Source organism: Legionella qingyii, from assembly GCF_003990155.1.
Lineage (GTDB): Bacteria > Pseudomonadota > Gammaproteobacteria > Legionellales > Legionellaceae > Legionella > Legionella qingyii.
Map to the genome: position 1 here is coordinate 1 of NZ_RZGX01000015.1, position 57,671 is coordinate 57,671.

The following is a 57,671-nucleotide window of genomic DNA, read 5'->3' on the forward strand; positions in this document are numbered from 1 at the left end:
ATTGCTGGAAGAGGACAAATCCTCTCAGGATGGTATTGCTTTAAAAAGAATGAAAGCTGCTCTTTCTACTCAATACTTAAGAAAAGTGATTGGTTTTTAAACTTTGATGAAATCGCCCTGGATAAATCAGTTCAAAAATAATTTCTTAATTCTTCCTTAAGGTTTGATCTTTATACTTAACTATGAACTAATAGGGAGCCCGGATGCTATGCGTGTATTAATTATAGAAGACAGCGTTTTTAATGCATTTTGCTTATCTCGACTCTTGGAGTCAGCTATTACTCCAGTATCAATAGATGTAGTAAGTAATAGCCAAGATGCTTTGTCTTTTATAGATACTCATGCACCGGATTTGGTTATCATTGATGGTGAGTTGAATTTGATTGATGAGTTATCTACTCATGGTCCGCAACTTGCAGCGGTGATACTACAAAAATATCCTCATCTTCCTCTCATAGCATGGTCAGACTCTGAATTTATGCGCGGAGCTTTTGCTAAGGTTTTTATTCAATATAATCGCTTGGTTAATGAGTATAACACCTGGACTAAAACTGTAAGTCCAGAATGTATCCAAAAAACTTGGGCTTATTATTTTGATGAGTCAGTCGGAAAAAAACAGCAAGCATTTTCACATGTATCTCATGCTAAAAGACAGGCTGCTATTATCTAGATTTACATATCGTAGATCTGAATTATTTCTGGGCAGCGATCAGCAAAGGCCTGAAATAAACGCTATAATTATAGTTATATAATACTGTTTCTGTGACAAATAGATAAATCTATTTTTTAAGGATATCGCAAATGATGGATTATGAGCGAATACAGGACCCTTCAGATCACAAACCACATAAAACACATAAAGCAACAAGAATTAGCGAAAAAGAAATGGACGATGATCTTGGTTCCTTAAGCCGAATGTTAAAAAAGACTAAAAATCATCAAAAACATAAGAATGCTCCTATAAAAGAGAGCATGCTTGATTTGGAGGTACAACCTATTAAGACAGAAGAAGCATTTTATGCAAAAAGTATTCTGCAAAATATTCTGGAAAGTACGATTGAGTATTCAATTGTAGCAACAGATTTGGATGGAAAAATAATTGTATGGAATCAAGGAGCTTACCGCAATTACGGGTACCATGCTACGGAGATGGAAAATAAGAAGAATATTTTAGACCTCCATAAGCCTGAGGACATTCAATCTGGAGCGGCTCAGAACTTCATGCAAAAAACATTGCGGGAGGGAAAAGCAGAAGAGGAATTTGAACGCCTTCGCAAAGATGGGTCGAATTTTATTGCCTCGGTCACTTTAGCATTACGCAGGGATAATGAGGGTAATCCTATCGGCTATGTTATGATTTCTAAAGACATTACTAAAGCAAAGCAAATTGAAAATCAACTGATTAAGACGAACGAAGAGTTAGAACAGTTTGCTTATATTGCATCACATGATTTAAAAGCTCCTTTGCGTGCAATTGAACGATTAGCTACCTGGATTGAAGAAGATAATATCGATAAGTTAGATGAAAAATCAAAGGAACATTTGGCATTATTACGTCAACGTACTTTGCGTCTGGCAAATTTAATTGATGGAATATTACAATATTCACGAGCTGGTCGTTTGGATTTAAATCTTGAGCTGGTAAATACCAAAGAAATTTTAAAAGAAATTATTGAAAATCTTAATCCAGATGGTCGATTTGAAGTACATTATCCGCAAAATATGCCGATTTTTAAAACAGCCAAGATTCCATTGATGCAGGTATTATCCAACTTGTTGGGTAATAGCATAAAGCATCACCATCGAAAAAAAGGCACGATTAAAATTGAGATTGAATCATTAGGTGCCTTTTATTTATTTACGATTAAGGATGATGGTCCAGGAATTCCCTCCGAGTTTTTTGATAAAATTTTTGTCGTTTTTCAAACTCTTAAATCTAGAGATGAGTTTGAATCTACAGGTGTTGGCCTGAGCATAGTGAAAAAAATTGTTGAATCTCAGGGAGGGCGAGTTATGGTTCAATCACAGGTGGAGCGAGGAACTACAATGTCATTTACTTGGCCTAAGCAGATCCGAAAATAAGATTTGCGCTCTTCATTAAACATCGATTAGAAATAGCAACAGGCGCTATTTCGCTTTTTTGTTAGGAAATTCAAGCAGATTCCAATAACGATGTAATGATGAAATTACTTCCATAAAGTCTGAGATTTGAAATGGTTTTACAATATAGCCAGCAGCGTTCAAGTTATATGCATCTATTTTATCCTGTTCACTATTTGAGGTAGTAAGAATAAAAACCAGCAGTGATTTTAATTTTTTATGGGTTCGAAGATTTTTCATAAATTCTATGCCATTCATTTTAGGCATATTGATATCAAGAATAATTATTTTGGGCGTGGGTTTTAATTTTTTTTCTCCATTTACGCCTAATAATTTGTTTAAGGCGTCTATCCCGTTGGTCGCCACATGCAATGGATTATCGATGTTATTTTTTTTAAAAGTTCGTTGCATGTCTTTGATATCAATTTCATCGTCATCCACAAGCATAAAATTAATGGATTTATCTAATTGATACATAATTTTTATTCCCTATCTCTGCGTAATATAGATTATAGGCAATAAAGTTTGTATTTACACATAATGATCTTTTATTGGTACTATAATTAATGTATGAATCGATACAAATAGGATAAGTCTTCTTAGAAACTATTTCCTGGTAACCGTGATTTATGGGCTATTTAAAGCACAGGAACGCGGTAGGAGAATGATTATGGAATCCCAAGGAAACACCGTTGATATTTTATATATCGAGGATGATATTGTTGATGTTGAGGGTGTAAAACGAGTATTTAAAAAACTAAAAGAGTCGTGTGCTATTGAAGTTGCTTTAAATGGTGAAGAAGCATTAAACAAATTATATGGACGTCAGGGTCAAGAGAAAATTCATCCTAAAGTAATTCTTCTTGACATCAATGTACCTATAGTGAATGGGATTGATTTGCTGAAAATTATCCGTAAGGATCCTTCATTAGCGTTCACAGAAGTATTTATTTTGACAAATGCTTATACAAAAGAGGATAAGCTTGCGATCAAAGACTTAAATGTAAGAGGACAAATTATTAAACCTCTTGAATACGGCGATGCATTGAATATTTATTGGGCAACCCATCATGTATAAAATGAAGTGCCAATGCTTCATACCTCGCAACACCGCTACTTGTTCAGCACCTTACAAAAAAAATTTGATTGCTAGTATATGTTTAATGAGCCGCATCCCAATTAGCACCTGTACCAATAGAGACTACAAGTGGGACGGAAAGTTCCACCGTATGCTCCATTAATTCACGAATTATCTTTTTGCTTGATTCGATTTCTTTGGCATTTACTTCAAAAACCAACTCGTCATGAACTTGCATAATCATTTTTGTTGATGGATTTTTTTGCGCATTTTGCCATTTAGCTATGGATATCATCGCCTTTTTAATGATGTCTGCTGCAGTACCCTGCATCGGCGCATTGATTGCTGTTCGTTCTGCTGCCTTTTGGCGTATCATATTGCGTGCATTGATTTCAGGTAAATACAAACGTCTACCGAATAAGGTTTCTACATAACCGAGATGATGAGCTTGTTGTCGGGTGCGATTCATATATTCCAAAACTTTAGGATAACGTTGGAAATAGGTATCGATGTAATATTGTGCATCCTGACGTTCCACACCAATTTGTTTTGCCAGACCAAAAGCAGACATTCCATAAATCAAACCAAAATTGACTGCTTTAGCACGACGGCGTTGCTCGCTGCTGACTTCATCCAAGGGTGTTTCAAAAATTTCGCTGGCTGTTGCCGCATGAATATCCCAACCGTGCGCAAAGGCTTTTAACAGATTCTCATCTTGTGATAAATGCGCCATGATTCGTAATTCGATTTGCGAGTAATCTGCTGCAAGAATGAGGTTGTTTTCTGGAGCTATAAATGCAGTACGTATTAGCCGGCCTTCTTCACTTCGAATGGGTATATTTTGCAAATTGGGTTCACTAGAAGAGAGTCGACCTGTGGCAGTGACTGCCTGGTTGTACGATGTATGTACTCGGTGCGTCTGCGGATTAATTTTTCTAGGTAGGGCGTCAATATACGTAGAGACCAGTTTCGTTAGACTACGGTACTCAAGAATTACTGCAGCCAGACGGTAATCATAAGCGAGCTCTTGCAATACTGACTCTGCTGTAGAAGGTTGTCCTGTTGGTGTTTTTGCGATCACTGGCAGTTTGTGTGAATCGAAGAGGATTTCTTGTAATTGTTTTGGCGAGTTCAGGTTGAAGGGTCTGCCTGCTAATTGTAATGCTTCTTGCTCTAAGGCATTAATGCGCTCTTTTAAGCGGTTTCCATGCTTCTCTAATGTTACGGAGTCAATAAGCACTCCAAGTCGTTCCATATCAGCAAGCACCGTAACCAATGGCATTTCTATCTCATTGAATACATTTTGCACCGATTCAGGGATTAAAGGGAACAGTTTATTGTGAAGTTGCAGCGTAATCTCTGCATCTTCTGCGGCATAAGCGGCTGCTTTACCCACTGGAATTTGATCAAAACGCAGTTGTTTTGCTCCTTTTCCAGCAACATCTTCATAACTAATTGTTTTATGACCTAGATATTTTAAGGCCATTGAATCCATATCATGACGCCCAGAACTACTATTGAGCACATAGGATTCCAACATGGTATCATAGCAGATCCCTTTAAGATTGATGCCATGATTTTTCAATACTGAATAATCGTATTTGAGATTTTGACCGATTTTTTTTATTTTGGGGTTTTCTAAGATAGGTTTTAACGCGGTTAATACTTCTTCACGAATTAATTGTGTCGTTCCATCTGTATGTGTAAATGGAATATATACGGCTTTTCCTTCTTCGATCGCTAAAGAAATTCCGACGATTTCTGCAAGCATAATCTCAATGCTGGTTGTTTCTGTATCAATGCAAAATGCTTGGCATTGTTCCAGTTGATTGAGTAAATGATTTAATTGGTGGTTGGTTGTAATTAATTCAAAGGGAATGCTGGAAATACCAGGTTTGTTTGAGGATGTACTTCCTTTTTCTCCTAAAAGATCTTTAAGCCAGTTTTTGAATTCAAAGTGACGGGTTAACTCGATGAGTTGTTCTTTATTCATTGGTTTCGGCTTTAACTCACCCCAGCTTAGGGGTAAATCAACATCCGTTTTGATCGTCACCAATTTTTTGGATAATGGCAGTTGTGGAATGCCTGCACGCAAGTACTCGCCAATCTTACCATTAATTTCAGCTGCATGTTGGATGAGATTATCAAGCGTTTGATATTCTGTAAGCCATTTGGCAGCTGTTTTAGGTCCGCATTTCGTTATCCCGGGGATGTTATCTACACTGTCACCAACAAGTGTAAGGTAATCAATTATTTGCTCAGGTTTTATTCCAAATTTTTCTTTGACTCCGTCAATACCCATGATGGTATTACTCATGGTATTGATTAATGTGATGTGCTCGTTGACAAGCTGAGCCATATCTTTATCGCCGGTCGAAATGACTACCGAAACTCCTTGTTCGGTCGCCTGCCTTGCCAACGTCCCTATTACATCATCTGCTTCAACCCCATCGATAATCAATATGGGAAGTCCCATCGCTTCGAGTAGCTGGATCAAAGGCTCAAATTGAGAGCTTAACTCTTGGGGCATAGGTGGTCTATGCGCTTTATATTCTGGATACCATTCATCCCGAAATGTTTTCCCCTTGGCATCAAAGACTACTGCCAATTCTTCAGGTTGGTAGTCTTTAATGAGCTTTTTAATCATATTGGCTACCCCATAGATGGCACCTGTGGGTTGGCCTTTTGAATTAGTCAAAGGCGGTAGCGCGTGGAAGGCACGAAAGAAATAGGATGAGCCATCGATGAGAATCAAGGGGGATGTCATGGTTACTCTGCCTCTGCTTTGGCAAGTTGTTTCTTCAATGATTCAACTTGCTCCGAAAGTGCTTTAATGTTTTTGCGAATTAAAGGGATTCGATTGACACCTAGCTCATGTTGAATGGCAAGATCTTTAGGACGAGCGGGATTTCCTAAATAAACATTCCCTTCTTTTAAATGCTTGTTCGGAGGCACTCCTGTGCGAGCACCTAATACTACGCCGTCATCAATGCGTACATGGTCACTGACCCCAACATTGGCGGCAAAAATGACATGATTACCGGAAGTTGTACTTCCTGCTATGCCGGTAAAGCCGCATAAAATATTATGTTTACCTAATTTAACAGAATGGGCTACCTGGACCAGGTTATCAATTTTAGTCCCCTCACCAATAACAGTCGCTCCCATTGTGGCGCGATCTATAGCGGTATTTGCACCTATTTCTACATCATCTTCAATAATGACTCGCCCAATATGAGGGACTTTGAGGTGTTTTCCATCAACAAAGGTATAACCAAACCCATCAGAACCAATAACAGTAGAGGCATGAATTGTTACTCGGGAGCCAATTTGACAGGTATCATACACAGTGACATGAGAATGAATGGTGGTATGAGCGCCTAAAGTTACTTCACGACCAATATGAATATGGCTTTTTAAAATACAGTGATCACCAATAACACTACCTGCTTCAATCACTACATAAGGCCCTATAAATACATCGTTTCCTAATTGCACTCCTTCGCCAATGACTGCAGTAGGATGAATGCCAGGAATGATTTTTTGTGGGGGATTGAAATGATGCATCAGAGTTATAAAGGCTTTGAATGGATGCTTTACCTGTATTAATGGTTTTTGAGAAACAGTGATTTGTTCATTGACTAATATAGCAGCTGCTTGAGATGCTTCCGCCAATTTTACATTTTCATTACTGTCAGCAAACACTATGCTTCCGGGTATAATCTCATCAATAGGAGATAGCAAAGAAATTTTTATTGTGTCATCACCTATGACTACCCCTTGTACCTTATTTGCTATATCACGCAGTGAATAACTCATTTGTTGGCCTTTTTTTGTAAAATAGCTGATTATATACCCAAGAAACCTCCATTGCTATGTTTTAAACGACTTGATTGATTTGTTCGGAGTCTTCGAAAACGCGCATCATTATTAAGTGCTATTCAACTTGGAACAGTATGGCGAAACTTAACCCCGGCTATAATTTTGGACCTAATAGCTGAGTGATTCTTAAATGTTTTCTTACTCTGAATAAAATTTGGCAGAACCGATTAAACGGTAACGACATGAAGTATAGAAAAGTAGGTTTAAATCCTGTATAAAATTAGCCTGAATGCTCTGGAATTCATGATTAAAAATCAAAAGGATATGTATGTTGAAAAAAATAATAGCCTCAGGGTTTTGCGCGCTGTTTAGCGTAAATGTGTTTGCTGTAGTAGATCCTTATGCCCCAGTTTTACCCCAGGTTTGGTCATCAATTATTATTGTAAGTGGAGGACCCGCATGGTCTGATCCAGGGAAGGATCAATATCTTTACCCGTTTCCACCTCCACAAAATAACTTATATCATGCTGATTCAAAGTCCGATTGGTTAGGCTCGGGTGAATTATTTTTTGGGCTACAGCATTTTATTGGTGCAAGCAATGTGATTGCCCAATTCGGACTCGGTGTGGCTGCTGCGAGTGATGCGAGTCTTTCAGGAACCGTTTCTGTTGATGGTGTTCCCGATGTTTATACCTATAGCTATAAGGTGAGTCATGTGCGTGCAGAGTTTAAAGGAAAACTCATTGCCTGCGGTTTTCAAGCCATTCAGCCTTATTTAAGTGGAAGTTTTGGTGTAGGTTGGAACCATGCTCATGATTGGCTTCCTACTACAGTTGATCCAGTTCTGTATCCAACCTACTGGTTTACTACCGCCAGTACGGTAGCTTTTTCATATACAGTTGGGCTAGGGGTGCAAAAAATGTTAACTCCCAACTGGCAAGTAGGCGTGGGGGCTGAATTTGCAGATTGGGGTAAAAATTATTTGGGCGGTGATAGCGCTACGCTGGATAAAGGCCCCGGTATGCCCCATTTGTATACCACGGAATTATTGTTTAGTGTGGGTTATATGTTTTAGGTAGCTGGGAGGCACAAATGCAAAAGCCTGGAACTGCCCGGCTGCTTGCCAGCAACTTACTCTTGTGCGTCTCTCACTGAAAAGCCATATTTGACTTCCCCCCAAAGATTTGCAGCTTGCGATTAAGAAGTAATCGCAAGCAACCAGGCTCGTTCTTTATTTGACATATCTACGTAGTATCAAGGCGACGTTGGCGCCTCCAAAGGCAAAATGATTGGATAATACGATATCAATAGTTTTTTTACGTGCTTCATTAGGCACATAATCTAAGTCACAGTCAGGATCTGGAGTTTCTAAGTTAATCGTGGGTAATAACAAATCATGTTGTAGACTTAGTGATGTGGAAATGACCTCCATGACCCCAGATGCTCCTATTGCATGGCCAATCATTGATTTTTGTGCAGTAACCGGGATCTCATAGGCCCTTTCACCAAATATTGATTTAATCGTTTGTGTCTCAATTTTGTCATTTAAGGGTGTTCCGGTACCATGGGCTTTGAGGTATTGAACATCGCGCGGTGATAATTTTGCATCATCTAATGCCCCCTGAATCGCACGTTGCTGTCCTTCTGAAGAAGGCGCGGTAATATGAAATGCATCACAGCTGGAACCAAAACCAATAATTTCTGCGAAAATAGTCGCTCCTCGCGCTCTGGCGTGATTTAATTCTTCAAGAATTAAAATTCCAGCCCCTTCTGCCATTACCATCCCCTCACGATTCAGATCAAATGGACGGCAGGCTTTTGTAGGCGTTTCATTATTGGTAGACATCACCTTTAATTTACACCAAGCGGACATCATCGATTCCCAAAGAGGCGATTCTGTCCCGCCACAGACAGCAGTGGAGAGTCTGCCATTAGCGATTTGTTGGTAAGCAGAGCCTATGGCCTCAGCTGAGGAAACACAAGCATTAGATATAGTTGAATTAGGTCCACCCAGGCCAAATGCGATGGCAATAAAATTGGCAATGGAGTTTGACATTCCTCGGATTACCGTCAGCGGTTGCATTTTTTTCCAATTGTCATTGAAGAAAAATTTATAACTGGCCTCTGATTCAGGATATCCGCCCATACCAGTCCCTATAAAAGTTCCTGCTTTACTGAGTTCATGAGGAGTCAGCCCGGATTGTTCTATAGCGTTATGTGTACAATAGAGTGCGAATTGAGCGGCCCGTGGATAACGTTTATTTTTGTTAAGCTCTGGAAGATGTTCCAGTGAGAAATCCGTAATTTCACCTGCTATTTGTGTTGGATACAAAGAAGGATCATAACTCTGAATCCGTTTTATTCCGCATTGCCCTTGTTTTGCCGCTTCCCAGAATTTGTTTAAGCCTGTTCCTATGGAAGAGGTTATTTCCATGCCGGTTATAACAACCCTTTTTTTCATCAATGATCCCTTTTATTTTTAATATGAGAAACGCTCTTTATGCAAGCTGAACGAACGATTTTGAGATAAATAGTTGTTCCGTCTTTTTTAGCTCAATACTAAAGGCGGGGTTTAAATTCTGTCAAGCTCTATATGAAGAGGTCCACTTTAAGGAATGGTTATCCACACGGTCATTAATTTAATGATTTTTGTTATTCTCGCGCAGGCGGTAATTCATTTTTATAGTGGTAGTGTGCTTCTCTAGAAATGGGTTCCCGCCTTCGCGGGAACGATTGTTCTTTTTCTAGGATGTCAGCATTTCGGTTCAGCTCACTACTTAGATACCAACGGTGTTCAAGGGTTTTGTTTTGGTTTAATTAGTTTTTGCAAATCGTAGAGGCTAATCTCCCAATAATCACATGAATTTTGAGTTAGAAAACCGAGGCGTGTATATAGATTAAGGGCTTTTTGATTGTGCGTTTCTACATCAAGATTGAGATCAGGTTTGCCTTCGCTTAAAGCATAATTAATGCAATGAGAAATTAAGGCCGTCCCCAAACCTTTACCTTGGCGAATTGGTAACACGGCGATATCAGAGAGTGTTGCGCCATGGTTTTCCCAACGTATGTGTGCTTTTCCTACGAGATGATTGTCTTCAAATGCGAGTATTATTTGATAGGCTCTATCACTAAGAATGTGTTCAAAACGAGGAACTAATTCTGCTTGCGTTTTGAAGAAACATGCTTCATCTAAAACGCAAAGCAATGGAATATCCTTTTCTGTAGCAGTACGGTACACTAGATTTTTTTTGTAATCTAGTAATGGCTTTAAATCATGTCGTTCCATATAGTATTCACTATGCAGATACGAAAAACCAAGTTCAGGTAACCATGGGCTATTGATATGAGCAGGACTAGAAAAAATTAATTTTAGAAAGCCTTGTTCTTGTACGAGAGGCAATATATTGCGTAGCAATTTTTTGGCAATGCCTTTCCTGCGATAATTCGGGTGAACAAGCAGTGAAACTTCAACTGCATCCTCGTAAAAGAAAAAAACACTTAGGAAGCCGATTAATTTTTTTTTGTCATAATTCAGCACGAGCGTAGGTAAATTTCTTTTTTGTATGAGTAAGTGGGTATATAAATTAGGCACGCTGCCGTCTTTTTTTTTGCAGACGGTTTTTAATTGTTCCAGATCTTTGAGCTGATCTTTATTAAGTTGATTTGTTTTACTAAGCATAATTGATAATAAATTATTATTCGTTTTTTTAAAGGATAGCCTGTTTTAGATTAATTTGCTCTTATTTATGTCTAATTTATTAAAAATGTAAATTTAAGACTGCAACTATAATTTCCAAAATGATTAAGACGATAATGATAATCTCCAAATTATGGCCATGTCGATTGTCTAAATACCCATTAAACATGTCAAAGATTTCATTTAGAGTATCCAGACGATGATTGATCGCGTTGACGCGTCTTTGAATGTGTAAGTAACGTTCCAACATAGTAAAGTGCTCTTCTAAGGTTGGATGCTGCCAAAAATATTTGGGATGATAAAGGAAATTACTAATTAAATTCATTTCACTTTTAGCGCCGAGGATTTCTCCAATAATTTGTTGTATTTGAGTACGGCTAATTTCCATTTCACCTGTATGCGAAAGCATTTGGATCATAGGATTGTATTTATCAATTAGCGCATCAATAATTGTTTCAAAATATTGTAATTTGACTGATTGGGAAAAACCATAAGATAGACTGAGTTTGAGCTCATCACTCTCATCTTCTATAGTCAGGCAATCCACATCGAAAAAATCATGTGGTTCTATAGTTGTTTTGTCACTGAGTTGATAATGGAATTCATCATGCACCAAAAGGGTTACTGGTTTATCAACCAGCTGCTTGATGGTACTTAGATAATCATTAATTTGATAACGTTTGATTCCCCAGGAAACCACAGTGCCATTTTTAAAAACGAAAATTGTATGGTCTTTGTTGTGGTTCGCACTTAACTTGAGAACATCTCGAGTCTTTAATGAGGTAAAGTCAGTTGAAGCATTTTTAAAATGACTGTCGACACGTGTTAAATCAATTGATTTGGCAATACAAAAACTTAAGCATTCCATGATGGTAATAATCCGCGAATAAAAGCTATTTTCTATGATGGTAATAGATACATATGCTGTATCTTATTAATCAATATTTAAGATCAGATACAGCATTTTACAAATTTATAATAATTATCTCAACTTTAACTATTATACATCATTCTATAGTTTCACGCGCTTGATAAGTTTTTTTTCGGTCGGTTGCCCCACATAACCATTTCGGACAAACTTCTAAAATCTCGGCGATCCGGTTAAGTTGTTCGGCTGCAGGAAGTATGTGCCCAAAGATTAACGAGTTTGCTAAGTGACGTGAAATACCAAATACTTTAGCTACGGCTTTGACTTTTTCAGTTAAATCCTCTGGAAAGTCCAACGAAGCCAACTCGCGATTGAAGCGTTGCGAAAATACTTTACTGTTCATTTTCTCACTCCATGAAAAAATAATATTCAGCATCATGCTGACCCATCCTAGATACCCGTCAATCCTTGAATCAGGTAAAAGAGAGTTATAACTCATTTTTTTTTAATAGCAAAGACTTTTTTAGCGTGGAATCAATTAGTTATTATTTACTCGCCATAATGATAACTAGTTGACCAATTGCTGCTTAGAATCAGCAACAATTCCTAAGGAAAATGGGAGCGTATTTGAAATGAGGGCGCGATCAGATCATGAGATGTCAATAGAAAAAGGTGATACATCTTCTTCTTCTTCCTCAAACGTATCTTTAACTTCAATAAAAGGTACTCTAAAATTTGATAATGTATTTTTTGGAATCAAAGAAATTTCTTGGAAAAACTTGTTCTTTCTTTGGTATTCATTAGCAAGAGAAAACCCAAACACATTGAAAATACTTAAAAATGCTGCGAGAAAACTGTAAAAAGCAGATTTAATTTGCACATCACTTGCGATGGCGGTTTGATGTTCAGAGCAAATAAATTGTAGTTTTTTTTCAAATTTTGAATGTTCTTGCAGTTGTTTTATAGGCGATAACTTAAAATACTGGTTAACTAATAAGGATAGTTTGGCTAGCGCATTTTCTAATTCTGTAGCATAAGGATTATTATTAACTTTTAATTGTTCTACTGTGGTCTCGATCATTTCTAATTTTTTCCGAACGACTTCCTTGGTATCAATAACATTTTCTTTCAAATACCAATTATAGGTGACTGTGAGTACATGAAATGCGAGCGCTTTATGTCTCAGATCCGACCAGGATAATTCACGGGAAAACGAATCCAGTACTTCTGCAAGGTAAGGATGTACTTTAATTCCACGAACTGCAACGCGTACTGTGTCATCGATAGATGTCATGAATTTATCGGGTTCAAGGCTATTTTTTCTTTTAGTGGCATGATCATATATTGCAAAAGCCGATGCAGTTAGATTTCTTTTATTCTTCACATCAAAAGGGCTTTGTAAATAATGTATTAATGCAGTTCTGAAATTTTGGATTAAAGTTTGAGACATTAATAAATGAACACTTAGGTTTTATTTGGGCAAGTGTAGCAAATAATTTTTACTTGGTTAACAAAAAATACAAAAAGAGTAAAAAAATATCTGCTCAAATCTAAGAGAGAAAAGATTACGTTTAATTCATTGATAGTTCATGCATTCTGACCCCATTTATAGAGGCTATTTCCGATCAAAATGAGAATTAATTTATAAATTTTTACACTATTCGTATGAAATAGGGTATAATGGCGGACTGAAATTAATCAGAACAGTTGTTTTATTTTTAGACAATCTCTTGTTTTTTGTTCTTTGCAGTGATTTAAGGATAATAAAATCATTACAGAGAATATTTATTTCAAATTAGGAGTTAAAACAGAATGATGAAAGTAGCCTCGGTAATATTGGGTTTGGTTTTAACTGGTTATGCTTTTGCAGACAATCCTAAAGAAATAGCAACTCATAAAGTGACTCTAGCTGGTTTGCAACCGGGAGAAGGACGCTTTATTCGTAGTGATGTATTTGAGAATGACAAGTTTCAATCCGGTTCTTATTTTTGTGCTGGCGCTGATAGTGTCTTGTACGATATGCAGTATGTATTTTCAAAAAGCCATGAGCCATTTCATGCTGAACATTTAATTAAATTTTCAATATGCCAAGACGAAACGATGGCTCAATGCCAAGAGTTTGCTACAGATAAATATTTTACCTTTAGAAACCTCGATGGATATTTGCAAAATGATAGCACCAAATCAACTGTGGATGTTTCTCCATTAAAAGTTGTTTATCAATCTTGCGAACCTAGTGCTGATATGGATGAATTGGTTAAAAAATCAATTTATGAAAATGATCGCCGTTTTTCACATGTAGGGTAATAATCCTTCTTTAGTTTCAAGTGTACTCCGGGAATTTTCAATGGATTACGATTCTCGGGTTGCGCTTCATTCAGGCTTTTTGTTTTTTTGCATCAATTGAATTCCAAATCTAATTGGTTAATTTTTTGCAAAACTCATCCCTTTTTTGCCTGCAATTCATGTATTAGTGGTTAAATAACGCCCAATTTAAAAGTATCCATGTAATAATTTGGAGGAACAGTGAATGAAAAAAATGAAAGTATTAGGATGTTGTTTATTATTAATGCTTGCATTGGATGCATACTCCTACCAAACTCGGGAAAGTAAAATATACAATGATAAAGGTCAGCTTGTTCATATAGACGGTCTATCATGGTCTGGATTTCAGGACACCAATGTGTTTCAAGGCTTACAAAGTAATCCCTTTTATGCAATTCCCTCATTGAGTTCTAGCCCACGCGCTTATGGAATGATGAATTTGATCAGCAAGCCATGGGAGTTCCCAAGTTCAGGCGTAGATAAAAATTCAGCAGTGAGTTTTAAAACATTACGATTACCCATCCAGCCTGAAGTCCTTTATGATGATCAGCGTGAAGTTGATTTGAATAAGTGGCTTTCAGATAAAGCCGCTCCGAGTGCAGGAAATGGTTTATTTTGTAAAACATGGCAAAGTAATGGAAGTGCTTGTGAAAAAGCTGTGAGTCCGAAACAAGCATTCTGGACTGTTTTACAGGAGTTAAAAAAGAACAATATTAGAGTGATGATTGACATCCACCATCGCCATGGCTACGGTGATGCGATGCGAGATGGTACTGTGTACGATATGAATCGATATGAACAGGATATTTCTCTTTTAGCTACAGAAATAAAAAAACGCAACTTAGACAATGTACTGGGCATTGATATTTTTAACGAACCTTATCGTTTAAATTGGTTTAAAATGCATGACGCTCAAGTACCTTGGACAAAAGTCATAGCAACAGCCGCTAATGCAGTACAAAAAAATAACCCTAATTTGTTGCTCTTTGTGGAAGGCCCTGATTCAGGAAATGATGACGCAAACAATCCTGTAATTTGTGTCCCTAAATCACAGATCGTGAATGATAATGGATACAGTCACGCTCCGGATCCGGCTTTATGTGGCACTTTAGATCGGGTGTTCTTTAAAGGGAATTGGGGAGAGGATTTCAAGCCCTTACTCAATGAACAACAGGCTAAAAATGGAATTGCTGTATTTGATAAGGATAAATTTAAAAAAGAATTAGTCAACCAGGGAATAAATCAGACTGCATTGCAATGGTTGTTGGGTGATGCACAAGCGCAAAACGGTCATATCGTTTTTTCACCGCATGTATATCCTGCTGAGGTCGCCGGTTGGGAGACAGCGCCCGGAAATCCAAGCCAATTACGTTTCGATTGGTCATGGGGATTTTTATACAAAGCAGGTTATCCGATCGTGCTTGGTGAGGCATCATGGAACACTGCAAAAGGTAAGGCATTCTTTACCAATGCGCTTATGCCTTATTTGCAAGCGAACATGGAAACTAACAACATCTTCTTCTGGGCGATTGGCTATCTTGGAGATACGGTAAGCGCGATTGATCCTAATTCTGGTGAGCTCAATTTAGATGTGCAGCAAACATTAAAAAATTATTTTGATGATATTTAAAAAATGGAGCCTGGGTTAAGCTGCGCTTTACCCAGGTTACTTTAATTCAGAGGCTTACTCGCTACCCACACAATGATGACAGGTAAAAATGTTTTGAGGGTCGTATTTGTGTTTTATTTGCAGCAATTTAGGATAATTGCTACCCCATAAAGCCGATTGCCAATTTTTAATAAAATAATCTGCTTCATTTGGATAAGTACCGGAGTGGGGACTTAAGGTTTGCAGGAGAGCCATTGCCTTATTGGCTTGCTTAATTTCTTCTTTAGCTTTAATTAAATCCGGTTTATGTCCAGCAACATTGGCGTAAGTATTTTCTTGGCCTCCAGAAATAATGGCTAGGGCTGCCGCATTAAGCACCTCTGGGTGCATCGCAGTATTTTTTTGCCGTGCAAGAGCGTCTTGTGTTGCACCCGATAATCCTTTATTGAAATGAAGTGTAATTTCCGCAAAACGTGATGCATCAAAAAGTGTTTTGGCAAATGATGTTGAATGTTCATTAGTGAATAATGTAAACGGAAGATACATGGATAAATAATAGTTAATGTACATGGATACTTCAGATTGATTTGCGGCCCACCAAAACTCATCAGGAGACGCCTTTTTTCCTTTGTTAATCACAATCGCATCAGGGGTATTGGCAAGCAAATAATCAAAATCCCAATAGTGCCTTGCAGGGCGTGTTGCGCTATTGAGACTAAATTGATATTGCTCAGGTTTTCTTGCTAACCAATTAAGAAATGGTTGCCAAAGTTTGTCTACTTCGGATTTGCTTAAACCAGAAAAAGCCAGGGAGAAATTCATTTTATTATCAGGAGTTAAAGTAACTTGCTCTCCCCAATGCTCATTATTGAGATTGAGTTGATAAAAATGGATGAAATAATGAATAAGTTGTTGGTAAGCTGCATTGGATTTCGCAGTAATTGTTCCTTTAACTTTGCCAAATAATGTGGGAAGGTCATGGGTTTGCAATGTAATTTTACTGACAATGCCATACGTACCCCCGCCTCCGCCTTTTAATGCCCAAAATAGGTCTTGATTCTGGCAGGCATTAACCGTCCGAATTTCTCCATCTGCAGTAATAATCTCTGCCTCCAATACTCCAGCAGCACCGGTGCCAAATTTTTTGGAAAAACTACCGAATCCGCCTCCCTGAATAAATCCGCCTGCCGCACCGACTGTTGCACAACCGCCTCCCTGTACGTAGCGGCCATTATTGGTAGTGACTTCCTTATAAACTTCTATCCATCGTGTGCCTGCCGCAACAGTGACTGCGGTTGTTGGTGCTTGGGTTTCAGGACATCCTTGAGGGATAAACTGATCTTGAAGCATCACCTTACGCAAGTGATGAGTCCAGATTAAGAGTGAATTCGGTGCGTTGGAACGGCCAAGATAATCATGCCCAGTTCCTTTTACTACCAGTTTAATTCGATGTTTACGTGCAAAATTAACTGCAGCAGCTATTTCTTGAGCATTTTCAACTGCAACCACATAAGAGCTCACCGCAGTTTGCCAGGCATCGACCCAACCATTGGATTGAGTCGCCCCAGCTTGTGATTCAATAAAATAAGGGTTTCTTAGCTCATGAAGAACCTTTTGGCAGGAAGTGCTCTTGGCGTTTTTAACACAAGGAGATAAAGGGGATTGTCCGCGCAGTAAATGCCCATTGACTTGTTTGTTTAACTCGTCCCATTGCGCTTGAGTTGGCCAACAGGGTTGATTTGGGAAACAATATTCAGAAGCCCCATTGCACATGGAACTCATGAATAGAAAACATACCATCATCCATAATTTCATGAATCATCTTCCAGACTATTATCAATTTTGAATTCTTAATCCCGGGTTACACTCCGTTTCACCCAGGCTACCAAGGTGAGGTAGTGTTACATTGGTTTCACATTCCATGCAAGACAATTCCATGTCTCAGAGGGCTCTTTATTTTCAAAGACACACAATGCACCGGTCGCGACTTTGATCCCAAATTGCGTACTGAATGTTGCAAAATCACCAGTTAAATAAGGTGCAAAGCGGGCAATTCCATTGCTTGTAACGACCAGACATGTTTTTCCAGGGTATTCTTTACGAATACGCGTGGAAAAATCCATCCAATTTTGAATCAGCAAAGCAGGATCTACGTTCCAACCTGCAGGCACTATGGCTTGTGATTCCCATGCATTCATAGCTTCTTTACCAAGGCGCGCCACAACATGTTCTTCGGGTTGATTTTCATCAGGCCCATAATCGATCTCATTAAAAATGGCCAGTGTTTCAATGGGTAAATTTGTTCCCATAGTACTTTGTGCTTGTTCTGCAGTTTGTATGGCTCGTTTTAGCTTCGAAGTGAAGATGACATCAGGAATAAGCTCATTATTTTTGAGATATGTGCCTAGTTTTTGTCCTTGGTTCAAGCCACTATCAACAAGCGGTAAATCAGTAGTACCGACTCTGCGAACAATATCACCTGGCGCAAAAGTATTTCCATGGCGGGCAACCAGTAATCGTGTCGTCATAGTTACATCCTTTTTAATAGTTCGCCGTGTTGGGCAATCAGCGCTTCCGCTCGTACTATATCTTCTGGGCTATCAATGCCTGACATACTGGCACGACCTTTATAGTCAACGGGAATGCAACGAAGAGTATAACCATTTTCCAAGATACGTAATTGTTCCAATCCTTCCATTTTTTCAAATTTACCCTCTGGCAAACTAATGTATTGTTTGAGCATATCTCGCGAATAACCATACAAACCAATATGACGAAATACAGGGCTTTTATCACTTTTTTGACGTAATTCCTTTTCGTTGCGTATGGCAGGAATAATGTTTTTGCTAAACCAAAAAGCGTTGCCAGTTTGTTCATCGAATACGGCTGTAGTACCGCTAAAGGGAGTAATCAACTTATTTTGGCGCAAATCATCCAGCTGGTTCCAGGATAATTGAGTTACGGGGGTGACGGCGTCACAAGGAGACGTAGCAAAAGCATCGATTAATGCACGTAAAAAATCTGGTGGTGTTAAGGGGGCATCGCCCTGCATGTTTAAAATGAAATCCGGTTCACTCGTCAAAGACTGGATTGCTTGGGCGACGCGATCAGTTCCACTCGGGGCCTCTGGTGAGGTCATTACTGATGCAACACCTAATTCATTACAATGTTGGACAATTCGCTCATCGTCGGTTGCAACGACTACAGACACATTTTCTAATCCTTCGGCAGCCGCACAGGATAAGCGGACCACACGTTGTAACATCGTTTGCCCTTGAATCATTGCCAGCGGTTTTCCTGGTAAACGAGTTGAAGCATAACGGGCAGGAATTACAATGGCAGTGTGCATGGCTAAAATTATTCCAACAAAAAGGCCAATAATAGCCTAAATATGAGAGGGTTACTATAGAAGAATAATGTCACAATAATGTGGGTAAAAAATACACTCAAGGTTCTAACCTGGGCGAAGTGGCACCTGGGGATTTCATTGCGCTTATCCTTGGATTTGCTTTAAGGGTTAGGCGTTCTCATCAATCATTTTTTCTTTGCATCGCTGCAAAAAATATTGTGCGGGTGAGTCATTTGGATTATTTAATACGATTTGCTCAAGAAGATTTGCTGCATCGGCAAATTGTTTGGCTTCATAATGCTTCAATGCAGTCGTAAAAAGAGAAGCAGAATCCTTTTTCAATTGTATTTCGGTTAATGGGTTATGGTTAAAAACTTCATAAATTCTTATAGGCAAGCTTTTGCCTTTCACTTGCGTTAAACCTAAGCACCGTAAATTGTATTTTTCTTTTTGTTTTAATTCTTCATAGGTTTGTTCACCAATGACAAGTTCAATATTAAAATTTCTAGTTAATGATTCAAGTCGAGAAGCAATATTGACTGCATCACTAATTACACTGCAATCCATCCGTTTTTCAAAACCAACGGTGCCTACAATCAAATTACCGGTGTTTATCCCAATTCCTACGTTAATGGGTTTCAGGTTATCGCCTACACGGGTGGCATTGAAATCATCCAGGGCATCTAACATGTCCAATGCCGCAGCGACAGCATCATCGGCATTATTGAATAATGCCATAACGGCATCACCAATATATTTATCAATAAGACCAGAATTTTTAAAAATGGCTGGATCTAAATAACTCATTAGTTCGTTAAAAACAGTGAAAATTTCAACAGGAGATAAACGTTCAGCTAGAGAAGTAAACGATTTTATATCTAAAAATAAAACGGTCATGACTTTTTCAACACAATCGCCGAGCTTGATATCCGAAATATTTTTACGATTCAGCACTTTAAGAAAATCTTGAGGGACAAAGCGTGCTACAGCAATCGCATTTTGCTGGATTTCGACTAACTTATTAATCAGCTCTTCATTCAGGACTTTGACCCTTTGTTCAGCAATCTGCAAGTCTTGAAAGTACGAGTTAGTACGCACCATATAACGGACACGATATCCCAGTAGCGTTGGATTAATTGGCTTAGTGGTAAAATCAGTAGCCCCGGCCTGAAAGGCTTTATTAATGGATTCATAGTCTTCTAAACCAGTAACCATCATGATTGGAAGGAAAAGACAATCAGGTAATTTTCGAATCGCTGCACATACTTCAAAACCATTCATACCTGGCATTTCTACATCCAGCAAAATTGCATCAGGTTTAGAGGTTTTAAGTAGCGATAATGCGGCATCACCATTTTCGGCTTGAATGACTTCAAAACCTACTTTGATTAATGCATTGCAGGTAATTAGACGCATTGTAGCGCTATCATCCACAACCAAAATCACTGGATTTTCTTTTTCCATAGAAGAGCTACTCATATTTTGTGGTACAAATTTTTGTTAAATAACTTGCAATTTGCTCTAAACCAATGACCTGATCTACAGCATCCAATGATTGAGCTACCGCGCCCATTCCAAAAACGATGGAACTTTCCTGGTTTTGAATCAAGGTATGTCCATGGGCTTTTTTTAATTCCAATAAGCCTTCTGCCCCATCATCACTCATTCCGGTTAATAGAATTCCAATCGCTTTGTTTCCAGAAACTTTAGCAATGGATTGCAGCAATCGTGTAATCGAAGGACAAAAACCAGACACTGGAACCCCATCAACTAATTTACATATTAATTGTTCATGAAGACGTTCAATTTCCATATGCTGGTGTTCCGGAGCTACATATACTGTTCCTTTTTGCAATGGTTCATGATTTACTGCATTTTTTACTTTAAGACCCGTATTTTCTTCAAGCCATTGTGCAAATCCTCGAATAAAGCCAGGACTCATATGTTGAACCACCATAATAGGTAATGGAAAATCAGGAGTTAATTGCGAGAGAATCGTCTTTAATGCCATAGGACCGCCAACAGAAGCGCCTATCCCTACAATTTCGTAATTTATAATTTTAGCGTGTTCTGTTTTATTTTTTTTGCCTTCTTCAAGAGGCGAATTTTTCTTCAATGGTTTTTTGACAACGCGAATATCAGAGAGACTTCGCAGGGTATCTACGATGTGTTTCCTGCTTTCTTCAAAAGAAGGAGAAAATACATTAACGGGTTTTGCCAAAGCAGTTAACGCGCCTGCTTCAAGAATATGGAAGGTGGCATGGAGCGACTCATCATTCACCATGGAGCTGATTACCACAATGGGGGTCGGATTTTCAGCCATAATTATGCGAGTGGCTTCGAGTCCATCCATGATTGGCATTTGAATATCCATGGTAATGAGATCAGGTTTTAATTTTGCTGTTAAGTCAATTGCTTCTTTGCCATTTTTTGCAACACCAATGACTTGCATATCATTTTCAGATTGGATGATGTGTTGAATTAATGCGACTTCAGTTGGTGAGTCATCAACAATTAAAATTTTTATCATGGGTAATAGTTCACTATAGCAGCATTTTTTTAATGATCTCCGAGGAGTTTAATACGAAATTAATTTGATTGCTGCCCGTCAGAGTAGCTCCGATGACACAAGGGATATTTGTTAATGGTTCTTGCAACGGTTTGAGTACAATTTCCCTTTCACCAATAATTTCGTCGACAAGTAAGGCAATACTGTCCCCATTTTTTTTGATTACAACAACAGAGATATGTTCTTTATTATTCTGTTTCTTTTCATCAAGATGCAGTACCTTAGACAACGAGCATAACAAAACTGGTTGTTCTTTGACAAGAACACTCGGGCTTCCTTCCACGGTTATAACTTCATGCCGTTTTAATAACATCACTGTTTCTACAGAGTTGGTAAGAATCACAAAAATTTGACCGTCACAGGCAACAGTCAACCCACGTTCTGTAGCCAAGGTGAGCGGCACTTTCAGAAAGAAAATGGTTCCTTTTCCGGGTTGACTTTCAATACTGACCTGGCCTTTTAAGCGAAGCAAATTGGAACGTACGACATCCAAGCCCACGCCACGCCCAGAAATATCAGTTGCAATTTCCCGAGTGGAGAAACCCGGTCGAAAAATGAGCTCGTAAATATCTTCTTTTTTCATATTTTCAAGCTCAGCTTGGGTAATTATTTTTTTTTGTAACGCGATGCGAATCACATCATCTGCTTTAATGCCGGTACCATCATCAATGATTTTGAACACAATCTGGTTATCTTCCTGATTAACATTGATACGAATATTGCCTTGAGGGGATTTGCCGGCTGCTTTACGGGCTTCAGCGTTTTCTATACCGTGATCGATTGCATTGCGTAAAAGATGCACGATGGGATCTTTTAAGCCATCGAGGATCATTTTATCAATTTTTACATCATTACTATTTATTTCGAGTTCCACTTGTTTATTTAGTTCATGGCCTAAATCACGTACGATTCGCGGTAAATTCCGTAATTGGGTGGTTACTGGAATAAGGCGCAAAGTGCGAATTTCATCCTGGAGCGCATTTAATAAGATGGATAGTTCGTTAACGGGGGTTCGTAACTCCCTTTGTATTAAGTGAGTTGCATTATTGATTTGAGATAATTCAACAAAACTTGTGGAGAACAAGGAGAGCAAAGGTTCTTCTTCCTCTTGAGCAAGGATTTTTAAATTGGCTTTATTTTTTTTCCATAATTGGACCAGATTCTCGATTTCATAATTCAACTTGGTTAATTTGTTGTAATATTCTTCGATGGCAATTTTAATGGTTTGAATTTCTTCTGTATAAACTGAAACACGATCCAAATTTTGTAACGAAACGCGGATTGATTCAAATTCACTTGTTTTTGTTTGTACTTCTTGAGTTACGGGTGCTTTTTTAACCGCAGATAGCTCAGCACTTGATCCTGGAGATGGAATTTCTTCAGAGGACAATTCATTATAATGTTCTAGTTGCATTAAGTGATTTTTTAAGTCAAACGATAGTGGTTTTTGCTCACTGAAACATTGCATGGCTTCATTCATGTAATCGATCGATTGCAGACAAAGATTAATCAAGCCCGGAGAAATTTTTATGCTTTTTTTCTGGATGGCGGTAAATAAAGTCTCTATATGATGAGCAATCTCACCTACATCAAGAGCTCCTATACCACGCGAAGAGCCTTTGATGTTATGCGCAATACGAAAGATTTCCTCGAGTAAACTCTGGAACTCATGTTCTGATTGAGTTCCTTTTTCAAGCTGCAGCAAACCATCGGTAATGGTGATTAAATTTTCCTGAAGTTCTGCTTTGAATGTTTCAACAAGTTTTTTTACAAATTCATTGTCTAATGCTTTAGTCGCCGGTTTTTCTTCAGGGACAATAGGCTTAGGTGAAGGCGATTCTTCTATATTTGCGATTTCTTCAGTCTTTTCGGCATGAAGAGCCTGTTGTAACTGGTACAATAATGCATGAAGCTCCGCGGATGGTGGCTTTTTTTCTATAAAATCATGAAGAATTTCACGCATTCCATCCACGGCGTGAAACCCTAAATTAATTCGTTCAAGTGATACGTTTTGAGATGGCTCAAAAAGTTTTTCAATGTACTCAGCTATTTTCCCCAGATCATCGATACCAACAGAAAATGCAGATACTTTAATATTTCGTCCTGCTCGGGAAATTTCTTCCATCATAGGACTTATATTACTCGTTGATTCACTACGCTCAATCATTTTTAAATGATCCGTGATAATTATCAGTAATGATTCAAGTTCTGCACTAAAGGTTGCAAGTAATTGATCGTCTGGAGTCATATGGAGCTCCTAAACTTTGTAGATATCTATATCATCCTTTAGATGTTTGGCAATATCATCCAAATTATGAATAAATGTCATCATCTCTTTTATTCCGCTGGAAAAAGTTGAAGTAGTGCGATTAATTTCATTCATGCTTTCAACGATTTGTTCAATGCCAACTGCTTCTTGGCGAATAGCCACCTCGATGTGTTGACTTGAAATCGACGCTTCATTAATCATTTTACTTAAAGCCTGGATAATTTGGCCTGCTTTTTCAATGAGTTTTAGTCCTGAATCAAGAGTCTTGGTTCCTTCTTCGGTTACGGTAACGGCTCGTTCTGTAGTGCGTCGAATGTCTTCAAGAATTTTTTGGACCTGCACGGTGGATTGTTCTGATTGCTCTGCAAGATTTCGCACTTCCGTTGCTACGGCGGCAAAACCTTTTCCAGCTTCTCCGGCTTTGGAGGCTTCAATTGATGCATTCAATGCTAGCATTTTTGATTGTTGGGCAAGAGTATTGACCACCGAAGTAATGTCGCCAATTTGTTGCGTGTGATTACTTAAATCAAGAATGGTTTGCGCTATAAGCTTCATCTTTTCTTCAGAAGCTTTAATGCCATGAATACTCTGCTCGACTGATTCGGTGCCTAGTTTTCCTTGCTCGTAGGTATTTTTAGCAACTTCCCGTAGCATTTGTGCCTTAGCCATGGTTTGCTTTGAGCTCTTATCTATTTCTTCAAGTGAAGCACTGATTTCATTAATAGCTGAGGCTTGAGAAGTAATACCTTCTGCTTGTTCATTGGCTGATGTGAGTACCGTGCCAACCATGGTGACTATATCGCTGCTGACTTTAGTAATTTTTTTGGTGATTGATGCCAATCCATCGGTCATCGAATTTAAATCTCTGCCTAGATCCTGCAATACATCTTCTTTATCTATTTCAAGACGCTCCCTAAGATCACCTGAGGCAACTTTACTGCTATGTAGTCTAAATTTTTTCGATGAATTGACTAATTTTTCAAATAACTCTCGAGATTCTTCTTCTTTATTGCGAAGGATTTCTTCATTTTTCTTAATCGCCTCTTGCATTGTTTTTAACGATAACAGCATTTTACCCAATTTATCTGCAGATCGGATTTGGATATCTATATCACGCTCACCGGCTGCGATGCGTTCTGCAATATTAATTGCATTATCCACTGGCCGCGCTATCGATCGTTGTGTTATGTAAGGAACTGTGATCGTTAAAAGAATGGCAAGAATCAATAATGCATAAGCAGATTTTTTTAGGGAACTTAAGCTTTCATTGATCTTATCCGTATTTTTTTCAATTTCCTTCGATAAAGATGAATACAAGCCACCACTTCTTTTGCCTGTTTCTGAAGAATAAGTACCCAGTATAATGTCAATCATTGCATTTTCGACATCTCTCGTCTTATTTCGGCTATTTTCTACATTACTTGAATTATTGGGATCTCTGGGGGCATTGATGAATGATGTTTGAATATCATAAAGAGGCGTATATAATTCTTGCAATTTATCCCATTTAGTCTGTAATGTTTTATCACCGATTGAATGCATTACTTGATCCCAACGGTTCCTGACTTGATTAATTTGACCCCACAAACGGGCGAAATGCACTTTGGCGCTCGGATCCCCCGTCATCGCCCAGTGTTCGAGAAGGTCTTGGGTTTGATAGATTTGGCTATCAAGAATTTCAGTTAAGTTTTCACTACGAATTTCCTGACTCAGATAGACTACGTTGTTTACTTTGGGGATCAAATACAGAATTGATAGTATTACAGGTAAACTAAGGGTCATAAAGCCAATCAACAAACGAGCACGTACTGTAAGAACAAACCGTTTATTCCCATTAGTTTCCATGAGTTTCTCCTATCTTATATAAACGCATTTTAAGTTCTTGGCTTAAACTTGATATGAACGTTTCTACATTAATGATTGCCGTAACGGCATGATGTAATCCCAGAATATATTCTGGATTAGTCACATTCGCAGAAGATAATGGCGCGGCTAGCTCGCTAGGTTGATAAAGCTCGCTACCTTCGACGTGATGCACAAGTAAGCCAAGAGTTATATTATTTGCCTGAACAACGATGATAAATTCACTATTCTGTTCCGTATCGGTAATTGCATAATTTAGATGAAAAAACTTAATGAGATCTACTACCGTAATCAGCGCACCTCGCCAGTTGATTACCCCGGCAATAAAATTAGGTACGAAAGGAGCTGGAGCGATGTTCACATTACGTAAAACTTCTTGGACATATTGATAAGAGATCCCATAATTTTCATTTTGGCCTAGGCTAAAGCGAACGAAAGTAATACCATGATTTTTACTGGTATCTATTTCCTGTTTGGCAAGTTGTTTTGCTCTTGCCTGCAGTATTTTAAGTGCTTCTTCATTTTTGGGTATCAATTCTGAAGCATGCTTTTGTTCTTTGATCATCATTCAAAATCCTTTTTTGTTTCATCATTACTATCCAGTGAGAAATAGATTGCACCATCATGATGAAAAACAAGATTTGTCCCAATTGTAACAATAGGATCTGATGCGCCCAGTAAAAGATAAGCATTTTCAGTCATGCATGCGCTTATCTTTTTCATAATTTTTGTAACAAGTTCATTATCAAAATAAATTAGCACATTGCGGCATAGGATTAAATCGACTTCAAATATTCCATTGATTATGGATGGATAGGTATTATCACATAAGTTTAGGTATTTAAATTGTACCAAATCACGAATCTCAGGCGATATAATATAAGTACGATTATTTTTTTGAAAATATCGTTGTAAGTAATTTTCTGGAATAGAGCGCATGGACCATTGTCCATATGTTCCTGAAATTGCTTTCTGTAGTGCGGTGGTATTGATATCGGTACCTAATAAATAGAGATCCCATGTATCAAGATTGGGTATGAGTTTATCCAACAACATGGCAATGGTATATATTTCTTCACCTGAAGAACAACCGGCACTCCAAATTTTTAAAGTAAAATCTTCTGATTTTCGTTTTATCAATTGAGGTAGAAGCTTATGCTCAAGTAAATTCATCTGATTTTTGTCACGAAAAAAGTAGCTTTCTCCCACTGTAATTGCTGCAACTAAATCAGCTAATAAAGAAGAATTACTGGCGCAGCATTTTAATTGCTCCAAGTATTCTCGGGGTTGGTAATTGAATTTATTACATGCAGCAGTAATGGTTTTTGCTAATTCTTGAGCTTGGTTTACATGGATAATAAGTCCATAACGCTCATGAATTAATTCTATAAATGCAGGCTCAAGTTTTTTTATGTCATTTAATATATTAGTGCTCATGTTGCTCATGATTCGTAGTCGAATGGTGGAGTTGGGTTAACTTTAAAGCAAAAACCCAATCGATGTTAATCAATAGTGAAACCCCTGTTTCCAGCGTCACAGCGCCAAAAAAAGGTGAGTTATTACTTGTAAATTCTTCATGTATTTCGATTTGTTGTTCATCGACAGGACTCAATCCAAGGACTTTATCAACAATCAAGCCAACCTGATGCGTTCCATCAGCGCAAAGTAGAATGGGCGTATTTAATGGATAGACTTCATTTCGTGTCAAGCCCGTACCAATAGCCAAGTCAAGCACAGGAATGCAATTGCTTTTAAAATTCATTAATCCCGCAAAATAGACTGGACTGGATGGAACGATTTCGAGCATAGGCAAAGGGAGGATTCTTTCTATATAACGTAAATCCATACAGACTTGTATGTCTTGTAAGAGAAAATGGAGAACTGTAAGGTTCTTGGGAAGCACTTTATACATTCCTTCTTTTATAATTCGGCGCCCTATCTAAAGCGTAGGTGATGCTCGTGTAAAAATAAATTATTAATTCCATTTTATATTTATAGACCTAATAGGATTGATGCACAAGACATGCCCTATGTGTTTTAAGTGTGGTCTTACAGGGAGGGATCATAACTCGGACGTATAGCGCCCAAGTTATGATTATAATCAGAGATGCTCTAGGGCCTTATTTGCATCACCTATCCTGGAATTGAAGATTAATGGTTCCTCTAGGCTTCTTCATCTTTATGGGATGCAAAATAATTTAAATCCAATTCTCGGGCTGCCTTAACATCATCTAACCGTTTGACCGGTAACGTATGAGGGGCATTTTTAACCAAGTCAGGGTTTGTGGCTGCTTCTTCTTTAATCATTTTCATGATTCCCACAAAATGATCTAATTCTTCCTTGCTCTCAGTTTCCGTTGGTTCAATCAGGAGGCATTCAGGAATGAGCAATGGGAAATAAGTAGTTGGGGCATGAACGCCATAATCCAACAGCCTTTTGGCAAAATCCATTGCGGTAACCCCAAATGTTTTCTTTTCTGGACTTAAAGTAAGAATAAATTCATGAGATGCACGTCGGTTCGGATAGGCTGCCGTAAAACCTGCTTTAGTCAGTTCTTTGAGTAGATAATTTGCATTAAGCGTTGCGTATTCTGAAACGCGAAGTAATCCTTCTTTACCGAGCACGCGCATATAAAAATAGGCACGCAGTAAAATACCTGCATTTCCCATAAAACAAGACAGACGGCCAATGCTTTGTGGATAGTCCTGGCGAGTTGCCCATTGATATCCTGAATCGGATTTTTTCACGACCGGTAGGGGTATAAAGGGGAGCAGGCGCTTACCTACAGCTACAGGACCAGCACCAGGTCCGCCACCACCGTGCGGGGTTGCGAATGTTTTATGCAGGTTTAAATGCATGACATCAAAACCCATATCCCCGGGTCTTACTTTTCCCAAAATAGCATTAAGATTGGCACCATCGTAATACAATAATCCCCCTGCTTGGTGAACAAGTGCCGCTATTTCTTTAATTTGGCGCATGAATAGGCCCAAAGTAGAGGGATTGGTTAGCATGATACCGGCGGTTCTTGGTCCCAGTTTGCTTTTTAACGCTTCAAGATCGATGTCGCCATCCGCAGCAGTAGATATTTCAATAATCTTAAAGCCACACATGACAGCAGAGGCGGGGTTTGTACCATGGGCCGCATCGGGGATCAGCATTTCATCGCGTGCGGTATCACCTCGGGATTGATGATAGGCTTTAATCATCGCAACGCCGGCAAATTCTCCTTGTGAGCCGGCCATGGGTGTTAAAGAAACACCAGCCATTCCTGTAATTTCAGCAATATGTTCTTGCAAGAGATACAAGGGCTCTAAAAAACCTTGGCTATTTTCTTCTGGGGTCAGAGGATGACGATTGAGAAAGTTGGCTATGGATGCTGCTTTGTGAACTCCTCGAGGATTATACTTCATGGTACAAGAACCCAGAGGATAAAAATTGCTATCAATCGAGAAATTTTTATGAGACAAACGAGTAAAATGCCGGACTACCTGTAATTCGGAACATGCAGGCATTTTGGGGGGTGTTTTTCGCTGCAATTCAGCAGGAATGGCGTATTTACTGGTTGAAATTTTGGGCGCTTGGGCTGTTGCCTGACGGTCTTTTTTAGATAATTCAAAAATCAACATAATTTGCCTTCCATTTTTTGAATAAATTCTTTAAGTTCAGCTCGATGATTGACGGGGGTAAATTCAATAAATTGATACTCCGCAATTTCCGCCAAATAATAAGGATCCTTTTTAAATATGGATTCGAGATAGGCGCGATCATTTGTGGCTGCTATGATAATTCCACCTGTACGGGGTCTCATGGGGCCTGAGACCAGCAATAAGCCTTGCTTATAGTAGTAATCAAGAAACTCTCTATGTGCTTGCAGGTACTTATCTACTTCACTAAGCGGAACCAAGTAGGTTAACTGGATTACAAACATGAGACACCTCGTTGAGACATAATGGATTTCAAGGTTTTGGCATAAAGTGCTATTTCTTCTTTAGTACGCATTTCTGTCGCACAAACTAAAAGGGTATTCGCCAATTGAGGATAATGAGTTCCTGGGGCATAACCTCCTGTAATTCCTGCCTGCGCCAATTGTTGTAACACTTTATCTACAGGTTGGTCGAGTTTAATTAATGCTTCATGAAAATAAGGGGCAGCAAAAACCTGCTCGACACCATCAATTTGGGTTAAAGCATCTACTAACTCATGAGTATTTTCATGGCATTGGCTTGCAACCTGACGTAATCCTTCAGCACCTAAAAGGCTCATATGAATGGTCGCTGCGGTAACTAACAAACCTTGATTCGTACAAATATTTGAGGTTGCCTTGGCTCGACGTATATGCTGTTCACGTGCTTGCAACGTTAAAGTAAATCCTCTTTTCCCATCTTTATCCAAAGTACATCCAATGATACGGCCAGGCATTTGGCGTACATGAGCCATGCGGGTACTTAAAAAACCAAAATAAGGACCACCCGATGCCATAGGAGCGCCTAAAGGTTGTCCCTCACCGCATGTAATATCCACGCCATGTTTCCCCCATGAGCCTGGTGGCTTTAATAAGGCGAGCGAAACCGGGTTAACGCAAGCAATACTGATGGTTTTATTGTGCTGCGCCCAATCGCTTAGTTCATCTACTTTTTCCAGACAGCCAAAAAAGTTAGGCTGAGCGATAACCAGTGCAGTTATATCTTCTCCTGTATATCGTTCCAATGCAGAAAGAGAGGTAATTCCTTGCTGTTCATCAAAAGGCAATATGATTACTTCAATATGCTGGTTACGCAGGATGGTCTCAATGGTTTCACGATAGAAGGGATGAATTGTCCCAGGGATTAATACACGACTTGTTTTGCTATGCTTATTAACTCGTACCGCCATTAAAATGGCTTCGGCTAATGCTGTAGCACCATCATACATCGATGCATTAGATACATCCATGCCTGTTAATTCACAGATCATGGTTTGATATTCGTATAATAATTGCAAAGTGCCTTGACTGGCTTCGGCTTGATAAGGGGTATATGCGGTTAAAAACTCACCACGAGAAGCGATATCCCACACTGCTGCAGGTATATGATGCTCATAGCATCCTGCACCCATAAAGCAGATTCCATTTATATTTTTATTCGCCAGATTTTTTGCTTCTTTGAGCATATCCATTTCATTGATACCCGCCGGTATATTTTGAAATCCTGCATATTGCAAGGACAAAGGGATTTCATCAAATAAAGTTTGTGTATCTTGAACCCCAATGGAATCAAGCATGACTTTGCTGTCTTCAGGAGTATGTGGGATATAAGGCATAATTAATGCTCCTCAGCGATCTCGTTTTGATATTGTTCAGCAGTCAATAAGCTATTAATTTCATCTGGATGACTGGGCTTTATTCTCACAAGCCAACCTGCCGCATAGGGATCAGAGTTAACAAGAGCTGGATTTTCGACAACTATTTCATTGATGGCCGTAACGACACCGCTCACTGGTGCATAAAAATCAGAAGCTGCTTTTACTGACTCGACAACACCAAGTTCTTCTCCAGCACTTACTTCATCACCAATTTCAGGCAACTCGACAAAAACCATGTCACCCAATAATTGCTGGGCATGGTCGGTAATGCCTACAGTTACTTCATTCTGTTCTTCTTTCAGCCATTCGTGGGTATTAGTGAATTTTAATTCATTCATTGCATTGTCCTTATTTAATTCTATAGCACTGAAGTGAAGTTGAATCTATAGAATCTACAAGTTACTAGAAACTCAGATTCTGCTTCTTGCATTCAGACCACAAGTTCTCACTTTTAATTAGGAGCTGTTTGCATTTCTACTATCTTGGCCAAACTTCCCTGATTTTCTGTGCTTCAATGCCCATACTATGCTGCGTTTCGGTACTCGAAAATCAAGGCAGTTTGGCTCAAGTTAGCGAAATGTAAACAGACCCTAACTTAATTCGATGCCTTAAATTGCTTTTCCTGCTTTTACAAAACGCGGTTTGCCTACTTTTGCCGGGAGTAATTTGCCGCGAATATCAACCATTACCTCCTCACCGGTTTCAACTGGAACTCTTGCCAAGGCTATAGATTGTTCCAGTGTAGGTGAGTAGCTCCCACTCGTAATAATTCCATCAGCACAACCTGGGATTATTACTTTTTGTCCATGACGCATAATTCCTTTATCTAATAAAGTAAGCCCCACCATTTTTCGTTTAATTCCAATTTGTTTTTGGGAGAATAAAGCGCCCATGCCAATAAAATCACGGTCTGCGGGTTCCCATTTAATAGTCCAACCAAGGCCTGACTCCAAGGGACTGGTGGTCGTATCCATATCCTGGCCGTAAAGAAGCATTCCTGCCTCCAGGCGAAGAGTATCTCGCGAACCTAATCCACAAGGATGAACGCCAACCTGCATTAAATCATTCCATAATTGGACAACACATTCTTGAGGGGCGATGATTTCAAATCCATCTTCGCCAGTATACCCAGTACGGGCAAAAAACCATTGTTCCACATCCACACATTCGAAATTTGTCAAAGTAGAAACCGCGTCAATTTGTGCAGGATTAAGTATTTGTTGTGTTTTTTCTATGGCGTTAGGTCCTTGTACGGCAATCATCGCCAATTCTCTACGTTCTTGCAAGCCAACAGCAAATCCTTCACTTTTTTTGCGAATCCAGGCCAAATCATTTTGTCGGGTTGCAGAATTTAGGACGACTCTATAATTATCTGACGCGCGTTGATACACGATAAGATCGTCAATAATTCCACCATGTTCATTACACATGCAACTGTAAAGTGCTTTTCCGTTGTGTTCAAGCTGATCCACATCATTAGTTAAAAGCTTGCGTAAGAATTGACGGCCACCGGCACCAAGAATATCAACAATAGTCATATGCGAGACATCGAACATGCCCGCATCTTTACGCACATAATGGTGCTCATTAAGCTGAGAACCATAATGCAAAGGCATTTCCCAACCATGGAAATCAACCATTTTAGCGCCACATGCTTGGTGTGTGGCATGGAGAGGGGTTTTAGCAATCATTGTACGTCCTTTTTCAATCACCTTAGTGTGGGTGATTATACCTATTGCGATATATACTGTATATTGCATACTGCATATTTCTTAGGACTACTTTAATGACTTGGCTAAATGTTTGGCGTTGGATGTTGGATTTAGGATGGTTATTCTTTCTCCTGATACTCCTCCGGCATTTTTGGCGTGATAGGCAAGTTTTAATGCAAGCGCAATCGTGGCTAAAAGTTAAAGGTTATATTACGAAATGTGAATGGACAAAAGTAGGTCATAGCGTTTGGCCTAAAATTGAATACACTTACCAAGTTGATGATAAAAATTTGACTGGGGAATATTTGTTTTTAGATACAGCACGTAATAATCCGAATAGTAAATATTCCCGCGGTATTGCTTATAAAGCGGCTATTGCCTTTCAAGAAAATACCGCGATTGATATCTATTATAATCCCAACGATCCTGAGGAGTCGGCTTTAGATGTAACCATGCCAATCAAATTAAATATAATTTTAATTTTGATTGGCATGTTAATCGTTATCCATCTCGGACTTATGGCTTGGCATTATTTGGGGTAGGGGTACCTGCTGGGGGCGTATTAGCTGGCGTTGATTCACTTTCTGATTCAACATCACATTTACAAGGTTGTTTGTTTATTATGGCCTGTAGACTGGTAATGGTATATCCACGTACTCCCTGTCCTGATGGGGCGACCATAAAATTAATATTTACTTTCAAATTTTGTCGTTGTTGATATTGTGGGTTTTGGTACACAACGATCAGCCCCATAGTTGCTTTCCAATGTGTCGGGTCGATATTAGTGATTACAGGTGGCGCAGTAGCTACGGCACTTACGCTATAAAGATTTTTTTGTACATCCTCTGGTAATTTGGAAGCATTTAAAGCATTGCTGTAGGCAATCCAGGCATCTGCAGTAAAATATTTCGCTATTTTTTTCTGATCTTCGAGATAATTTTTATAACTATAGGTATAGGTAGCAACGATTGCTTCATTGACCCAGACAGATAATTGCACTGGTTCCGGTTGTGCATAACTTAACTGGAAAAAAATTGATAAGAAAATAAAGGCTAATTTTTTAATCATAAGCATATCCTGTTTGCCATAAGAAAATAAGTTTAAGAGTACATTCACAATTAGATAGATTGTTTTATAGTGTAACCCATTCAATACACATAAAAAAATCCCCGGCAGCTGCCGGGGCAAATTTAATGTTTAGAGAATGAATCTAAACATTGCTCCACTTAAGAGGGGGTAAAGCGGAGCTAAGCATTCGGGGGAAATGCTCACTATATTAGACACGGAAATTATTAAAAAGTTCAATATTTGTGCAAATTATTTCTTTTTAGATAAAATAAAGAGCTAATTTATTGAATATTAATGTATTTTAATATTTTGTCGCATTTCACCTTGTTATTTTTAGGGTTTTTGACCAGAATACTCCTGGTCTTTATAAGAAAGAAAGCGATATATTCAGCCGCTATAATCTATCGGTTATGCCGTCTTTATGGTATTTTATTATCCTGAAACAAGCAGCTGAACTCGTATCTACAAAAACTAATTCCAGCGCAGTAATTTTGAGATGCACAGGCTTACATTGAGGCCCTTTAGTTTCACTGCTTTTTTGTTCAATTATATATACTGCGTGATTAAAAAGTTGCAGAGTGTATTTGGGTGTCGACAAAGTTATTGAGGAGGCATTGTGCGCGAGAGTCGGTTCTACTTTGCTAATCCTGATAGATTTGGCCGATATATAAATCGTTGGGATTTGCTGCTCCTTATTCTTATTTTTTCCATATTGTTTTTCTTGGGTTGGGCCGGATCGCAAATGGCCACTCCATATCAGTTGGGAGAGCAGATACCCATTTCATTGGATCCAGCCAATCTTCCCTTTTATGCATTGCGTACGGTACTTCGTATGTTTATTGCATTGTTTTTTTCAATCATTTTTACGTTTACTGTAGGGCTTTGGGCCGCTAAAAATCGACGTGCAGAACAAATCATTATCCCTGCGATTGATATTTTGCAATCCATACCCGTTTTAAGTTTTTTATCGATTACGGTAACCGCGTTTATCCGCTTATTTCCTAACAGTTTATTGGGGCCTGAATGTGCATCCATTTTTGCGATTTTTTGTGCCCAAGTATGGAATATGACTTTTGGCTTTTATCAGTCATTAAAAACATTACCACATGATTTACAAGAAGTTTCTTCTATGTTTCGACTTTCCGCATGGCAGCGCTTTTGGAAATTGGAAGTTCCTTTTTCCATGTCGAGTTTGTTATGGAACATGATGGTTTCTATGTCTGCCAGCTGGTTTTTTGTGGTTTTGTCTGAAGCGATCTCTGTTGCGCATCAAGACATCCGATTACCCGGGGTGGGTTCTTATATTGCCTTGGCAATTCAACAACGTGATTTACACGCTGTGGGTTATGCTATTTTGGCGATGATGATTGTTATTTTTTTATATGATCAAATCTTTTTCCGGCCTTTGATTGCATGGTCTGAAAAGTTTAAAACAGAGCCATCACATGATGAGGCTGAATATCAATCTTGGCTCGTGGATTGGATACGCGGCAGTCGGCTAATGAAGCAGTTTGCTGAAATCCTCAGTATTTTTACCGATCATTTTGTCAATGCGCGCTGGCTTAGAATCAATGAGACCAAAGTAATTAAAGAGATTGATTTTAAAAGACAGAAGCGCCTGGATCGACTTTGGAGCATCCTGGTTTTAATTAGCGTTGGTGCTGGAGCATGGTTTTTGTTGCGCTTTATTCTTGCAGAATTGAAAGTGAGTGATATTTTGCATGTATTTTTGCTTGGCGCCGCAACAGGGGCACGAGTGCTGTGCATGATTTTCCTGAGTTCATTAGTTTGGATCCCAGTAGGAGTGTGGATTGGTCTACGGCCAAGAATTGCGCAAAAAATACAGCCAGTGATTCAATTTGTTGCAGCATTTCCCGCAAATTTATTCTATCCTTTATTTGTGATTGCTATTGTTGCGTTTCATTTAAATGTCGAAATATGGGTGACTCCACTCATGATTCTTGGAACCCAATGGTATATTTTATTTAATGTGATCGCGGGAGCATCTACTATCCCCAGAGAACTCTATCTTGCTGCAGACAATTTTGGCTTAAAAGGATGGCTGTGGTGGAAAAGACTAGCCTTGCCCGGCATTTTCCCTTTTTATATTACTGGTGCCATAACCGCGGCAGGTGGTGCATGGAACGCCAGCATTGTGGCAGAGTTCGTAAGTTGGGGGGACACCACACTGAGAGCGACCGGTTTGGGTGAGTACATCCAGGCCAGTACGGCTACAGGAGATTTCCCCAAAATTGCTTTAGGTACTGCAATGATGTGTTTGTATGTACTTACTTTTAACCATTTGATTTGGCGTCCGCTCTATCGGTTGGCGGAAGAACGTTTTAACCTTAATTAATAGATACCTATGTCTGAAACCATTATTGCTATAGAAAGCTTACGCAAGTCTTTTAAAAAAGCAGCAGAACAAAATTTGCTTGTGCTTGAGGATGTGAACTTTAAGCTGCAAGAAGGCGAAATAGTTGCTTTATTAGGTAAATCCGGTTCAGGGAAATCCACTTTATTGCGTATTATTGCGGGTCTTATAGCACCCACTAGTGGGACTGTGACCTATAGAGGCAAACCCGTCACCAGTCCTGTTGCGGGAATTGCAATGGTGTTCCAGTCGTTTGCATTGATGCCGTGGCTTACTGTATTGGAAAATGTAGAACTTGGTCTTGAGGCGCAGGGAGTAAGTCGCGAAGAGCGCAGGCATCGAGCAATTGAAGCGATTGATATCATTGGTCTTGATGGTTTTGAATCGGCCTTTCCCAAAGAGCTTTCAGGTGGGATGCGTCAACGGGTTGGTTTTGCGCGTGCCCTGGTTATTAATCCTGATGTTTTATTAATGGATGAGCCTTTTTCCGCGCTTGATGTGCTTACCGCGGAAAACCTGAAATCCGACTTGTTGGAGTTATGGGCAGAAAAGAAAACCAATACCAATGGAATTTTATTAGTGACTCATAATATTGAAGAAGCCGCCACATTAGCTGACAGAATTGTAATTTTTGGCAATGATCCAGGTTACATTCGAGCTGAATTACCCGTCACCTTGCCGCAACCACGTGATCCGGAATCGCCTGAATTTCGGGCGTTAGTTGATAAAATTTATACTTTAATGACTACTGGCCCTAAAGAAAAAGCAAAGCGTGCCCAAAGAGAGCGGCAAATCGGTTTAGGATATCGCTTGCCTGATGTAGAGCCCTCCGAACTGACCGGCTTAATTGAGACGATGACCTCCTTTGAAGAGCGCATTGATTTACCTGAGCTTGCAGATGAGCTGATGATGAATATTGATGACTTATTCCCCATACTTGAAACCTTGGAAATATTAGGTTTTGCTAAAGTTTCTGCAGGGGATATCCAATTAAGCGACTTAGGAAAGCAATTTGCTGAGGCCGATCTTCAAGAGCGTAAGCAATTATTTGCGCAAAGATTATTGGAAAAGGTACCTCTTGCACGTTATATCCGGCGAATTTTAGATGAAAAAGTAGGGCATAGAGTTTCTGAGGAACGATTTTTGAGTAAGCTTGAAGATTATTTAAGTGAAAAAGAAGCAGACCGTGTATTACGTACGATGATTGACTGGGGACGTTATGCTGAGATTTTTGCTTATGATTTTAATACCGGAATTTTAAGTTTAGAGAATCCAGGTAAAGGAGCATAAAAGATTTAATGAACTAAATTCAGAAGCATTTATTAGCAACAAAATTGCTTTGCTACGCTTCCCTCAATCTCCAAAAACGACTCATGGAATGCTTAAATTAGAGCGAATAGTTTGTTATATTTGTTCAAATTCATCTCAAGGAAGGTTGTTTAGCATGGAGCAAAAGCAAGAATATGATGAGCATTTCAAAATAATCCTTCTAGGAAATAATGCGGTTGGTAAATCGTGTCTATTGCGTACTTATTGTGATCGCACCCCATGTAGTTTCGATGAATACATGGATACTATGGGGGTTGACCAAGAAATAAAACCGATTAATGTTTTCGATAAAAGGATACAGTTGCGTATCTGGGATGCTTCGGGAGCACCAAAATTACAGAAAATAGTTGCGTCCTATTTTCGATTTGTTGATGGAGCCTTGATCTGCTTTGACTTAGCCAATAAGGCTTCTTTTTCGGGCACGAAGGAGCATGTGGCTCATTTAAGGACAATTAGGAAAGATATCCCTATAGTTATAGTCGGTTGTAAAGCAGACTTGGTGAAACGAAGAGAAGTAACCTTCAAGCAAGCAAAGGAATTAGCGGATGAATTGGGCGGGGATTATTTAGAAGTTTCTGCCCTTAATGAAATGACTGTAAGGCAACTTTTTGCACAAATTACCCTTCAAATATATCTTTGCAAACAATTAAGTAAGCTCAAGCCCGCCTTAGATATATGTTTCAATAATTTTTTAAAGCTCAATAACCTTAATCGTGCCAACTTATTTACTGAACAGCACCAGAATTTACCCCTAAAAGGAGAAATAAGAGCGGAGTACAGAGCCCAGTTTGAAAAACTGTTTGCTTCCAGACGAGTGGACGAAGTGACTGAGTTTTGTAGAAAAACATTATATCTCATTGAAAAGACTAACAACTTTTATAAACAAGAGAGCCCTGTTTTGAGTACCTTTCTAACCAGTCCGCTTTCAAGTGCCCTAAAGGACATATTGGATGTTTTAAGTAGAATGTTGGGTGACATGATGGGATTTACCGCTGCGAAAGAACTTATATATCAGAAAAAATCCATCGAGCACGCACCTTAAATCACATTTTCGAGTCATTAGTGGTAAATTGTTTATATATAGTGTCACTTTGTAGGTGAGATGGATTCACGTCTGTGCGGTGGCCATACCTCAGATCCCGAATGTAGTGAGGAGCGCCTTCGTCGTAAACTATTCAGGATGAGGTGATTATAAGCGCATTAGTCGAACGTTTCACGTGAAGCATTAACTTATGTTTATATAAATTTCTTCGTATTAAGTACTGTAGACTGGGTTACGCTTAGTGGAATCAAGGGATTTGGGCTATGAATGAGTTTCTCGACCTGAGTTAGGGCTTGCGCCCTCACCCAGGTGTTTGAATGGTTATAATTAACCGGCTGATTAAGCCGATTTTCGTGTGAGGTAATTCAATAGTTCTAATAACCGCTCTGGGTTGCCAGCCATTTGTAAGTCGGTTTTATACTTATTATTTACCACAAAGGCAGGTACCGCATTAATTTGATAAGTTCCCATGAGACTCATTCCATTTTGTACACGCATATCAATGGTTGGTGAGTTTTCAAAAGCACTTTTTGCGATTTCCTTATCGACTCCTTGCGCAACGAAGAAACTGATCATTGACTGTTTGGAATCGAGAGGTTTTCTCTCTTCTTGTATGGCTTTAAACAGTAAAGGAGTCATTTTATCAGAAAGTGCAAGGGTTTTTGCGGTGTAGTAGGCTTTAGCATAGAGCTCCCAGGATGGTTTAAATACCACTGGGACACGTTCGAATTGAATGTTATTGCCCATCTTATTAACCCATGTATCGAGAGGGGCCTCTATTTTATAACACCAGGGGCAGCCATAACTAAAGAACTCTTCAATAATGGGGGTTTTATTTTTATTATTTGTTGCGTTCGGATTGGTAACAATTTGATAATCCTTCCCTTCAACAAATGATGCAGCTAGAGCCATTGCTGGTAAAAGAAAGAATACAGCGATTAATTTTTTTAACATAATTTAGTTTCCTAGTGTAACCCTTCAATATAATGTGCGACTGCTTCCATATCTTCTTGGCTCATTCTACTGCTAATATCTTGCATGATATGGTTTAAATCATTTTTTCTCTTCCCGTCTTTAAATGCATTTAATTGCAACACGGTATAAGCAGCATGTTGGCCAGACAGTATTGGGAAGCCAGCTTGAGCATTGCCCGTACCTTTAGGACCATGGCAGGCGATACATGCCGTAATCCTTTTTGCAAAATCTCCTCCACGGTAGATTTGCTCACCCCGTTTAAGAAATTGTTTAGGGGTACTGCCATTAGCAAGAGGCATTTTAGCATAATATGCTGCCAAGTCATCCATATCCTGTTTGCTCAATGTGGCAACAAGTGCATTCATTGTCGGTGCGTTACGTAATGCACTGTCTTTCATATCGTTCAGTTGTTTAATAAAGTATTTGGGATGTTGCCCAGCAATATTAGGCCAGTCGGGATTCGGGCTATTGCCTTGTTGACCATGGCATGCGGAACAAATCACCGCTTTGTCTGCTGCGGATGAGGTGTTTTCTTGAGCAAAAAGAACTAATGGAAAGCATAGAATAAAAGTGAGTACAAATTTTTTCATCGATTTCTCATAATAAATTCACGAAGTAATGGTACACTGCCTTAGTTGAAATCCCAAAATATTATAATTCTTATGTTGGAAAATCCTTATTCTAAAGCAGTTTTTTTACAAAGTGCTGCACGTGTATCTCAGTTACCTGAGGATTCAGGGTATGAAGTTGCCTTTGCTGGTCGTTCAAATGCCGGGAAGTCAAGTGCCTTAAATTGTCTCACTGGCATCAAAAATTTGGCCCGCACCAGTAAAACGCCCGGACGTACTCAATTGATTAATTTATTTGGAATTGATGAAATGCGTCGTCTTGTCGATTTGCCAGGTTATGGCTACGCCAAAGTCGCGTTGCAAGTGAAAATGGACTGGCAAAAAAATTTAGCGCATTATCTTGAAGTCAGGCAAAGCTTAAAAGGGTTGATTTTATTGATGGATATTCGTCATCCCTTAAAAGATTTAGATGTGATGATGATTGACTGGGCATTAAACCGTGAGCTCCCCGTCCATATTTTACTGACTAAATCAGACAAATTAAGCCGCAGCGAGGTAAAAAATACGGTATCAAAAGTTCGTAAGCATTACGAATTGGCAGAGCATTTAATTACCGTTCAATCTTTTTCTTCTTTGAAAAAGGAAGGGGTGGGGGAATTGATTGCTTTGCTAAATCAATGGCTTGATTGGTAACCTGGGTGACGCGAAGCAGAACCCAGGATTTCTGGATATGATAGAGCTTCTTTACCCTGGGTTTCGTTTCACTTCTCCCAGGTAGAAATTAAAGCAGGTCGAATGGTTGATTTATTTCTCAGGATATCTGACCAATTATTAATTGTAAGGAATTCAAATGCTAGGATTCGGCAGATTTTTTAAAAGTTCTACTGATTCTCACCAAGAGCAAACTGGTTTGTCAATTGAATGCCTTCCAAATGAAATGCTACTGCCAATTCTTCAAAGAACAGTGACCTCCCGAAATGATAAAAATAGTGTGTCACTAGTTAGCAAGCGGTTTTATGAATTGAGCGAAGATAAGTCAGTTGGCATATATCTGGCTTATGATGTTCGTTTTATAATTGATTCTTTGTTGCGTGATTTGTATCGACTCGTGTTTAAGCCAAGGTCCGCCGGGGCTGGACAATTTTGTGCTGATAAAGAACTGATACAATCGATTGAGCAAATTAAAAAACAGCTCGTAGCTGTTTTGAAGGCAAGATCCTTTGAACGAATTGATAAAAACACACTCGATATTTTTTCAAATGGTGATGCGAAAGTAATTCGATCAAAGCTACTTATTAAATACGGAGGCATGCTGCCTTACGTTATTGATAGTGTCAAAGATTTTCAATTTCTTGCGGCTACCGTTGATAAAAGCCAATGGAATGCCATTGAAGTGATATTTAAAACGATTAAATTAAGTGAAAAAAATAACGTAACCACATGCATACATTTAATGTTACGTCTTTGTGCTGAATTAAAAAACAAAAAGCGACTTACTGATAGACATCAGGATTACAAAGAGCTCTTAACCAATGCGAATTCTAAACTCATAGCCGCTCTATCTAAAGAGCAACAAAGGATCGCTATGGAAATGGTTAAAGATGGAGTCAGGTTATCAGCGGAGATTTATTTGCATAATCTAGCTAATACTTTTATTGCAGTGAGTAACGAATTGCATGAGCAGTTGGGCGATGACGCAAGCAACGACATTCATCAACCAGGCACATAGTTTTTTTACAATCACCCTATAAAGTTATAGGGTGAGATAAATGTTTTATAATTCGACTGGTTATCCCTTAATTTCAGCATGTTCCAATACTTTTTCTGCTTGCGTAGCACGATAATTTTTAATTGCTTCGCGGTATACAGGATACTTATTTCCCAGGATTGTTACCGCCAAAATAGCCGCATTGATGGCGCCTGCCTTACCTACTGCAAGGGTTCCTACAGGAATTCCTGCAGGCATTTGGACTATGGATAAAAGCGCATCCAAGCCATTAGTAAAAGTTGAGGAAGGCATAGGCACACCTAAAACAGGGACTATAGTTTTAGCCGCTACAACTCCAGGCAAATGAGCTGCACCGCCAGCTGCGGCGATAAAAATTTCAACGCCACGTTGTTCTGCTGATTTGAGATACTCAAATAATGCATCGGGGGTGCGATGCGCCGACAAGGCCCGGACTTCGTGAGGAATGTTAAATTGTTCCAGAGTTCGGCTGGTTTCTTCCATGATGGTCCAATCAGATTTTGAACCCATGAGTATTGATACAAGTATATTTGACATAATTCCCTCGTTAATTATTTATCTTGTTCAGTATTCGGAGCTTGAGTGCAGTGAAAGGGAGGTTGCAATAATCTGTATTGCTTCAACCAAAGCTAATCCTTCGAGTTCTTGCACCCTGGCTTTTAAACGTTCTGGGGTATCGCCTGCCAACACAGGACATTTCTTTTGCAAAATAATCGGTCCTGCATCCACTTGTTCGGTAACGAAGTGTACCGTACAACCGGTTTCAACCTCGGCGGCATCTAAGACAGCTTGATGTACATCGAGATTCATCAACCCAGCATGAGCGGGTAATAATGAAGGGTGAATATTGATTATTTTATTTTCCCAGTCGGATACGAATTCAGCTGATAAAATACGCATATAACCAATTAAAACAACAAGCTCTATTTGATGTTGTTTGAGGATTCCAGAAAGATAAGCATCAAACTCCATGCGGCTTAGGCCTTGAGGATTGGCAAACATTGATTGAATTCCAAAGTTCGCTGCTTTTTCCAAAATGGGAGCATCTTGTTTGTTGCTCAGAACCAGTTCGATTGATGCCGATAGACGTTGATGCTTTATTCCAGCAACAAGTGCATTAAGATTAGTGCCTCGAGTTGAACCGAGTACGGCGATGCGAATCATAATGCGCGTATCCTTTGCATATGGTCAATGCGTTGTTGAATTAATTGTTTGGTACCTATATCCTGGCGATGAAATAAAGGACCTTCAATTAATGAAATTTCGTTCTCAGCGCGTTGCTCTGCAGCAAAAATCGTATCAGCGATGCCTACATAAGCCGCAGTGCGCGAGCCTTCAGCAACGATTTGATCATCGACCTGATTTACTGAAGAAAGGTATAAATGATCTTGATGTGCAACCTTGGAAAAATCTACGACAAAGTTTTTCTTTGGTGCATCAGGATAACCTTCAGGGACGGCATATTTACAGACGGTGGCCTGCTTTGAAAATTTAACGTTGTCTTCAGTAAGATTGCCATTCACCATGGCTTGACATAGTGCAACAAAGTCAGATTCCAAGATCGATAATACATTTAATGCTTCAGGATCGCCAAAACGGGCATTAAATTCGATCACATAAATTCCATTTTTAGTCGCAATGAAACTGCCATATAAAATACCAATATAGGGTTCGCCACATTCAGTAGATAAGGCCTGAAATACTGCATTATTGATTGCTAAGGCTTCCTGAACATCATTTGGGGTTAAAAAGGGTAGCCGATGATCGGTATCGGAATAACTTCCCATACCACCAGTATTGGGTCCTTTATCGCCGTTATAAGCACGTTTATGGTCTTGGACCAAAGGCATAGGAATAAGCTTTTTGCCATCAGCGAAACACATGAATGAAAACTCTTGGCCAATCAGTTTTTCCTCAATAAGGATGGTCTGCTTTTTATCAAAAATCTCCTGACAAAACTCCAAAGCCTCAGTGATTGAATGCAGATGATCTCCAGCAACTTTGACCCCTTTTCCACCCATTAAGCCGTTTGCTTTAATGACGTAATTGCCTTCCCCGAGTTCATTGAGAAAAGCGTCAACATGATTGAGGGTTGTAAATTTTTTATAACGTGGCAAACCCGCAATGTGATATTTGTGCATGAGATCACGTGCGAACTCTTTAGAGGTTTCAATTTGTGCCAATATTTTTTTCGGACCGATGGTCGGGATTCCTGCTTGCCAAAAGGCATCCGCCATTCCGTGTTCAAGCGGTGCTTCTGGACCAATAATTACTAATTCCACTCCCCAGAGCTTTGCCATAGACACTACTGCGGCGCAATCAGTGATATCACCTGCGCAATATTGATTCGTTAATTGATGGATACCTGGATTAATTGCTGTGCCGTAGCAAAACAATGACGTTTTGTGTGGCGAACGATGTAAGGCTTTAATTAATGCATGCTCTCGTGCGCCAGAGCCGATAACAAGAATGTTCATTCGCGAGTATCCTCTATTTTTTGGGGGCAGTAAGTCTGCTTGTTTCACGTTGTAGCTCGAGCTGCTTCATTTTTTCAGCAGTCAGTTTTTTACAAAAATAATCGCCATCCATACACGCCATACATGGTTTTTTGATGTGATGTTCTCCCCGACGTGTTACTGCTTCAATCAAATCTTCATTTGATTGATAGAGTAAAACATCAACACCAAGATAATTGGCAATCTCATCTTCAGTTTTATTGGCAGCAATCAATTCTGTGCGTGAAGGAATATCAATCCCACTAAAACAGGGATTTTTAAGTGGGGGCGATGTGGAGGCGAAATAGATGTTCTTTGCGCCAGACTCTCTTACCATTTTGACAATTTCACGAGAGGTTGTTCCCCGGACAATGCTGTCGTCGATAATCATCACAATTTTATTTTTAATTTCAGTTTGCTGCGGGGTTAGTTTGTAACGGATATTTCGACTTCGTGCCTTTTGATTGGGCATGATGAAGGTACGACCTATAAAAGGATTCTTATATAAGCCTTCGGAGTATCTTACCCCTAATTCATGGGCAAATGATAGGGCGGCAGTATTGGCAGTAAACGGAGCAGGAATAACAATATCCGGTATGAGTTCAGGGTACTTTTGTTTCCATTGATGGGCTAGATTTTGTCCCATACGTAAACGAGCGCGGTATACACTGACGTTATTGAGGGTTGCATCCGGGCGTGCAAAATAAACATACTCAAACACACAAGGCCTGAATTCTTCTGTTTTTAGAATACGGCGGTGCAGGGTTCCATTAAGATCCACAAAGGCTACTTCACCGGGTAAAATATCTCCGCGAGGTTCGAAGCCCAATGCATAAAAAGGAGTAGTTTCTGATGCAAAAATAGTATCAACCGTTCCATCGGGATTTTCACGGGTTCCCCAAACCAGTGGGCGGATACCATGAGGGTCGCGGAAGGCAACAAGACCCTTGCCAATAATCACAGATACAATCGAATAGGCCCCTTCAATTCGTTCAAAAATATGCGAGACGGCTTGAGTCAGCAGTTCGAAAAAGCTATCCGTATTTTCTTCATTACTGGACGCATTACTGGCCAGATTATCTGCAAGCATGAGCAATAGTGCTTCAGAATCAAGAGAAGTATTAAGATGACGATGTTGTTTTAAACGAATCTCATCCGCCAGTTCTTGGTAATTGGACAGGTTGCCATTGTGGGCAAGCGCGATGCCGCGCGGACTTCCAATCCATAATGGCTGGACATCTGTTGCCGTATAGCCACCGGCAGTAGGATAGCGTACGTGACCAATGCCGATGTTACCTTCTAATGCGGAAACGTTATCGGATGTAAAAATTTCCCGCACCAAACCTAATCCATGTTTCGTATAGAAACGCTGATCACAAGTGAGTATGCCCGCAGCATCTTGTCCACGATGTTGTAAATGGATGAGACTCTCATACAATTCGGAGGCTACTGGTTCATGACTGTAAATACCTACTATCCCGCACATTCCTTACTCTACCTTAAATAACTTGCGACATGGCGCATGATCCGTTGCTCTACAGGTTCTTTATGTTCTGCAAAACTGAATTTTGTTCCTGTGATACGTTCATACAATTGAATATATCGTGAGGAAAGTTCTTCAATTAATTCTTGTGGTGCTTGAGGAAGTTGCTCATCGTGATAAGGATCTGAATTTTTTGCAAACCATAGCCGCAAGAATTCCTTATCAATATTTTCTGGTTCTAGGCCCTCAGCAATGCGTTTTTCATAGCTTTCGGCAAGCCAATAGCGGCTTGAATCAGGAGTATGGATTTCATCCACTACTATAATGTTCCCATCCGCATCGCGACCGAACTCATATTTAGTATCTACTAAAATCAAACCATGATCTTTAGCAATTTCAGTACCACGTTGGTAGAGTTTAAGTGCTAATGCACTGGCTTCTAACCAGTCTTCTTCAGTCATCCATCCGTCCGCAATAATTTCTGCTGGAGAGATAGGGCGGTCATGAATTTTTTCTTTAGTCGTGGGGGTTAAAACAGGTTGTTCCAGTTTTTGATTTTTTCTTAATCCTTCAGGAAAAGTAATTCCGCAATACTCACGGGTCCCATTTTGATACTGAGTCCATAAAGAAGTGCTGGTTGTACCACTAATATACCCTCTTACTACAAACTCAATCGGAAAAACGGTGCATTTTTTGGCAATAACGACATTCGGATCAGGAACTGCAATGATGTGGTTAGGGACAAGATGTTTGGTTTGTTCAAACCACCATGCACTGGTTAAATTAAGTACGGCACCTTTATAGGGAATCAATGCAAGATGTCTATCAAATGCGGTGAGTCTATCTGTTGTAACCAGCATGATGGAATCACCCAAATCATATGAGTCCCTTACTTTTCCTTGATATTTTTTGCCCACAGGCAAATTTGTTTGGTCCAAGCAAAAAGCTAAGGCTTCTCGAATTTCATTGTCATAATGAGTGGTCGTAGCGGTAGCATTCATGAGCATAAGGGTTCCCGATAATATGAGTTAATAAAATATGGTCTATTAATGCAGATACATTGGTTTCATCGCTGGTAAATTGCCATAGAACACCATGATTTATTTTATTGATTTTAGGCACTGCGTAATGGGTATTAAGAGTTTGTAATGTTTGCTGTCCCTTCAAGTCTTCTTTTGCGCGAACAAGATAAGCCAAGGTATTTGGAGCGTCCAGTTCGTTTAAAGAAACTTCTCGTTCTTTGCGATCAGAATATAAAAGGCCAGTTTTTTTGAGTTGAGCGAAACTCTCTGCCGAGTCACACTCAACTTCCCAGTGTTCAAAACGATGTACGGTTACTGGAAAACCTAAGCGTCTTAACGTTTTTTGTACGGTCAAGGCTTGGTTATCGGTGATAATCAGTTTAACAAGGCTGATATGGTTACTTGGAGTTTTGCTGAAGTGTTTGAGGTTGACCGCCATTTCGTCCGGCAACGTGTTCGAGGGATCCCATTCTGGACGTGGACAAGCCGCGGAGCGTAGGTTCTGCGGAGCTGCTTTATCTTCACCCAGGCCAAAATTACGTTCTTTTATGTAATCACGCATTGAAGCAAAAATCGGATCACCATTTTTCGTGCGTTCAGGATGTGGCATCATGGCCATGACATTGCCAGCATGGTTGGTAATTGCCGCAATATTGCCCGCAGAGCCATTTGGATTAATTGGGAAATTATCAATGATATGGCCTTCGGCATCACAATATTGAAATAAATTTAAACCGTGTTGCTCTATCTCCTTCAACAAGGAGTCTGGCATAAGAAAACGTCCCTGGGCGTGAGCTATAGGCAGATGAATAAAATCTTTAGTTGTAAGATGGCGAGTAAACGCATTATGTTGATGATTATCCGCCAAGCGCATATGCACCCAGGCATTATAAAAACCTGTTCCAACTATTTTTCCATGGGCAATACGCTTATTTTCTGTGAGCGCCATACTGATTTCATGATGATTTAAGTCCGGCACCAAACCTGATTCAACGAGTATTTGTGCGCCATTGCAGATTCCTAATATGGGCTTTCCTTGTTCGCTTTGGGCTTTGATTTCCCCAATCACGGGATCAAGTGCGGCGATGATTCCTGCACGAGAGCGATCTTCATAGGAAAAACCGCCGATAAGGATATAACCATCGAGAGTACGTAGTTTTTCTAAAGGTTCATTCCACAAAAACTCAACAGGTTCCATTCCGACCCGTTTTACAGCGAGTGCAGTTTCGCGTTCACAATTGGAGCCTGGGAATTGAATTAAGCCAATACGTATCATAACAGCCTCACCTTTTGATCTCCTTTTACTACGCGTCCGATTTCATAAAGAGGGAAGGAAGGAAAATCGCGGAGTACTTCGCGAATAGCCGATAATGTATCTGGTGCGATAAAAAGAACTAAACCTGCACCCATATTAAAAGTACGATACATGTGTTCATCATCTAGATTTCCTAACTTGCGCAATAGATTAAATATAGCTAGTTCAGGAATCTCTTTTTTATGAATTTCGACACCGCATTGTTTGGGTAAAATACGGGGAATATTTTCCAGTAATCCTCCACCCGTGATGTGTGCCATTCCTTTAACAGGTATGTTTTTTTCCAAAATACTTAAAATCGGTCTAGTATAATTCAGATGCGGTGTTAAGAGTTCTTCACCAATGCTCTGTGAGAACTCTGGAAATTGAGATTCTACTTTATAACCAGCAACGTCAAAAAGCAGCTTTCTTGCTAATGAATAACCATTAGTATGCAAACCACTTGAAGGAAAAGTCACGACGAGATCCCCTTCACAGATCGTTTTGCCTTCAATCGCTTTATTTTTTTCGACCACACCCGTAATGACACCAACTAAATCCAGCTCGCCTGGCAAGTATGTACCTGGCATCTCGGCGGTTTCACCGCCAACTAAAGAAATGTTGTTTTCTTTGCAGGCTTTGACCATGCCGTTAATGATTTGTTCGATAATTTCGGGTTTTAATTTGTCGTTTGCAATATAATCAAGGAGGGTAAGCGGTTTTGCTCCCAAAACAATAATGTCATTCGTCGTTGCACTGACTAAATCAATCCCGATGGTATCGAATTTTTGCATCATTTTCGCAACCATCATTTTGGTGCCTACGCCATCAATACTTTGCACGAGAACAGGATGCTCATAATCTTGCAGCAGGTTTTTAAGATCATACATGGCGCCAAAGCTGCCGATCCCGGTAAGAACTCGCGGTGAAAAGGTACTTTCTACCGCTTTTTTAATACTACGAACTGCTTCATTACCTGCTTCTATATCTACACCTGCAGCTTTGTAATCAATAATTGACATTATATGAGCCTCTCAACTAAACCATTTTCCCAGGCAGTTTTGGCTGCACTGATTGATAGATTGATAACCGAATTGATTACCAGGGTTGGGGTTGCTGTTGTTTCACCTATGGGCTGAAATGCTAGAGAATAATTCCGGAATATTTGTTCTAGTGCGCTTAATTTTTCCAGCGGGACTTCGAGGATAAATCCACCGCTTTCCGCAAACAGCTTTTTATCATTGGGTAAATCACCAGGAATAAAAACATTCACCCCAATTTCATTTTTAAAACTCATTTCTGCTAGAGCAACGGCAATACCACCTTCAGAGATATCATGTGCTGATAACACCAGACCGGCTTGCATGGCTGCATGTATGGCGCTGATTTCATCAGCAAATGTAGCAAGATTGGGTTTAGGTAGTTGACTGCCTAGTTGGTTGTGTAATTGGTAATACACACTACCCCCACATTCATTTTTGCGTTCACCAATCATTAAAAGAACCGAATTAGGCTGCTTGAAGTCATAGGTTATGGTTTTGGAATAATCGTTGATTGAACCGATACAACTGATAATCGGACTCGGTGGAATTGCACCTTGAGCTGACTCATTATAGAGCGACACATTACCCGATATAATGGGTAGGGTCACATTGCGATCAGTAAACATTTTTACCGCGGAGCATGCATCGACTATGCCGCGTACTGCATCAACAAACTCGCCCATTTGTTCTGGATTTTCAGGATTACCAAAACACAGACAATCAGTTAAAGCAAGGGGCCAGGCGCCTACGGCAACGATGTTACGTACTGATTCGACAACGGCATTAACTGCACCCCAATACGCATCAATTTTGTTATAACGCGGATTATGATCGACGGATAAGGCGACACCAGTATACTGAATTTCTAGCGGATATTTATCTTCATTAAATGGCGCAATTACTCCGGCATCAGCCCATCCTGGTTCAACGACCGAACGACCTTGAACTTGTTTGTCATAACTTTCATAAATTGGAGCACGGGAAGCAATGTTTTCATGAGCAAGTAAATTCAATAATTGTTCATTGAAATCGCCCACTGCAATGTGCTCTGGTTCGCTATGAATGTTTTGTTTCGCACTGTAAGGGCGATCATAAAGAATCCCCTTGGTAATGTCTTCTGCGCGAGCGGAGACAATTTCTTTTCCTTGGGCCTTCACAACGTATAAGCCATCGGTTCTAATTGTTCCCACCACAGTTGCTTGTGCACCATCGCAGATTTCTGGCAGGGCAAACCGTTCGTTATAATGTTTTAAGAAGGTATCAACCAGTTCTTGAGGAACAACCCACATAAAGCGTTCCTGTGTTTCTGAACAAAGGACCACCGCGGGTAGTAAATTATTCATGCTGGTTGGTACAAGATCAAGGTTGATTTCTGCTCCATAGCCACTGGCTTCTGCCAATTCAACGCTGGCACAAGCAATTCCTCCTGCCCCTAAATCTTTGAAGCCAACGCGATCAATGAGATTGTTTTCGCGCAAGAATTCAAACATGGCGTAATTGGCTTTAAGAATATGTCGTTGTAAGAACGCATTAGGTTCCTGGACTGCTCCCTTATTTTGCTCTTGTTGTTCTTCACTCAATGTTGCTGAAGCAAATGCCGCGCCGCCAAAGCCGCTATTATCTGTGGGCTTACCAACCAATATAAATTGATAGCCATCTGCATTGGCTGGAGCATAGGAATGGATTATTTGATCTTCCCTGACTACACCTAAAGTAACTACAGTAACCAGACAATTTTCATTGTAGGCTTCATCGTAATAGGTATCACCACCCAAATTTGCGATACCAAGAGGATTCGCATAACCCGCAATTCCCTGAACTACTCCGTGATGTATCCATTTTGTTTTTGGGCGATCAATATCGCCGAAACGCAAACTATCAGCCACTGCAATTACTTCCGCTCCCATGCAGCAGACGTCGCGCACATTCCCACCCACCCCTGTTGCAGCACCTTCAAATGGTACAAGTTGTGAAGGGTGATTATGCGATTCATGACTTACCACGATGCCATAACGTCTGCTTTGTTTGTCCATCGCTACAGCAACAATTCCGGCATCCTCTTTGGGACCTAGAATGACGTGGGGGGCTTTCGTTGAGAACTGGTTAAGGTGTTTGCGGCTGCTTTTATAGGAACAATGTTCGGAACCCTGAATAGACCATAAGATACATTCTGCATAAGTTGGTGGTCGTTTTAATAGGGAATTTTGAATGGTGAGGGCTTCATCAGGAGTTAGGCGCACGCTAAAACGTTGGAGTAAATTAGTTATTTCCTCCAAGGACAGCTGCGAAAAATCAAAATAATCGGGGATTTCTTGCATTTTAGGGGATCTGACCTATAGCTAAAACGTCACTAATTTTAAGCGTATTTTGAGTTTAAAGCAATACATTTTTTTCATTTACTTAACAAATTGATCAAAAATTCACAAATTTTGAGCGCGAAAGAACGTAGCCTGGATGAAGGCATCAGCCGTAATCCCAGGTTTGAGCTGCTGAGTCCTTGGCTTACGGCTGTGCCTTCACCAAGGCTGCGTTTAATAAAGAAATGAATTCATTAGAATTGACTCGATTCCCTCCATAATTTTTCCACGATTTGTGGATTTGCTAAAGTGGATATATCCCCTAATTCGTCCAGGCTTTGTATTTCTTTTCCTGCAATTTTACGCAAAATACGGCGCATGATTTTACCCGAACGTGTTTTGGGTAAATCATTAACGATATGGATTACATCTGGTTTTGCAATAGGGCTTATTTCCTTATTCACCTGTAGGATTAATTGAGCTTTTAAGGAGTCATCTGCCGTTATATCTTGTTTTAAAACAACATAGGCATAAATACCCTGGCCTTTAAGATCATGGGGGATGCCTACTACTGCTGCTTCAGCGACAGCGGGATGACTCACAAGCGCACTTTCGATTTCTGCTGTACCCAAGCGATGCCCTGAAACATTGATGACATCATCGACCCGACCCGTAATCCAATAATCACCATCCTCATCTCGTCTCGCACCATCTCCCGTAATGTAATAACCATGATGTAAATACGTCATACAATAACGTTGGTGATCGCCCGCGATGGTTCGCGCCATAGAAGGCCAGGGATATTTTATTGTTAAAAACCCTTCACCTGCTCCGGTTATTTCGTGGCCATTTTCATTGAGTAATACAGGAATAATGCCTGGTATAGGTTGGCGTGCCGAACCTGGTTTATTAATTGAATCATCAGCTCTGGGACTAATCATCACCGCACCAGTTTCGGTTTGCCACCAAGTATCCACAATTGGACATCTGGCTTGACCTACTTTTTGATAATACCATTGCCATGCTTCGGGGTTAATGGGCTCCCCAACAGAGCCAAGCAAGCGTAAGGAACTTCGTGAGCTGGAAGCCAACCATTCATCGCCGGCACGCATTAACGCACGGATGGCGGTGGGGGCTGTATAAAATACGTTCACCTGATGCTTGTCAACGATTTGCCAATTCCGAGAGAAATCAGGCCAGGTAGGAATTCCTTCATAAATTAGGGTTGTAATTCCATTACAAAGAGGACCATATACTACATAACTATGCCCCGTAACCCATCCTATATCTGCGGTACACCAAAATACTTCATCCTGTTGACAATTGAAAATTAATTGATGTGTATATGCTGTTTGTACTAAATAACCTCCAGTGGTGTGAACTACTCCCTTGGGCTGGCCAGTACTTCCTGATGTGTACAATATAAATAACGGATCTTCTGCATCCATAGGTTCCGGATCACAGTGTGCGCTCACTTGTTCTTTGAGCTCATGCCACCAATAATCCTTATCTTTATCAATAGCAACAAGATCATCACTCGTTTTGATGATCAGCCTTTTTAATGATAAATCACTGCATGCCTCGTCAACTTGTTCCTTTAAGCCAACCAACTTACCACCCCGATTAAAATGGTTTGCAGTGATTAGGCAGGCACATTCAGAAGCAAGTAGGCGTTGTCTTAATGCATGGGCTGAAAATCCAGCAAAAATTACCGTATGTATGGCGCCAATACGTGTGCATGCCAGCATGGCAATTGCTGCCTCAGGAATCATCGGTAGATAGATGGCAACTTTATCTCCTTTGTTCACTTTTAACTGTTTGAGTACATTACTCATCCGACACACTTCGGCATGTAATTCAGCAAAGGTCAGTATTTTATGCTGACTTGGATCATCTCCTTCCCAGATAATTGCTGGTTGATTTGCTTTGTGGGGTAAGTGTCTGTCTAAACAGTTACTACTGACATTTAATTTTCCACCTTTGAACCACGTTACATCACCATGTTTTAACCCGCCGGTGAGTACTGTATCCCAAGGTTGAAGCCAATCAACCGTCTGTTGGGCTACTTCAGACCAAAACTCGCTTATTGAATCTTCTGTTGGCGTTAATTTGGGGTTGCGCAAATGAGAATGCATGTTATACCTCTGTGCCTTGGGAAATTAGTTTAATAATTGCAGAAAAATCTAAATCGCCCTGGCCCTGGTCAATAAAGTGCTGATAAAGAGTAGCTGCTTTAGCTCCCAAAGGAGTATTTACATTGACCGACTGAGCTGAATCTTGGCTGAGTAACAGATCCTTAAGCATCATGGCCGCAGCAAATCCAGGTTGGTACTCGTTGTTTGCAGGGACGTTTTCCAATACTCCGGGAACAGGTGCATATTTGCTCATTGCCCAGCATTGTCCGGATGCGTTAGTCACTACTTCAAAAAGTTTTTGAGGAGACAATTGCAGTTGTTCTGCAAGGACAAACGCTTCTGAGATGGCAATCATGGAGATCCCCAGGATCATGTTATTACATATTTTTGCTGCTTGTCCGCTTCCTGCGCTGCCAGTATGAATTATTTTTTGTCCCATAGCGGCTAAAATAGGTTGCGCCTCATGGAACGCTGGTTCTTCGCCGCCAACCATGAACGTTAATGTGGCCGCTCCTGCTCCGGCAACGCCACCAGATACCGGTGCATCAACAACCTGGAGGTGGTGTTGTTTGGCCAGATGATGCAGCTCACGCGAACTGTTGACATCAATGGTGGAGCAATCGATAAATAAAGCTCCTTTTTTTGCCGCTTGGAACAATCCATTACTGCCATGACACACGTTCAATACTTGTTGTCCATTTTGCAGCATAGTAATCAATACATCTTTTTCTTTAGCAATTTCTTGAGCATTTTGTGCGATAAGACCACCAGATTGGGAAAAGTGTTGCAAGGCAGTTTGTTGTAAGTCATATCCCGTGACTTGATGCCCCGCTTTAACAAGATTAATTGCCATGGGTAATCCCATATGCCCCAGTCCCACAAATCCTATTTTTGCCATTGAGTTCTCCATGTATCAAGACTTACGAAAACCCCCAATCTCTTCGTTAAAAAATGTTTTTACTTCAGTCATTTAATCTATCAAAACTCCCTCATTAAAAACATTTTTTGCCTCGAATTTGGGGTTTTTCGTAAGTCCTGTGTATGCAAAATTTAGCCTGAGGTTAAGACCCTCGCCATTTAAAACTTATGTCATTCCCGCGAAGGCGGGAATCTATCCCTAAAATAGGCATGGATTCCCGCCTCCGCGGGAATGACAGCTTATTTAGCGGGAATGACAGCTTATTTAACGGTAGTGGGAATTATGGCTTCGCTTTTACCCAGGCTACATTAATTATTCTATTTTTAATCATGCGTTGGCATGATAAAAGCACTTTCTTTGATTTCACTAACAGGCCATTTGCTGGTGACTGTTTTGCGTCGAGTATAAAAATTGACGCTTTCTTGCCCGTGCATGTTGGTGTCACCAAAAGAAGAATGTTTCCAGCCGCCAAATGGATGATTGGCAATAGGAACAGGAATAGGAATGTTAATTCCTACCATTCCAACTTGTACGCGTTGACTGTATTCACGCGCACTAAATCCATCGCGCGTGAAAATTGCTGTTCCATTGCCATATTGATTTCTATTCACCAAAGCGAGTGCTTCTTCAAAATTATTGGCTCGAACAATTACGAGAACTGGCCCAAAAATTTCATTTTGATAAATGGACATATTTTCATGAACATGATCAAACAGGCACGGTCCCATGAAGAAACCTTGTGGATGTTCAGGATGTTTAAATGTTCTACCATCGATAATTAATTTGGCACCTTCGTTTATCCCTTTATCGACGGCTGCGAGTACTTTCTCTCGATGTGCCCCACTAATCAATGGCCCCATATCTGTACCAGGTACATCACCCGCATTGATCCGCGTTGCTTTAATTTGCGGTGTCATTTTTTCAATTAAGGCATCAGCGGTGTGATCCCCTACAGTCACAACAACAGATATCGCCATGCATCGCTCACCTGCGGAACCGTAGGCTGCGCCCACAATTGCAGAAGCGGCTTGATTGAGATCGGCATCAGGCATCACGATGCAATGGTTTTTAGCACCACCAAATGTATGGGCCCGTTTTCCATGAGCTGTTGCTGTAGTATAAATATATTGCGCAACTGGTGTTGATGCTACAGCAGTAAAGGCGGCGATGTCTGGATGAGCCAGTAAATGATCTACTGTAGTTTTATCGCCATGCAAGCAATTGGCAACGCCAGCAGGCAATCCTGCATCACTTAATAATTCAAGGAGACGAACTGGAGCGGAAGGGTCCTGTTCGGAAGGCTTCAAGATGAAGGTGTTGCCACATGCAATTGCCGGAATCATCATCCAAACCGGAACCATAACAGGGAAATTAAAAGGAGAGACACCAGCACAAACACCTATTGGTTGGCGTAATGTATGGCAATCAATGCCATTGGTTACATCTGCTGAGAAATCTCCTTTGAGTTGATTGACTAGGCCGCAATGTAATTCAACTACTTCTATAGCACGTGCTACAGAACCTTTTGCATCATCCAAAGTCTTGCCATGTTCACGAGTGACGATCCGTGCCAGATCCAATTGATTTTTTTCTAATAAATCGCGGAATTTAAAAAGAATTCGTGCTCTTTTTATTGCAGGAGTTTGTGCCCATTCTGCTCCAGCTTCTTTGGCAGTAGCGATCGTTTTATCGCACAGTGATTTGGATGCAAAATGAACTTGGCCGATTACTTCCCCTAATGCTGGATTATAAATAGGATGGGTAGTCGTATTCGTTTCATTGATTAATTGTCCACCAATATAATGTTGTACAATGTAGCTCATTAACAAACTCCTTTTTATTATTTTTATCAAATTAAGTGATTATTGTAATTGTTTCATGGAATTATTTATACAATAATAACGAAGAGATTAGGACTAATATAACCTCTTTTTGAATAATCCTAAGGGAGTTTTTTAAACCGAGGTAAGTCGTTAAGGAAATTAATCGATGGGAAAAGGAATTATTTTACGTGTACCGCATGGTACCGAATTATCAGCTGAATTACTCGAAGCCTTAGCAATTCGCTTTCCTGGCTATATTCTAGAAACTTACCACAAGAAGCCTGATAATCACCGCAGTTTCGTACGTCGGGTTAATAGTCTCCATAAGGCGTTCTCCTTTCTTCTTGATGCTTATCCATTAGCGCCGCAAAGCCGTTTTTTGCTCAAAAGCACCTTAGAAGAGTATGTGAACGAATGCGAAGAAGATGCTTTGCATGCAAAAGGCTCAATGGATGAATTGCATAAGGAATTAGAAAAATACACTGCGAAATTAATTGAATTGATTGCTTTGGGGTGGGGTACTTCCATTAAAGAAGCAATTGAGTTATTGAATGAAGCAGAACAATATGAATTAATGCGTCAAGGTCGCTACGATCTGGCAACATTAACGCCCATGAAGTTGAATGATGACGATTACATTCTCCAGATCGACGAATCGCTTCCTCCTTACTATGAACAATTTATAAATGAATTAAAACAAATTAAGGCGAGCAAATATCCCAAAACTCCATCCTGGGTTTGTAAACTTGAAGAGTATCAGCAAGCCTATTTTTGTAATCTGAATCGATCAATTGGCAGCTATATTGAAGTCGTTCAGGACTTTAATAGTTTTTTAATCGAATGGGCATTAATAAAAAAAAGAGCAATTAATTTTAATGTTGATCTAAAACAAATTGCTACGAACTCGTTACCACTTCCTGCCTGGTTTAATGAGTTGGGCCCGCATTTGCAAGAAATGATCCGTGTCTTGGCATTAGACCCATCGAACTTGGAATACAACTTAAGCAAGTTTAAGAAGCTAATTTTCTCAGAAAGTTTTAAGAAGGAATGCTCCTCTACGGTGGGAGGCATTTCAAGTATTCCACAATGGTATTGGGTATTGTCCGAGCATCAACAGTTTTTCCTGGAACATGTGCTGAAAGGATGCAAACGAGTCGAAGATGCAGTTACTTATTTATCCAGTCGTCATCGAACGCTGCCTCTGCCTGCAAATTATGCTGTTCATAGTTTATTAGCAGTGAGTCAAGATGGAAAATTTCGTGAACTGTCAAAGAAGCGATATCGCTCCAGTCACGTTGCAACTCGAGATGGATTAACATGGCCTGGAGCGGTGCAACAACGCCATATCGATTCGAATCTGGCTAAAGTGATGGAAAATGCACAACCGGATCAACTTGCAATATTACAAACGCTGATTAGTCCAATTCATGCAGCCGATTATGTGCCGACTT

The 57,671-nt window shown here is 39.8% G+C and carries 51 protein-coding genes (1 of these 51 running past the window's edge); 14 read left to right on the plus strand and 37 right to left on the minus strand.

The features are described 5' to 3' along the window. From ELY20_RS17005 to ELY20_RS11560, 3 genes are all read left to right on the plus strand, one after another. A partial coding sequence (locus ELY20_RS17005; protein WP_233590492.1) for a hypothetical protein occupies positions 1-100 on the plus strand: 100 nt, incomplete at its 5' end. Between the two features lie 108 nt (positions 101-208). Beyond that, the gene (locus tag ELY20_RS11555) at positions 209-670 is read left to right on the plus strand and encodes a response regulator (RefSeq protein WP_110142653.1); all 462 of its coding nucleotides are present in this window, start codon (positions 209-211) and stop codon (positions 668-670) included. A 131-nt stretch (positions 671-801) separates the two neighbouring features. Then, positions 802-2,082, plus strand: coding sequence for a sensor histidine kinase (locus ELY20_RS11560; RefSeq protein ID WP_233590583.1), 1,281 nt, complete (start codon positions 802-804; stop codon positions 2,080-2,082). Positions 2,083-2,127: 45 nt separating this feature from the next. Here ELY20_RS11560 and ELY20_RS11565 read toward each other — a convergent pair whose 3' ends face one another. After that, on the minus strand, positions 2,128-2,577 hold the full coding sequence (locus ELY20_RS11565) for a response regulator (RefSeq protein ID WP_110142652.1): 450 nt from the start codon (positions 2,575-2,577) through the stop codon (positions 2,128-2,130). Between the two features lie 193 nt (positions 2,578-2,770). Here ELY20_RS11565 and ELY20_RS11570 point away from each other — a divergent pair, with 193 nt between their 5' ends. After that, positions 2,771-3,178 carry a response regulator gene (locus ELY20_RS11570; RefSeq protein WP_110142651.1) on the plus strand — a complete coding sequence of 136 codons (408 nt, stop codon included), beginning with the start codon at positions 2,771-2,773 and terminating at the stop codon, positions 3,176-3,178. An 82-nt stretch (positions 3,179-3,260) separates the two neighbouring features. Here the strand turns inward: ELY20_RS11570 and polA are convergent, their stop codons facing one another. Both polA and lpxD read right to left on the minus strand, forming a co-directional pair. Further along, positions 3,261-5,945 carry a DNA polymerase I gene (polA, locus tag ELY20_RS11575; protein WP_110142650.1) on the minus strand — a complete coding sequence of 895 codons (2,685 nt, stop codon included), beginning with the start codon at positions 5,943-5,945 and terminating at the stop codon, positions 3,261-3,263. A gap of 2 nt (positions 5,946-5,947) precedes the next feature. Then, entirely contained in the window at positions 5,948-6,997 is a 1,050-nt protein-coding gene (gene lpxD, locus ELY20_RS11580) for a UDP-3-O-(3-hydroxymyristoyl)glucosamine N-acyltransferase (RefSeq protein WP_110142649.1), read from the minus strand. A 331-nt stretch (positions 6,998-7,328) separates the two neighbouring features. On the opposite strand from lpxD, the gene ELY20_RS11585 reads away from it, so the two are divergent. Next, on the plus strand, positions 7,329-8,075 hold the full coding sequence (locus tag ELY20_RS11585) for an outer membrane protein (RefSeq protein WP_110142648.1): 747 nt from the start codon (positions 7,329-7,331) through the stop codon (positions 8,073-8,075). A gap of 156 nt (positions 8,076-8,231) precedes the next feature. Here the strand turns inward: ELY20_RS11585 and ELY20_RS11590 are convergent, their stop codons facing one another. From ELY20_RS11590 to ELY20_RS11610, 5 genes are all read right to left on the minus strand, one after another. After that, entirely contained in the window at positions 8,232-9,461 is a 1,230-nt protein-coding gene (locus tag ELY20_RS11590) for a beta-ketoacyl-[acyl-carrier-protein] synthase family protein (RefSeq protein ID WP_110142647.1), read from the minus strand. Between the two features lie 333 nt (positions 9,462-9,794). Beyond that, positions 9,795-10,679, minus strand: a complete 885-nt coding sequence (locus ELY20_RS11595) for a GNAT family N-acetyltransferase (RefSeq protein ID WP_110142646.1) — start codon at positions 10,677-10,679, stop codon at positions 9,795-9,797. A gap of 79 nt (positions 10,680-10,758) precedes the next feature. After that, positions 10,759-11,565, minus strand: coding sequence for an RMD1 family protein (locus ELY20_RS11600; protein WP_110142645.1), 807 nt, complete (start codon positions 11,563-11,565; stop codon positions 10,759-10,761). A 139-nt stretch (positions 11,566-11,704) separates the two neighbouring features. Next, positions 11,705-11,968, minus strand: coding sequence for a hypothetical protein (locus ELY20_RS11605; protein ID WP_110142654.1), 264 nt, complete (start codon positions 11,966-11,968; stop codon positions 11,705-11,707). A gap of 246 nt (positions 11,969-12,214) precedes the next feature. After that, the gene (locus ELY20_RS11610) at positions 12,215-13,015 is read right to left on the minus strand and encodes a hypothetical protein (protein WP_110142644.1); all 801 of its coding nucleotides are present in this window, start codon (positions 13,013-13,015) and stop codon (positions 12,215-12,217) included. Positions 13,016-13,377: 362 nt separating this feature from the next. Here ELY20_RS11610 and ELY20_RS11615 point away from each other — a divergent pair, with 362 nt between their 5' ends. Next, complete coding sequence (locus ELY20_RS11615) at positions 13,378-13,872, plus strand: hypothetical protein (RefSeq protein WP_110142643.1); 495 nt, start codon at positions 13,378-13,380, stop codon at positions 13,870-13,872. A 223-nt stretch (positions 13,873-14,095) separates the two neighbouring features. Then, positions 14,096-15,520, plus strand: coding sequence for a cellulase family glycosylhydrolase (locus ELY20_RS11620; RefSeq protein WP_110142642.1), 1,425 nt, complete (start codon positions 14,096-14,098; stop codon positions 15,518-15,520). Positions 15,521-15,574: 54 nt separating this feature from the next. On the opposite strand, the gene ELY20_RS11625 is transcribed toward ELY20_RS11620, so the two are convergent. The 15 genes from ELY20_RS11625 to gcvT form a co-directional block, all read right to left on the minus strand. After that, positions 15,575-17,314, minus strand: coding sequence for an FAD-dependent oxidoreductase (locus ELY20_RS11625; RefSeq protein ID WP_110142641.1), 1,740 nt, complete (start codon positions 17,312-17,314; stop codon positions 15,575-15,577). A gap of 86 nt (positions 17,315-17,400) precedes the next feature. After that, positions 17,401-18,027: a histidine phosphatase family protein gene (locus ELY20_RS11630; RefSeq protein WP_110142640.1), complete on the minus strand. Its 627-nt coding sequence runs from the start codon at positions 18,025-18,027 to the stop codon at positions 17,401-17,403. A 2-nt stretch (positions 18,028-18,029) separates the two neighbouring features. After that, on the minus strand, positions 18,030-18,848 hold the full coding sequence (gene kdsB, locus ELY20_RS11635) for a 3-deoxy-manno-octulosonate cytidylyltransferase (RefSeq protein ID WP_110142639.1): 819 nt from the start codon (positions 18,846-18,848) through the stop codon (positions 18,030-18,032). Positions 18,849-19,016: 168 nt separating this feature from the next. Continuing rightward, positions 19,017-20,312 carry a response regulator gene (locus tag ELY20_RS11640; RefSeq protein ID WP_110142638.1) on the minus strand — a complete coding sequence of 432 codons (1,296 nt, stop codon included), beginning with the start codon at positions 20,310-20,312 and terminating at the stop codon, positions 19,017-19,019. Positions 20,313-20,319: 7 nt separating this feature from the next. Beyond that, positions 20,320-21,378 (minus strand): chemotaxis-specific protein-glutamate methyltransferase CheB, encoded by a 1,059-nt coding sequence (cheB, locus tag ELY20_RS11645; RefSeq protein ID WP_110142637.1) that lies wholly within the window; start codon positions 21,376-21,378, stop codon positions 20,320-20,322. Positions 21,379-21,391: 13 nt separating this feature from the next. Then, on the minus strand, positions 21,392-23,665 hold the full coding sequence (locus tag ELY20_RS11650) for a chemotaxis protein CheA (protein ID WP_110142636.1): 2,274 nt from the start codon (positions 23,663-23,665) through the stop codon (positions 21,392-21,394). A gap of 9 nt (positions 23,666-23,674) precedes the next feature. Then, complete coding sequence (locus tag ELY20_RS11655) at positions 23,675-25,531, minus strand: methyl-accepting chemotaxis protein (protein WP_110142635.1); 1,857 nt, start codon at positions 25,529-25,531, stop codon at positions 23,675-23,677. Next, positions 25,521-26,117, minus strand: coding sequence for a chemotaxis protein CheW (locus ELY20_RS11660; protein WP_110142634.1), 597 nt, complete (start codon positions 26,115-26,117; stop codon positions 25,521-25,523). Before ELY20_RS11660 ends, ELY20_RS11655 begins: the two co-directional genes overlap by 11 nt. Further along, the gene (locus ELY20_RS11665) at positions 26,114-26,986 is read right to left on the minus strand and encodes a CheR family methyltransferase (protein ID WP_233590585.1); all 873 of its coding nucleotides are present in this window, start codon (positions 26,984-26,986) and stop codon (positions 26,114-26,116) included. Before ELY20_RS11665 ends, ELY20_RS11660 begins: the two co-directional genes overlap by 4 nt. Next, complete coding sequence (locus ELY20_RS11670; protein ID WP_110142632.1) at positions 26,976-27,461, minus strand: CheW domain-containing protein; 486 nt, start codon at positions 27,459-27,461, stop codon at positions 26,976-26,978. Before ELY20_RS11670 ends, ELY20_RS11665 begins: the two co-directional genes overlap by 11 nt. Positions 27,462-27,712: 251 nt before the next feature. Then, a complete protein-coding gene (gene gcvPB, locus ELY20_RS11675; protein ID WP_110142631.1) occupies positions 27,713-29,179 on the minus strand; it encodes an aminomethyl-transferring glycine dehydrogenase subunit GcvPB in 1,467 nt (488 codons plus the stop codon). Further along, positions 29,173-29,481: a YciI family protein gene (locus tag ELY20_RS11680; protein ID WP_110142630.1), complete on the minus strand. Its 309-nt coding sequence runs from the start codon at positions 29,479-29,481 to the stop codon at positions 29,173-29,175. Before ELY20_RS11680 ends, gcvPB begins: the two co-directional genes overlap by 7 nt. After that, positions 29,472-30,851 (minus strand): aminomethyl-transferring glycine dehydrogenase subunit GcvPA, encoded by a 1,380-nt coding sequence (gcvPA, locus tag ELY20_RS11685; RefSeq protein ID WP_110142629.1) that lies wholly within the window; start codon positions 30,849-30,851, stop codon positions 29,472-29,474. The genes ELY20_RS11680 and gcvPA overlap by 10 nt, the downstream gene beginning before the upstream one ends. Before the next feature lie 2 nt (positions 30,852-30,853). Beyond that, complete coding sequence (gene gcvH, locus ELY20_RS11690) at positions 30,854-31,231, minus strand: glycine cleavage system protein GcvH (protein ID WP_110142628.1); 378 nt, start codon at positions 31,229-31,231, stop codon at positions 30,854-30,856. A gap of 270 nt (positions 31,232-31,501) precedes the next feature. Then, positions 31,502-32,584 (minus strand): glycine cleavage system aminomethyltransferase GcvT, encoded by a 1,083-nt coding sequence (gene gcvT, locus ELY20_RS11695; RefSeq protein WP_110142627.1) that lies wholly within the window; start codon positions 32,582-32,584, stop codon positions 31,502-31,504. Between the two features lie 95 nt (positions 32,585-32,679). On the opposite strand from gcvT, the gene ELY20_RS11700 reads away from it, so the two are divergent. Further along, on the plus strand, positions 32,680-33,147 hold the full coding sequence (locus tag ELY20_RS11700) for a DUF3592 domain-containing protein (RefSeq protein WP_110142626.1): 468 nt from the start codon (positions 32,680-32,682) through the stop codon (positions 33,145-33,147). Here ELY20_RS11700 and ELY20_RS11705 read toward each other — a convergent pair. Next, on the minus strand, positions 33,122-33,673 hold the full coding sequence (locus ELY20_RS11705; RefSeq protein ID WP_110142625.1) for a DotI/IcmL family type IV secretion protein: 552 nt from the start codon (positions 33,671-33,673) through the stop codon (positions 33,122-33,124). The two genes, ELY20_RS11700 and ELY20_RS11705, sit on opposite strands and share 26 nt — an antisense overlap. 616 nt (positions 33,674-34,289) lie before the next feature. On the opposite strand from ELY20_RS11705, the gene ELY20_RS11710 reads away from it, so the two are divergent. The 3 genes from ELY20_RS11710 to ELY20_RS11720 all read left to right on the plus strand — a co-directional run bounded on the left by ELY20_RS11710 (position 34,290) and on the right by ELY20_RS11720 (position 38,418). Beyond that, positions 34,290-36,029 carry an ABC transporter permease gene (locus ELY20_RS11710; protein ID WP_110142624.1) on the plus strand — a complete coding sequence of 580 codons (1,740 nt, stop codon included), beginning with the start codon at positions 34,290-34,292 and terminating at the stop codon, positions 36,027-36,029. 9 nt (positions 36,030-36,038) lie between these two features. Continuing rightward, a complete protein-coding gene (locus ELY20_RS11715) occupies positions 36,039-37,337 on the plus strand; it encodes an ABC transporter ATP-binding protein (protein ID WP_110142623.1) in 1,299 nt (432 codons plus the stop codon). A gap of 154 nt (positions 37,338-37,491) precedes the next feature. Then, entirely contained in the window at positions 37,492-38,418 is a 927-nt protein-coding gene (locus ELY20_RS11720; RefSeq protein WP_110142622.1) for a Rab family GTPase, read from the plus strand. A 339-nt stretch (positions 38,419-38,757) separates the two neighbouring features. On the opposite strand, the gene ELY20_RS11725 is transcribed toward ELY20_RS11720, so the two are convergent. Continuing rightward, positions 38,758-39,372: a thiol:disulfide interchange protein DsbA/DsbL gene (locus tag ELY20_RS11725; RefSeq protein ID WP_110142621.1), complete on the minus strand. Its 615-nt coding sequence runs from the start codon at positions 39,370-39,372 to the stop codon at positions 38,758-38,760. An 11-nt stretch (positions 39,373-39,383) separates the two neighbouring features. After that, the gene (locus tag ELY20_RS11730) at positions 39,384-39,983 is read right to left on the minus strand and encodes a c-type cytochrome (protein ID WP_110142620.1); all 600 of its coding nucleotides are present in this window, start codon (positions 39,981-39,983) and stop codon (positions 39,384-39,386) included. A 72-nt stretch (positions 39,984-40,055) separates the two neighbouring features. Between ELY20_RS11730 and yihA the strand changes: the two genes are divergently transcribed. Beyond that, positions 40,056-40,655, plus strand: a complete 600-nt coding sequence (gene yihA / locus ELY20_RS11735; RefSeq protein ID WP_110142619.1) for a ribosome biogenesis GTP-binding protein YihA/YsxC — start codon at positions 40,056-40,058, stop codon at positions 40,653-40,655. A gap of 157 nt (positions 40,656-40,812) precedes the next feature. Beyond that, positions 40,813-41,691 (plus strand): F-box protein, encoded by an 879-nt coding sequence (locus ELY20_RS11740; protein WP_110142618.1) that lies wholly within the window; start codon positions 40,813-40,815, stop codon positions 41,689-41,691. Between the two features lie 60 nt (positions 41,692-41,751). Here ELY20_RS11740 and purE read toward each other — a convergent pair whose 3' ends face one another. The 11 genes from purE to ELY20_RS11795 form a co-directional block, all read right to left on the minus strand. Continuing rightward, positions 41,752-42,246 carry a 5-(carboxyamino)imidazole ribonucleotide mutase gene (purE, locus tag ELY20_RS11745; RefSeq protein ID WP_110142617.1) on the minus strand — a complete coding sequence of 165 codons (495 nt, stop codon included), beginning with the start codon at positions 42,244-42,246 and terminating at the stop codon, positions 41,752-41,754. A gap of 27 nt (positions 42,247-42,273) precedes the next feature. After that, the gene (gene purN, locus ELY20_RS11750) at positions 42,274-42,873 is read right to left on the minus strand and encodes a phosphoribosylglycinamide formyltransferase (RefSeq protein WP_110142616.1); all 600 of its coding nucleotides are present in this window, start codon (positions 42,871-42,873) and stop codon (positions 42,274-42,276) included. Continuing rightward, positions 42,870-44,186 carry a phosphoribosylamine--glycine ligase gene (gene purD, locus ELY20_RS11755; protein ID WP_110142615.1) on the minus strand — a complete coding sequence of 439 codons (1,317 nt, stop codon included), beginning with the start codon at positions 44,184-44,186 and terminating at the stop codon, positions 42,870-42,872. Before purD ends, purN begins: the two co-directional genes overlap by 4 nt. A gap of 13 nt (positions 44,187-44,199) precedes the next feature. Beyond that, positions 44,200-45,690, minus strand: a complete 1,491-nt coding sequence (gene purF, locus ELY20_RS11760) for an amidophosphoribosyltransferase (protein WP_110142614.1) — start codon at positions 45,688-45,690, stop codon at positions 44,200-44,202. An 8-nt stretch (positions 45,691-45,698) separates the two neighbouring features. Continuing rightward, positions 45,699-46,694: a phosphoribosylaminoimidazolesuccinocarboxamide synthase gene (locus ELY20_RS11765; protein WP_110142613.1), complete on the minus strand. Its 996-nt coding sequence runs from the start codon at positions 46,692-46,694 to the stop codon at positions 45,699-45,701. Further along, complete coding sequence (gene purQ, locus ELY20_RS11770) at positions 46,657-47,985, minus strand: phosphoribosylformylglycinamidine synthase I (protein WP_110142612.1); 1,329 nt, start codon at positions 47,983-47,985, stop codon at positions 46,657-46,659. The genes ELY20_RS11765 and purQ overlap by 38 nt, the downstream gene beginning before the upstream one ends. Continuing rightward, a complete protein-coding gene (purM, locus tag ELY20_RS11775) occupies positions 47,982-49,025 on the minus strand; it encodes a phosphoribosylformylglycinamidine cyclo-ligase (protein ID WP_110142611.1) in 1,044 nt (347 codons plus the stop codon). The genes purQ and purM overlap by 4 nt, the downstream gene beginning before the upstream one ends. Further along, a complete protein-coding gene (gene purL, locus ELY20_RS11780) occupies positions 49,025-51,364 on the minus strand; it encodes a phosphoribosylformylglycinamidine synthase subunit PurL (RefSeq protein ID WP_110142610.1) in 2,340 nt (779 codons plus the stop codon). The genes purM and purL overlap by 1 nt, the downstream gene beginning before the upstream one ends. 233 nt (positions 51,365-51,597) lie before the next feature. After that, a complete protein-coding gene (gene acs / locus ELY20_RS11785; RefSeq protein WP_110142609.1) occupies positions 51,598-53,478 on the minus strand; it encodes an acetate--CoA ligase in 1,881 nt (626 codons plus the stop codon). A gap of 1 nt (position 53,479) precedes the next feature. Next, a complete protein-coding gene (gene mmsB / locus ELY20_RS11790; protein WP_110142608.1) occupies positions 53,480-54,376 on the minus strand; it encodes a 3-hydroxyisobutyrate dehydrogenase in 897 nt (298 codons plus the stop codon). A 344-nt stretch (positions 54,377-54,720) separates the two neighbouring features. Further along, the gene (locus ELY20_RS11795; RefSeq protein WP_110142607.1) at positions 54,721-56,220 is read right to left on the minus strand and encodes a CoA-acylating methylmalonate-semialdehyde dehydrogenase; all 1,500 of its coding nucleotides are present in this window, start codon (positions 56,218-56,220) and stop codon (positions 54,721-54,723) included. Between the two features lie 166 nt (positions 56,221-56,386). Here ELY20_RS11795 and ELY20_RS11800 point away from each other — a divergent pair, with 166 nt between their 5' ends. Continuing rightward, positions 56,387-57,671: the 5' portion of an oxidoreductase gene (locus ELY20_RS11800; RefSeq protein ID WP_110142606.1), read on the plus strand. It continues 1,217 nt past the right edge of the window; only the first 1,285 of its 2,502 coding nucleotides appear in the window; its start codon is at positions 56,387-56,389; the stop codon falls past the right edge of the window.

Coding starts and splice junctions, on each gene's coding strand:
- purN (WP_110142616.1), bottom strand. CDS start 42,873: ATGATTCGCATCGCCGTACTCGGTTCAACTCGAGGCACTAATCTTAAT.
- gcvH (WP_110142628.1), bottom strand. CDS start 31,231: ATGAATGAATTAAAATTCACTAATACCCACGAATGGCTGAAAGAAGAA.
- polA (WP_110142650.1), bottom strand. CDS start 5,945: ATGACATCCCCCTTGATTCTCATCGATGGCTCATCCTATTTCTTTCGT.
- ELY20_RS11610 (WP_110142644.1), bottom strand. CDS start 13,015: ATGTCTCAAACTTTAATCCAAAATTTCAGAACTGCATTAATACATTAT.
- ELY20_RS11720 (WP_110142622.1), top strand. CDS start 37,492: ATGGAGCAAAAGCAAGAATATGATGAGCATTTCAAAATAATCCTTCTA.
- ELY20_RS11670 (WP_110142632.1), bottom strand. CDS start 27,461: ATGTATAAAGTGCTTCCCAAGAACCTTACAGTTCTCCATTTTCTCTTA.
- ELY20_RS11660 (WP_110142634.1), bottom strand. CDS start 26,117: ATGATGATCAAAGAACAAAAGCATGCTTCAGAATTGATACCCAAAAAT.
- ELY20_RS11605 (WP_110142654.1), bottom strand. CDS start 11,968: ATGAACAGTAAAGTATTTTCGCAACGCTTCAATCGCGAGTTGGCTTCG.
- kdsB (WP_110142639.1), bottom strand. CDS start 18,848: ATGCACACTGCCATTGTAATTCCTGCCCGTTATGCTTCAACTCGTTTA.
- ELY20_RS11615 (WP_110142643.1), top strand. CDS start 13,378: ATGATGAAAGTAGCCTCGGTAATATTGGGTTTGGTTTTAACTGGTTAT.
- purQ (WP_110142612.1), bottom strand. CDS start 47,985: ATGATACGTATTGGCTTAATTCAATTCCCAGGCTCCAATTGTGAACGC.
- gcvT (WP_110142627.1), bottom strand. CDS start 32,584: ATGATTGCTAAAACCCCTCTCCATGCCACACACCAAGCATGTGGCGCT.
- ELY20_RS11600 (WP_110142645.1), bottom strand. CDS start 11,565: ATGGAATGCTTAAGTTTTTGTATTGCCAAATCAATTGATTTAACACGT.
- ELY20_RS11640 (WP_110142638.1), bottom strand. CDS start 20,312: ATGGAAAAAGAAAATCCAGTGATTTTGGTTGTGGATGATAGCGCTACA.
- ELY20_RS11765 (WP_110142613.1), bottom strand. CDS start 46,694: ATGCTCATGAATGCTACCGCTACGACCACTCATTATGACAATGAAATT.
- ELY20_RS11625 (WP_110142641.1), bottom strand. CDS start 17,314: ATGAAATTATGGATGATGGTATGTTTTCTATTCATGAGTTCCATGTGC.
- purL (WP_110142610.1), bottom strand. CDS start 51,364: ATGCAAGAAATCCCCGATTATTTTGATTTTTCGCAGCTGTCCTTGGAG.
- ELY20_RS11725 (WP_110142621.1), bottom strand. CDS start 39,372: ATGTTAAAAAAATTAATCGCTGTATTCTTTCTTTTACCAGCAATGGCT.
- acs (WP_110142609.1), bottom strand. CDS start 53,478: ATGCATTCTCATTTGCGCAACCCCAAATTAACGCCAACAGAAGATTCA.
- ELY20_RS11630 (WP_110142640.1), bottom strand. CDS start 18,027: ATGACGACACGATTACTGGTTGCCCGCCATGGAAATACTTTTGCGCCA.
- ELY20_RS11620 (WP_110142642.1), top strand. CDS start 14,096: ATGAAAAAAATGAAAGTATTAGGATGTTGTTTATTATTAATGCTTGCA.
- mmsB (WP_110142608.1), bottom strand. CDS start 54,376: ATGGCAAAAATAGGATTTGTGGGACTGGGGCATATGGGATTACCCATG.
- ELY20_RS11555 (WP_110142653.1), top strand. CDS start 209: ATGCGTGTATTAATTATAGAAGACAGCGTTTTTAATGCATTTTGCTTA.
- cheB (WP_110142637.1), bottom strand. CDS start 21,378: ATGATAAAAATTTTAATTGTTGATGACTCACCAACTGAAGTCGCATTA.
- ELY20_RS11740 (WP_110142618.1), top strand. CDS start 40,813: ATGCTAGGATTCGGCAGATTTTTTAAAAGTTCTACTGATTCTCACCAA.
- ELY20_RS11715 (WP_110142623.1), top strand. CDS start 36,039: ATGTCTGAAACCATTATTGCTATAGAAAGCTTACGCAAGTCTTTTAAA.
- ELY20_RS11585 (WP_110142648.1), top strand. CDS start 7,329: ATGTTGAAAAAAATAATAGCCTCAGGGTTTTGCGCGCTGTTTAGCGTA.
- ELY20_RS11565 (WP_110142652.1), bottom strand. CDS start 2,577: ATGTATCAATTAGATAAATCCATTAATTTTATGCTTGTGGATGACGAT.
- ELY20_RS11650 (WP_110142636.1), bottom strand. CDS start 23,665: ATGACTCCAGACGATCAATTACTTGCAACCTTTAGTGCAGAACTTGAA.
- purF (WP_110142614.1), bottom strand. CDS start 45,690: ATGTGCGGGATAGTAGGTATTTACAGTCATGAACCAGTAGCCTCCGAA.
- ELY20_RS11595 (WP_110142646.1), bottom strand. CDS start 10,679: ATGCTTAGTAAAACAAATCAACTTAATAAAGATCAGCTCAAAGATCTG.
- ELY20_RS11560 (WP_233590583.1), top strand. CDS start 802: ATGATGGATTATGAGCGAATACAGGACCCTTCAGATCACAAACCACAT.
- lpxD (WP_110142649.1), bottom strand. CDS start 6,997: ATGAGTTATTCACTGCGTGATATAGCAAATAAGGTACAAGGGGTAGTC.
- ELY20_RS11730 (WP_110142620.1), bottom strand. CDS start 39,983: ATGAAAAAATTTGTACTCACTTTTATTCTATGCTTTCCATTAGTTCTT.
- ELY20_RS11680 (WP_110142630.1), bottom strand. CDS start 29,481: ATGTTTGTAATCCAGTTAACCTACTTGGTTCCGCTTAGTGAAGTAGAT.
- ELY20_RS11700 (WP_110142626.1), top strand. CDS start 32,680: ATGACTTGGCTAAATGTTTGGCGTTGGATGTTGGATTTAGGATGGTTA.
- ELY20_RS11655 (WP_110142635.1), bottom strand. CDS start 25,531: ATGGAAACTAATGGGAATAAACGGTTTGTTCTTACAGTACGTGCTCGT.
- purE (WP_110142617.1), bottom strand. CDS start 42,246: ATGTCAAATATACTTGTATCAATACTCATGGGTTCAAAATCTGATTGG.
- ELY20_RS11795 (WP_110142607.1), bottom strand. CDS start 56,220: ATGAGCTACATTGTACAACATTATATTGGTGGACAATTAATCAATGAA.
- gcvPA (WP_110142629.1), bottom strand. CDS start 30,851: ATGCCTTATATCCCACATACTCCTGAAGACAGCAAAGTCATGCTTGAT.
- ELY20_RS11705 (WP_110142625.1), bottom strand. CDS start 33,673: ATGATTAAAAAATTAGCCTTTATTTTCTTATCAATTTTTTTCCAGTTA.
- yihA (WP_110142619.1), top strand. CDS start 40,056: ATGTTGGAAAATCCTTATTCTAAAGCAGTTTTTTTACAAAGTGCTGCA.
- ELY20_RS11590 (WP_110142647.1), bottom strand. CDS start 9,461: ATGAAAAAAAGGGTTGTTATAACCGGCATGGAAATAACCTCTTCCATA.
- ELY20_RS11665 (WP_233590585.1), bottom strand. CDS start 26,986: ATGAGCACTAATATATTAAATGACATAAAAAAACTTGAGCCTGCATTT.
- gcvPB (WP_110142631.1), bottom strand. CDS start 29,179: ATGTTGATTTTTGAATTATCTAAAAAAGACCGTCAGGCAACAGCCCAA.
- ELY20_RS11570 (WP_110142651.1), top strand. CDS start 2,771: ATGGAATCCCAAGGAAACACCGTTGATATTTTATATATCGAGGATGAT.
- purD (WP_110142615.1), bottom strand. CDS start 44,186: ATGAACATTCTTGTTATCGGCTCTGGCGCACGAGAGCATGCATTAATT.
- purM (WP_110142611.1), bottom strand. CDS start 49,025: ATGTCAATTATTGATTACAAAGCTGCAGGTGTAGATATAGAAGCAGGT.